32 protein-coding genes (2 of these 32 only partly in view) are annotated in these 57,671 nt (G+C 44.1%); 19 read left to right on the forward strand and 13 right to left on the reverse strand.

Annotated features, from left to right (window positions below; all coding sequences use genetic code 11):
- From LJ707_RS03115 to LJ707_RS03125, 3 genes are all read right to left on the reverse strand, one after another.
- Window positions 1-651: the 5' portion of an SIP domain-containing protein gene (locus LJ707_RS03115; protein ID WP_228949272.1), read on the reverse strand. It extends 60 nt beyond the left edge of the window; the window shows 651 of its 711 coding nt (coding positions 1-651); it begins with the start codon at window positions 649-651; its stop codon lies beyond the left edge, outside the window.
- 77 nt (window positions 652-728) lie between these two features.
- Window positions 729-1,589 (reverse strand): AraC family transcriptional regulator, encoded by an 861-nt coding sequence (locus LJ707_RS03120; protein WP_228949273.1) that lies wholly within the window; start codon window positions 1,587-1,589, stop codon window positions 729-731.
- A 147-nt stretch (window positions 1,590-1,736) separates the two neighbouring features.
- A complete protein-coding gene (locus LJ707_RS03125) occupies window positions 1,737-3,131 on the reverse strand; it encodes an arginine decarboxylase (protein ID WP_228949274.1) in 1,395 nt (464 codons plus the stop codon).
- Between the two features lie 201 nt (window positions 3,132-3,332).
- Between LJ707_RS03125 and LJ707_RS03130 the strand changes: the two genes are divergently transcribed.
- On the forward strand, window positions 3,333-4,439 hold the full coding sequence (locus LJ707_RS03130; RefSeq protein WP_228949275.1) for an SMP-30/gluconolactonase/LRE family protein: 1,107 nt from the start codon (window positions 3,333-3,335) through the stop codon (window positions 4,437-4,439).
- Window positions 4,440-4,645: 206 nt separating this feature from the next.
- Here LJ707_RS03130 and ctlX read toward each other — a convergent pair whose 3' ends face one another.
- Together ctlX and LJ707_RS03140 are read right to left on the reverse strand one after the other, a co-directional pair.
- A complete protein-coding gene (gene ctlX / locus LJ707_RS03135; protein WP_228949276.1) occupies window positions 4,646-5,563 on the reverse strand; it encodes a citrulline utilization hydrolase CtlX in 918 nt (305 codons plus the stop codon).
- A gap of 119 nt (window positions 5,564-5,682) precedes the next feature.
- Complete coding sequence (locus tag LJ707_RS03140) at window positions 5,683-7,119, reverse strand: arginine deiminase family protein (protein ID WP_228949277.1); 1,437 nt, start codon at window positions 7,117-7,119, stop codon at window positions 5,683-5,685.
- 99 nt (window positions 7,120-7,218) lie between these two features.
- On the opposite strand from LJ707_RS03140, the gene argS reads away from it, so the two are divergent.
- The gene (gene argS, locus LJ707_RS03145) at window positions 7,219-8,985 is read left to right on the forward strand and encodes an arginine--tRNA ligase (protein WP_228949278.1); all 1,767 of its coding nucleotides are present in this window, start codon (window positions 7,219-7,221) and stop codon (window positions 8,983-8,985) included.
- Window positions 8,986-9,015: 30 nt separating this feature from the next.
- On the opposite strand, the gene LJ707_RS03150 is transcribed toward argS, so the two are convergent.
- Entirely contained in the window at window positions 9,016-10,353 is a 1,338-nt protein-coding gene (locus LJ707_RS03150; RefSeq protein WP_228949279.1) for a sigma-54 dependent transcriptional regulator, read from the reverse strand.
- Window positions 10,354-10,423: 70 nt separating this feature from the next.
- Window positions 10,424-11,155: a GntR family transcriptional regulator gene (locus LJ707_RS03155; protein WP_228949280.1), complete on the reverse strand. Its 732-nt coding sequence runs from the start codon at window positions 11,153-11,155 to the stop codon at window positions 10,424-10,426.
- Between the two features lie 124 nt (window positions 11,156-11,279).
- Between LJ707_RS03155 and LJ707_RS03160 the strand changes: the two genes are divergently transcribed.
- From LJ707_RS03160 to LJ707_RS03230, 15 genes are all read left to right on the forward strand, one after another.
- Complete coding sequence (locus LJ707_RS03160) at window positions 11,280-12,575, forward strand: hypothetical protein (protein ID WP_228949281.1); 1,296 nt, start codon at window positions 11,280-11,282, stop codon at window positions 12,573-12,575.
- Window positions 12,576-12,666: 91 nt separating this feature from the next.
- Window positions 12,667-15,312 (forward strand): PQQ-dependent sugar dehydrogenase, encoded by a 2,646-nt coding sequence (locus LJ707_RS03165; protein ID WP_228949282.1) that lies wholly within the window; start codon window positions 12,667-12,669, stop codon window positions 15,310-15,312.
- A 223-nt stretch (window positions 15,313-15,535) separates the two neighbouring features.
- Complete coding sequence (gene pta / locus LJ707_RS03170) at window positions 15,536-17,629, forward strand: phosphate acetyltransferase (RefSeq protein ID WP_228949283.1); 2,094 nt, start codon at window positions 15,536-15,538, stop codon at window positions 17,627-17,629.
- Window positions 17,630-17,653: 24 nt separating this feature from the next.
- Window positions 17,654-18,853 (forward strand): acetate/propionate family kinase, encoded by a 1,200-nt coding sequence (locus tag LJ707_RS03175; RefSeq protein ID WP_228949284.1) that lies wholly within the window; start codon window positions 17,654-17,656, stop codon window positions 18,851-18,853.
- A 168-nt stretch (window positions 18,854-19,021) separates the two neighbouring features.
- On the forward strand, window positions 19,022-20,824 hold the full coding sequence (locus LJ707_RS03180; RefSeq protein WP_228949285.1) for a class I mannose-6-phosphate isomerase: 1,803 nt from the start codon (window positions 19,022-19,024) through the stop codon (window positions 20,822-20,824).
- A gap of 10 nt (window positions 20,825-20,834) precedes the next feature.
- The gene (locus LJ707_RS03185; RefSeq protein WP_228949286.1) at window positions 20,835-23,159 is read left to right on the forward strand and encodes a GH92 family glycosyl hydrolase; all 2,325 of its coding nucleotides are present in this window, start codon (window positions 20,835-20,837) and stop codon (window positions 23,157-23,159) included.
- A gap of 25 nt (window positions 23,160-23,184) precedes the next feature.
- On the forward strand, window positions 23,185-24,585 hold the full coding sequence (locus LJ707_RS03190; protein WP_228949287.1) for a sugar porter family MFS transporter: 1,401 nt from the start codon (window positions 23,185-23,187) through the stop codon (window positions 24,583-24,585).
- A gap of 6 nt (window positions 24,586-24,591) precedes the next feature.
- On the forward strand, window positions 24,592-26,928 hold the full coding sequence (locus tag LJ707_RS03195; protein ID WP_228949288.1) for a GH92 family glycosyl hydrolase: 2,337 nt from the start codon (window positions 24,592-24,594) through the stop codon (window positions 26,926-26,928).
- A gap of 141 nt (window positions 26,929-27,069) precedes the next feature.
- Entirely contained in the window at window positions 27,070-29,988 is a 2,919-nt protein-coding gene (locus tag LJ707_RS03200) for a sensor histidine kinase (protein WP_228949289.1), read from the forward strand.
- 43 nt (window positions 29,989-30,031) lie between these two features.
- Window positions 30,032-30,685, forward strand: a complete 654-nt coding sequence (locus LJ707_RS03205) for a response regulator transcription factor (protein WP_228949290.1) — start codon at window positions 30,032-30,034, stop codon at window positions 30,683-30,685.
- Between the two features lie 97 nt (window positions 30,686-30,782).
- Window positions 30,783-32,486 carry a hypothetical protein gene (locus LJ707_RS03210; RefSeq protein WP_228949291.1) on the forward strand — a complete coding sequence of 568 codons (1,704 nt, stop codon included), beginning with the start codon at window positions 30,783-30,785 and terminating at the stop codon, window positions 32,484-32,486.
- A 6-nt stretch (window positions 32,487-32,492) separates the two neighbouring features.
- On the forward strand, window positions 32,493-40,046 hold the full coding sequence (locus LJ707_RS03215; RefSeq protein ID WP_228949292.1) for a carboxypeptidase-like regulatory domain-containing protein: 7,554 nt from the start codon (window positions 32,493-32,495) through the stop codon (window positions 40,044-40,046).
- Window positions 40,034-42,013, forward strand: a complete 1,980-nt coding sequence (locus LJ707_RS03220; protein ID WP_228949293.1) for a hypothetical protein — start codon at window positions 40,034-40,036, stop codon at window positions 42,011-42,013. The genes LJ707_RS03215 and LJ707_RS03220 overlap by 13 nt, the downstream gene beginning before the upstream one ends.
- 152 nt (window positions 42,014-42,165) lie before the next feature.
- Window positions 42,166-44,859, forward strand: a complete 2,694-nt coding sequence (locus LJ707_RS03225) for an alpha-L-rhamnosidase (protein ID WP_228949294.1) — start codon at window positions 42,166-42,168, stop codon at window positions 44,857-44,859.
- An 88-nt stretch (window positions 44,860-44,947) separates the two neighbouring features.
- Window positions 44,948-47,431 (forward strand): phosphocholine-specific phospholipase C, encoded by a 2,484-nt coding sequence (locus LJ707_RS03230; protein ID WP_228949295.1) that lies wholly within the window; start codon window positions 44,948-44,950, stop codon window positions 47,429-47,431.
- 65 nt (window positions 47,432-47,496) lie between these two features.
- Here the strand turns inward: LJ707_RS03230 and LJ707_RS03235 are convergent, their stop codons facing one another.
- The 6 genes from LJ707_RS03235 to LJ707_RS03260 all read right to left on the reverse strand — a co-directional run bounded on the left by LJ707_RS03235 (window position 47,497) and on the right by LJ707_RS03260 (window position 55,873).
- Window positions 47,497-48,039 (reverse strand): hypothetical protein, encoded by a 543-nt coding sequence (locus LJ707_RS03235; RefSeq protein WP_228949296.1) that lies wholly within the window; start codon window positions 48,037-48,039, stop codon window positions 47,497-47,499.
- Between the two features lie 354 nt (window positions 48,040-48,393).
- Window positions 48,394-48,801, reverse strand: a complete 408-nt coding sequence (locus LJ707_RS03240) for an OsmC family protein (RefSeq protein ID WP_228949297.1) — start codon at window positions 48,799-48,801, stop codon at window positions 48,394-48,396.
- 10 nt (window positions 48,802-48,811) lie between these two features.
- Window positions 48,812-49,222, reverse strand: a complete 411-nt coding sequence (locus LJ707_RS03245; protein WP_228949298.1) for a hypothetical protein — start codon at window positions 49,220-49,222, stop codon at window positions 48,812-48,814.
- A 32-nt stretch (window positions 49,223-49,254) separates the two neighbouring features.
- Window positions 49,255-50,277 carry a PorP/SprF family type IX secretion system membrane protein gene (locus tag LJ707_RS03250; RefSeq protein ID WP_228949299.1) on the reverse strand — a complete coding sequence of 341 codons (1,023 nt, stop codon included), beginning with the start codon at window positions 50,275-50,277 and terminating at the stop codon, window positions 49,255-49,257.
- Window positions 50,278-50,319: 42 nt separating this feature from the next.
- The gene (locus LJ707_RS03255) at window positions 50,320-54,507 is read right to left on the reverse strand and encodes a PKD domain-containing protein (protein ID WP_228949300.1); all 4,188 of its coding nucleotides are present in this window, start codon (window positions 54,505-54,507) and stop codon (window positions 50,320-50,322) included.
- Between the two features lie 127 nt (window positions 54,508-54,634).
- Window positions 54,635-55,873, reverse strand: coding sequence for a nucleoside recognition domain-containing protein (locus tag LJ707_RS03260; protein WP_228949301.1), 1,239 nt, complete (start codon window positions 55,871-55,873; stop codon window positions 54,635-54,637).
- Window positions 55,874-56,038: 165 nt separating this feature from the next.
- Here LJ707_RS03260 and LJ707_RS03265 point away from each other — a divergent pair, with 165 nt between their 5' ends.
- Window positions 56,039-56,467 carry an OsmC family protein gene (locus LJ707_RS03265; RefSeq protein WP_228949302.1) on the forward strand — a complete coding sequence of 143 codons (429 nt, stop codon included), beginning with the start codon at window positions 56,039-56,041 and terminating at the stop codon, window positions 56,465-56,467.
- 27 nt (window positions 56,468-56,494) lie between these two features.
- Window positions 56,495-57,671 carry the 5' portion of a PLP-dependent aspartate aminotransferase family protein gene (locus LJ707_RS03270; RefSeq protein ID WP_228949303.1) on the forward strand. Its footprint extends 5 nt past the window's final position, so the window shows 1,177 of its 1,182 coding nt (coding positions 1-1,177); it begins with the start codon at window positions 56,495-56,497; its stop codon lies beyond the right edge, outside the window.

Genomic DNA, 57,671 nt, shown 5'->3' on the forward strand with positions numbered 1-57,671 from the left:
TTTACGTAGTTGCGCTACCATGGTTGAGTTACCCGCGAGATAAAAGATAGTATTTTCCAGATTTTCTGACTGTTGCAGTAACCACTTTATCAATGAGTGATGGCCGTAATTGTCGTCGCGCTCAACGGGTTGCAGCGGCGTTTTAAAATACTCGGTGAATAGTTTACTATTGGCATTATCAGCCATAACTACCGCGCCGGTAAAACGGGTAGCAGGCTGTGTTAACTGTTGCATGGCCAACAGGTGACCAATAGCGCTTTCGTCGCCTAAACAAACAATAGCCGAGGTATTTACCGGACTGTGCTTTGTTGTTGCAATACCAAGATACTCCACACAATCTCCCTTATTTAATTGCCTGGCCCAAAGTGCACCCGGACCCTTATGATTTACATCGATATATAAAGTACATGTTTGTGTGTCGGCATCCCAGGCAGCAGGCGTATAGTCGCGATAGGTGAATTCGGCTACCTTGCACTTCATGTGTTGTACTTCATTCCATTGCATACTGGCTGATGGCAGGTGCAGGTCAATCTCAATAATATCATCAGTAATCCAGGTACGTGTTTCAAGTACATAACCTGTTTTTAAAAACTGATCCTCTATTATTTTGGTAGCTTTCCTTTTTATGCGTGATAATAACAATGCGCTCATTTTGTAAATGTTTTATGCTTACAAAATAACAGCACAGCAAGCGCCGGTAAAATAGACAAGCTGCGGTAAGTGTTGGACTATTTGCGGTATGCCTGCCTGAATTCAAGCGGTGTTTGCGCGACAGATTTTTTAAATAGTCGCGAAAAATAAGTATGATCTTCATAACCCAAAGTGTGGGCTATCTCTTTAATATTTAGTTGGCTGTAATATAATAACCGTTTAGCCTCAAGTACAATCTCGTGTGTTATCCAGTACGTTACAGAAAACCCGGTGGTTTTTTTAAGACTTTCGTTAAGATACGATTCGCTGATCATCAATTGCTCCGCATACCAGGATGGACTCTTGTTCTTTACGAAGTTTACTTTCAAAAACTTTTTAAACTGTTGGGTTATCTGGTATGGGCGGGTGGCTGTTACGCTATTTTGGGTGTTGTTGCTATATCCGGTAGCTATATATCCTATAAATGTATTTAGTAATGAATACAATAGCTGGGTATAAAAAGGCTGTGCACGGTCGCTTTCAAACTGGCGATGCAAAAGATTAGCAGTGGCTTCGCATTGCTTAAACTGCTCATCATTTAAAGGGTAAGGCTGTTGTATGCAAAGCTGGTTCTCAAATATCTCGCGATAATGCGGCGGTACAAGTAATGTATCTACCGCTATAAACCAGCCCGACGCAGAGTAAGCTTTTAGTATATGATGTACCTGCCCCGGTAAAATATAGTATATCGCCCGTCCGCAAATGTTAATGTCTGTAAAGTCAACCGTTAATGATCCTTCACCCTTATCGGTCAAAAAAAAGATGTAATGATCATCACGATGAATACCTAATGACCGGCCTTCATCCTCCATATCCTTTTCACCCACACTATGTATCTGCATACCAATATTGGTATCATCATGAATGCGGTGTACAGGGATGTGCTTCGTTTTAATCATTGGGGATTAGTCATTAGTCATTGGGCAATTATATTAGAAAATTACAATCAGTAATTGGCATGTAAAACAAAGGAGCGAAAAAAACTATTTTCCCGCCCCTGTATAATAACTTACTTGAAGAATCAATGACTAATGACGATTGACTAACTACGCTGTGTAGCCTAATATCTTCAATACTTGCTTACTGTTTTGTTCCTCGCCAAAAACCTCGAAATTAAATGTTTCATCACGATTTCGGCGAATGATAACGTGTTTAGGCGATGGCAGAAGGCAATGGTGAATACCACCATAACCACTTAACACCTCCTGGTAAGCACCGGTATTAAAAAAGCCCAGGTATTGTACCTTACGGGTTTTAGGCATATACACACTGTTCATGTGCGCTTCCTGGTTATAGTAATCCTGCCCGTCGCAGGTTATACCGCCAAGGTTTACGCGGTCATACTCCGCATCCCAGTTATTAATAGGCAGCAGAATATATTTTTGGTTAAGTGCCCAAACGTCAGGCAGGTTAGTAATGAATGAGCCATCCAGCATCAACCATTTTTCCCTGTCGTTTTGTTGTTTACGGCCAATTACCTTGTATAATATGCCCGAAGCTTCGGCAACGGTATATTTACCAAATTCGGTGATAATATCCGGTTCAATGGTATCGTTAATAGCACAGATCTCCTTAATACGGCTCACAATCTCGTTGATCATGTATTCGTAATCAAAATCAAATACCAGCGAATCCTTAAATGGCATACCGCCACCAATATCCAGTGTATCCAGATCAGGGTTTACCTTTTTGAACTTGCAATACAGGGTAACGTATTTTTCAAGTTCGTTCCAGTAGTAAGGCGTATCAGATATACCGGAGTTTATGAAGAAGTGAAGTAACTTAACCTTAAAGTTCGGGTTCTTCTCTATCTTGTTATGATAAAAATCGATCACGTCCTCCATGCGGATACCTAAACGCGAAGTATAGAACTGCGAGTTAGGCTGCTCTTCAGAAGCTATGCGGATACCCAGGTTACAAGGCTCATCAAGTTCAATTTCATCATCATAAATGTTAAATTCTTCCTTGTTATCCAGCACCGGGATGATGTTTTTAAACCCATCATGCAGCATATCAACTATATACTGCTTGTATTGGTAAGTTTTAAAACCGTTGCAAATTACGGTAATATCCTTGGTGAGGGTGCCTTTTTTCTCAAGGGCGTCAATCATCGGCATATCAAATGCTGACGATGTTTCAAGGTGAATTTCGTTCTTCAGCGCCTCCTCAACAATATGTTTAAAGTGCGAACTTTTGGTACAGTAGCAATATTTATAGGTGCCACGGTAATTGTTTTTTATAATGGCCTGCTGAAATAGCAGCTTGGCCTGTTGTACTTTTTTCGAGATAATAGGCAGATAGGTAAAACGCAGGGGAGTGCCATACGTTTCAACCATTTCCATCAAGTTAAGATCGTGAAAATATAATTCATCGTCAATTATCTCAAAACCATCCTGCGGAAAGCCCACGCTAAGGTCAAGAAATTCCTGGTAACTCTGCATGCTTTAAAATTTTGCCAAAAATGTAATTTTTAAACGGATTTTTTCGGAAAATATTTATGCAATTTATGTACCAAATGTAATTTATTCAATTACACCTCAATATGCTGCCAATAGTTGCTTTTCAGTCTTTAAAACGCGTTTTTTTATAATTGCTAAAACATTTTTAATGGTTTTGTTGCTTGTTTTATAATACCTGCAACTATGAAAAAAATATTTTCGATCATCCTGTTAGCCGTAACCGTGGTAAATTCTTCAGCCCAAAACAAAAAATATCATAGTGATAAACTTATTCCCGTAGCTACATTTGGCGATCGGAGAGCCATTGGCGTTAAGGTATCAGCAGATAACCGGTTGTTTGTATCCTTCCCTAACCGGGGGGCAAGCTATAAATATGGTTTGGTGGAGATCAGGAATGGCCGTGAGGTACCCTTTCCGGATGATACCTGGAATACTTCAATTGGCGACAATAGCAGCTATTTTGTAAGCGTACAGGATTTATATATTGATACCGATGATAAACTTTGGGTTCTCGACTCAAAACCCTCATCAGGCGGTTCTATATTCGGTAATAATGGTGGTATGCCTGCACAAGGTTATTTTAAGCTGGTAAAGATCGATCTGAAAACCAACAGCGTTGATAAGGTATATACTTTTGACGATCTGGATAAAGCCCGCTCCGGGTTGAACGACATCAGAATAGATACCGAAAAGGGGTTAGGCTATCTTTCGGACCCCGGGCAGGCGGCCATTGTAGTGCTCGACCTGATTAGCGGAAAAACGCGTACCGTGCTTAAAAAACAGCCATCGACACTGGCAGATACCAGCGTGGTATTAAAGTATGATGGTGTTGAAATGCGCGATAAGGATGGTAAACCATTCCGCTCAAATGTGAACGGCATCGCTTTAACCAAGGATAACAAGTATTTTTATTTTAAGCCTATAAACCAGGAATACCTTTACCGTATTGAGACCCGTTATCTTGCAGATGCTAAATTGAGTGACGAAGAACTATCGACTAAAGTTCAGGATATGAGCGCGGTAGGTATAACCCACGGACTGGAAGCTGACCGCAAAGGAAATATATACTTAACCACTTCAACAGATTATACCATAAAATATTTGTCGCCCGATGGCAAGCTAAATACCCTGGTTCAGGATTCGCGAATTATATGGCCCGACTCAATGGGCATTGGTACTGATGGTTACCTGTATTTCTCGTGTGCCCAGCTTAACCGCGAACCACAATGGAATAACGGCCAAAATAAAGCAGAACTGCCTTATACGGTTTACAAGGTAAAGCTGCCATAGTGGTGCTAAGCAAGGGCCATGTCACCCCGAGCTTGTCAAAGCGTACGAGCGGGGGAAATAGCAAAGCGGTTAATGCTTCGACAAGCTCAGCATGACAGATTCATAAATAATAAAGGCCTGTCACCCTGAGCTTGTCGAAGGGTACGAGCGGGGGCTAAATAGCAAAGCGACGAGTGCTTCGACATGCTCAGCATGACAAAGCACTACTAATTCTTCTTTGGCAAATGCACTTCAGCCATCATACACCTTGCGCTACCACCGCCGTTGGTTTCAATGGTGCTGATGTCAGCATATACCGGTTTGCTGTAACCCGATAATATTTCCCGCTGTTCATCATCAAGCGAGTTCCAGGCACTGGCCGACATTACGATCAGGCTTTCACCTGCCTCGTTTTGCACCTCCAGCATGTTGCCGGCAAAATGGTTCATCTGGTCGAGCGAGATATTGATGATCTCTTTACCGCTCGATTCAATAGCATCTATTACTGCTTCCAGTTGTTCGTCGTCGGTTATCGTGTCAAGGCATATCACTACATATTGCGTGGCTACGGCCATCAACACATTGGTATGGTAAATGGGTTGTCCGCTGGCATCAAATGCGTTAAATAATACGGGTTTGTATCCGGCCTGTTCGCAAAAAGTGCGCAACACACCCTCATCCGTACGTGGCGACAGGCAGGCATAGGCTATCTTGTTGTCCCTGTCTAAAACCATGCTGCCGGTGCCTTCTAAAAACTTATTTTCAACCTCAAAACGGCTTAGATCGGTAATATGCTCTATGGTAAAATTCTGCTGTAGGTCGCGAATAATATCTTCCCGGCGTTCCAACCTGCGGTTTTCTGCCTGCATGGGGTACAGGTATACGTTACCATCATTATGAAAGGATACCCAGTTATTCGGGAATATCGAATCGGGTGTATGCGGTTCGGCGGTGTCATTTACTGTAATAACGTTCACGCCATTATCGCGTAGCAATTGTACAAAGCCATCAAACTCCTGTAATGCCTTTTGTTGTACATCAGTTTGCTCCGCATTTTTGTTTTGAAAAGCATTACTGCCGGCGGTCTGCTCGTTAAAGCCAAAAGCCACCGGGCGTATCATAAGTATATTTGATGTTGTTTGCATGTTTTTTAGTTCATGGGTAATGGTTCATAGATTATAGTAGTTTGAGGTTAAAGATCATGATTGGTAGGATACATACACATAATATTCCATGAACTATGATCTATGAACCATTAACTAACTTATCCGATCGCCTCCCTCCACAGCGGCATACTCATACAGTGGAAACCGCCGCGGGCGCGGGATAGCTCTGCCGATGGTATGAGTACCAGCGTATTGATCAATGTTTGCGGATTTAGCTCATCCTGCTCAAACTTTTGTAGTAATTCAGCCACAGGTATTATGTTAAAACCTTGCTCTATAAATGCTTCAACTGTTTTATCATTACGGTCGTATCCTAATACCACGCCCTCTTTTACAGCCAGTAGGTTGCACGAATCCGTCCACTGCTCGCGGGCATCAAAAGGGAAGGTGTTATTGCCCGAGTAAATGAATTTCACTTCGCCCTCATAACCCAGGTCTTTATGGCTGATGTCAGTCAATAATTCCTCAATATTATCAAATGTCTTAGGCTTTTTACCTTGTCTGAATTGCACTATCTCAGTTTTTTCCTTGCTTTTTTTATCGGCAAACCATGCCGCCGGACCAGCTTCCTTTTCTGGCTTCTCCGCTATAGCCAGCGAATGCAGAATTACCCACATATCGCGCCTAACCTGGGTAAACACGGTATCAATATGCATATAATCGCGCTTGTTGGGTATTTTAACAACGGTTACCTTTTTTACTACGTTATGCTCAAATAGTAATTTAATGGCTTCATCCGCGCCGCTGGTTGAGGTGCGCTCGCTGCAACCTATAACGAGGTGGTCAGGGCTTACCATCATCACATCGCCGCCTTCAAGCGTGGTTTTTTGTTCGTTATCCTCGCCGGGGCGTAAAAAGTGGTGCACGGTTTCCGGTATCTCCAAAATATTATCACGAAACCTTGCGAATAGCGGATGGTTAAAAAATATATATCGCATTAACAGCGTTTCGCGAAAGCGGGCTTTTTTAGCAGGCTTGTTAAGCAGCACGTAATTATTTATAGCAATACCTATATCCCTCGAAAATATCAAATTGGGGATCGGCGCGAATATCATCTCGTCATCATTCAGCGCGCCGGATATAAATATTTTCGCCAGTTGAACAGCGTCGGTATCAATCAGCCTCAACTGCATACGGTAGCTGCAGCCTTCAATAGCGCAAACAGAGGCCACCAGTTTTTTGCGTATGTCGGTTTCCTGCAAAATATCGCTCAATAGCACTTGTAGTTCAAGTACTTTGGTAGACGCGTGAAAATCCTTATTGTCAGGTTTAAAAAATGAGCGATCAATATCAACCTTATCAAGATTGCCTTTTATCTTATTCGGATCGAGAAAATAGAGCAGCAGTTTTATATAATAATCATACTCTTTTTTGCGGAGTGTATCCAAATGTACAATATCTTCAAACAGCCAGTCCTGCGCTTTGGATGGCACTACTTTACCAAGCCCGCTATCCGGACTATGAATTAGCACAGCACGCAGGCTGCCAATTTCTGAGGTTACATTTATCCTGAAATCTTTATCGTTAAGCGTCATAAAAGGTTATAATCAACAAATCTATCACAAAATATGGTACTCGTGTAGCTACTGTTATTTTTTACGCTCAACTCACATCATTTTAATTAATTTTGGCGGATGAATTTTATTACTGATGCCGCCATTAAGGCCGTTAAGGAACTTTATAATACTGATATTACCGCTGATGCCATTAGCCTCCAGGAAACCCGCAAGGAGTTTGAGGGCCAGCTAACCATAGTGACTTTTCCGTTCACCCGTTTTTCGCGTAAATCGCCGGAGCAAACCGGTACCGAAATAGGTGAGCACATTAAAGCCAACATTAGTGAGGTGTCCGCATTCAATGTAATAAAGGGATTTTTGAATATCTCTATTGCTGATGATTACTGGCTGAATACGCTGTATACTCAAATACTGTCGGCTGATTTTGCCAAACCGCAAGCCAAGGGCCAAAAAGTAATGGTAGAGTATTCATCACCCAATACCAATAAGCCGCTGCATTTAGGGCATATACGTAACAACCTGTTAGGTTATTCGGTTGCGCAGATATTGGGCGCGGCAGGGCATGAGGTTATTAAAGCTAACCTGGTTAATGACAGGGGGATACACATCTGTAAATCAATGCTGGCCTGGCAAAAATTTGGCAATGGCGAAACACCGGAATCATCAGGCTTAAAAGGCGATCATTTAGTAGGTAAGTACTATGTGGTATTTGATAAGGAATACAAAAAGGAAATAGAAGCTTTAAAAGCCGAAGGCCAAACCGAGGACGAAGCTAAAAAGAACGCCCCGCTGATAAAGGAAGCGCAACTGATGCTGCAAAAATGGGAGGCGGGTGACGAGGAAGTAATCAGCCTGTGGAAAACCATGAACAGTTGGGTATATGCCGGTTTTGATGAAACGTATAAACACCTTGGTGTTGATTTTGATAAGTTCTACTACGAATCAAACACCTATTTGTTAGGTAAGGATATTATTGAGGAAGGCCTTGCAAAAGGCGTGTTCTTTAAAAAGGAAGACGGTTCTGTTTGGATAGACCTGACTGAAGACGGCCTCGACCAAAAACTGGTGCTGCGTGCCGATGGTACCTCGGTTTATATTACGCAGGATATTGGTACTGCACTGCTGAAATATAATGATTTTGGCATGGATAAGTCGATCTACGTGGTAGGTAACGAGCAGGATTATCACTTTAAGGTACTCTTCCTGATACTGCAAAAACTGGGTAAAGCGGATACCAATAGCCTGTTCCACTTGTCGTACGGTATGGTTGATCTTCCGTCGGGCAAAATGAAATCACGAGAGGGTACGGTGGTTGATGCCGATGATTTGATGGACGAGATGGAAGCGACCGCCAGGCAACGTACCGAAGAATTAGGCAAGGTTGAAGGTTTCTCAGACGAAGAAAAAAACGCCTTATACCATACCATTGGTATGGGGGCTTTGAAATACTTTTTATTAAAGGTCGACCCTAAAAAACGTTTGTTGTTCGACCCGAATGAGTCGGTAGATTTTCAGGGACATACCGGGCCGTTTATACAGTACACCCACGCGCGTATCAAATCGGTACTGAACAGGGCAGGGGTTGATTTTACGGAGCGTACAAGCGTGAATACCCTTGCAGCCGAGGAACGTGAACTGATTGTATTGCTCAACCAGTTTCCGGATATAGTAGCACAAGCGGCAGAGGCTTATAGCCCGGCAGTTATAGCTAATTATGTTTACGAACTGGCCAAGGCATACAATAAGTTCTACCACGAACACTCCATTTTGCAGGCCGAGGATGAAATATCCAAAAAATTCAGGCTGCAATTATCAGCCGCATCAGCCAAAGTAATTAAGAAGGGCATGGCGCTGTTAGGTATTGAGGTGCCCGAGCGGATGTAATATAAAAGGGGCTTACGCCCCTTTATTGTTTTAGTTCAGATGATATTCTTCTATTTTACGGTAAAGCGTTGTTAACCCGATACCAAGCACCCGGGCAGCTTCGGTTTTGTTGCCGCGGGTATGTTGCAATACTTTAAAAATGTGCTGCTTTTCAACACTTGCCAAATCGAGCGAAGAACTTGTTGTTCCGCCGGTGTTGAACCTGAAATCCGATGGTAGGAGGTCGGCGGTAAGGGTATCGCCTTCAGCCAGTATCACGGCACGTTCCATACTGTTCTTTAACTCTCGGATATTGCCTTTCCAGTGATGATTATTCAGCAGGCTGATAAACTGCTCATCCATTTTATTGATACGGCTGTTTACTTTGGCTGCAAATTCGTCCAGGTAATATTTTGCAAGCAGGTTAATATCACCCTTACGCTCATTTAATGATGGCAGCGTAATGGTAAATACCGACAAACGATAAAAAAGATCTTCCCTGAAATGTCCTGCCTCAGCCTCTTTCATCAGGTCGCGGTTGGTGGCGGCCAAAATACGTATGTTCACTTTGGTAGTTTGGGTATCGCCCACTTTAATAAAGGTTTTACCCTCCAGTACACGCAGCAATTTGGCCTGTAACTCCAAACTCATTTCGCCTATTTCATCCAAAAAAATAGTGCCGTATTGCGCTTCCTCAAATAAGCCTTTTTTATCCTTAACAGCCCCGGTGAATGCACCGGCTTTGTAGCCAAATAGTTCGCTCTCCAACAATTCGGGGGTAAAGCTGCTGCAATTAACAGCTACAAAAGGCATCAGCCTGCGCTCGCTTTCGTAGTGTATGGCCGATGCGAAAACTTCTTTACCGGTACCGGTTTGCCCCAACAATAATACCGTGGTATTGGTAGCGGCAACTTTTCGGCCTAATGCAATGGCTTCAGTTATTTGTTTTGATTGGCCGATGATGTTAGCAAAACTGTATTTTTTGCTAAGCTTTTTTTCAAGCTCGTAAACCTTGAGTTGCAAGGCCGCTTTTTCAACCGCCTGGTTAAGCAGGGGTATTATCTTTTCGTTATCGTCGCCTTTAATAATGTAGTTAAAGGCGCCGTTTTGTATAGCCTTTACAGCATCATTTATAGTGCCGTAAGCAGTCAGGTTAATCACTTCTACGTACGATCGTACTTCCTTAATATTCTTTACCAGGTCAACGCCATTTACATCGGGCAGCTTAACATCACTTAGTACGGCCATAATGTTTTCGCGGGCAAGTATTTTTAAACCCTCTTTGCCTGTAGCTGCCTCGAATACCTCAAAGCCCTCTAATCCTATAATTCTTGATAATAAACCACGCAGTTTTTCTTCATCATCAATAATCAGGACCTTGGGTTTCATTGTACAATTATTTTGTGCAAATATATTTAAAAGAGATGTTTTAAAGCAGGGCTTACTCAGTTGTTGATTCTTATTCCCTGCGGCTTTCAATAGTGTATACAAAGCTTTCGGCTTTATAAAAACCCAGGTTATATTCAATAGGCCGTTCAGCCTGATCGTACACAAAACGTTTGCGGGATAGTATGGCACTGCCCGCGTCTATTTCCAGTTTTGCGGCAATAAATTTATCAGCCTGCCGCGCGCTGATCTCTTCTTTTGACACTATGGCCTTTACAGAATAATCCTGCTCAAGCAATTCGTATAGCGGTCGTTTAAAATCTTCGTCGCCGTTGAGGCCAATCCTTGGATGAAAGTAGGAGATAAAATAAACGAATGGCTCGTCCATATCGCCACGAAGGCGCTCCATTTTAAGTACTTTTTTATCAGGCTTGATGTTAAAAAAATTGGCTATGGCTTCATCAGGTAATACCCATGATACATGCAGCTCATAATTGCGTATCGTGATTCCCCGGGCCTGCATTTCCTGCGAAAAGCTAAGCCAGTTCATTGATTTTGAGCTGATCTTCATGTGCGCTACCTTGGTACCGAATTTCTTTTTACGTACCAGTAAGCCCTCAAATACCAGCTTGTTAATGGCCTGGCGCAGCGTTGTACGAGATATGGCCAGCTTTTTTGCCATATCAACCTCATTTGGCAGGTTTTTTCCGTTCTGATATTCAGGTTCCTGAATTAACTGCCTCAAAAAACTTTCGGCCTGTATGTGCAGCGGTATCGGGCTTTTATGATCAATTGAGATCTTCATTAACTCAAATTATGTATTGCTGTATGTATCATCAAATGTATAAAAAATTGAATAACGGCAATTGTAAATAAATATATGTTATTATGTTTGTACATAAGTAAACCAATCTTAATATTTTATGCTGATGAAAAAAATCCTTGTTTTGGTATGTTTGGTATTCGCCGCACAAATTGATGCAATTGCTCAGCAGGTGCAAAACAAACAACTGGCCGCAAAAATACTGAATGATAAGCGGCTTGATACCATACAGCAACGTGCCCTTAATTTGTTAAATGGGTTTTCGGCAGGTACCTCATATAACGAGGTTTGGATACGTGATCTGAATACATTTATCAAGGGTTCGCTAAAAGTGCATCCGCCTGAAACGGTGAAAAATATGCTGCTTATGTTCTTTAAAATTCAGGGGGATGATGGTAACATTGTGGATGGTTTGGTTGATACCGCTAAGGCGCATGTGGGTTACAACTATCGTTACTCTAAACTACTGCCTGCCTGGGCGGCGCATAAAAACACGGTTGAAACCGATCAGGAATCATCACTTATACAAGCCGTACGTAAGTATATTGAAGTTACCGGCGATCGCTCGATACTTGATAAGGTGATTGACGGCAAAAGCGTAATGCGCCGTATGGAAGATGCCATGATGTATGTTTTGAATGAGCGGTGGTCGGCTAAGTATGGTTTGGTTAAGGGTGCAACAACAATTGATTGGGGTGATGTACAGCCCGAGAGCGGATGGGGGGTGGCCATCAACAACAAAACCAAATGGGCGGTTGATATTTATGACAATGCCATGTTTGCCATTGCCCTGCACGATCTGATAGCCGTTAAACCACAGCATTACAAAACCATGCGTAACTGGAACGCAATTGCCACTGCGCTAAAAACACAGGTGCGCAAACATCTTTGGCTGGCATCAAAAGGTAAATACAAACCGCATATCTATTTAAATGGGAGTCCGTTTAAGCCGGGCTTTAATGAAGATGCCATTTTGTATACAGGTGGTTCTGTTTGCGCCATTATTGCCGGGTTTAATACATCCGCAGAGGTGAGGACGATATTGAAACAGATGCAGGCAGCCGCGAAAAAGGAAAAATTTGCTACCATAGGCATTACCGTATATCCGCCGTATCCGGCAACCGAGTTTCCGAATATGCACCCGTATAATTATCAAAACGGTGGCGACTGGACATGGTTTGGCGGGCGTATTGTTGAAGCCTTGTTGCCTTATAACATGTCTATGGAGGCATATAGTATGCTTGAACCAATGCTTAACCGTACATTAAAGTTTAAGGGGTTTTATGAATGGTACAATGTACAAACCGGCGAGCCAAAGGGCTCGGGAGATTTCAGAGGCGAGGCCGGGGTATTGTTTGAGGCGATAAGCTTACTTAAAAGCTGGGCGGTACAAACAAAATAATTACATCGGTACCACTTAAAGTATTTTGACGTATTATGATAAAAATCAGGCAAAAAAGCATTAAAACTGGCCTGATTTATTATCATTGTACATGACCAATTTGAAACAAACCCTAATTTATTTTTTAGGAAGTGTAGCTGTTTTATGCGGAAATGCACGGGCACAAAATATCGCTAAGCCCGATGATAACCGTTTTACCAAAGTAATATTACAGCCTAAGCTTGAAGAACCTATGCAATTCCAGGTTTTGAAGGATGGCAGTGTGCTTTATGTGGAACGCAAGGGAAAGATCAAGCTGTATAATAATGCCACCCGAAAAATGGAGCTGATAGGCGAGATACCCGTTAGTACCGAATATGTGAGTAAAACCGGCGAGCATAGTGAGGGCGAGGATGGCTTGCAGGGTATCATTCTTGATCCGGAATATGAAAAGAACCATTGGGTATATATATACTATTCGGCTACGGATGCAGTGGTTAACCGCTTGTCGCGCTTTGTATGGGCAGGAGGTAAATTAAACAGGGCTACCGAAAAAAAAATACTGGATGTTAAAGTACAGCGTGAAGAATGCTGCCATGTGGGCGGTGGTATGCTGTTTGATAAAGACAGAAATCTTTACCTGAGTACTGGTGATAATACCTTTTCCCGCTCGTCTGACGGGTTTACGCCGATTGATGAGCAACCGGGCGAAGCTCCGCGCGATGCGCAGAAATCATCATCAAACACAAATGATCTCCGCGGAAAAATACTCCGTATACATCCTGAACAGGATGGCAGCTACACCATACCCGAAGGGAACCTGTTTGCCAAAGGCACAGCGCAAACCCGCCCCGAAATATACACCATGGGTAACCGTAACCCGTGGCGGTTAACCATTGACAGCAAGACCGGCTGGTTATACTGGGGTGAGGTGGGGCCCGATGGCTCTAACGGCTCAGAGCTTCGCGGACCGCGTTCATATGATGAATTTAACGTAGCTAAAAAAGCGGGTAATTTTGGCTGGCCTTACTTTAATGGTACCGAGGCCTATCGTTATTATGATTTCGCCACAAAAAAGTCGGGTGAGTGGTGGGATCCGGCTAAGCCTGTTAACAATTCGCCTAACAACACCGGCTTGAAAGTGCTGCCCCCAACCGTTAATCCGCTAATATGGTATCCTTATGCCGCCAGCGATAGATTTCCTGAAATGGGTAGCGGTGGCCGTAGCGCGGTAGGCGGCCCAATATTCCACGCTGCTGATTTTAAAAACGCTAAATACCAGTTTCCTGCATATTATGAGGGTAAATGGCTGATAACGGATTGGGTGCGTGGTTGGATTTTAGCTGTTACGCTGGATGATAATGGCAACTATACCTCAATGGAGCGTTTTCTGCCTGACTTAACCCTTCGCGGACCTATCGATATGAAATTCGGCCCTGACGGCAGCCTGTATGTACTTGAATACGGTAACGGTTATTTTAAGGATAACCCGGAAGCCGAATTGATCAAGATAGAATACAATGGTGGTAACCGTAAACCTGCCGTTCAGGCATCGGCTGATAATACGGCAGGTGCTGTGCCATTTATGGTAAGGCTGTCATCAAAAGGCACAACCGATGCTGATGGCGATAGATTAAGTTACAAGTGGAATGTAACGCGCAATGGCATTCTGGTAAAAATAAGCACCGAAGCTAACCCTCAAATTGTTTTAGCTAAACCGGGAAAATACAAAGCCTCATTAACAGTTAGCGACAGCAAAGGCGCAAGCAACAGCAAAAGCATTGATCTGTCTGCAGGTAATGCGGTGCCTAATGTTAAGTTTTTGTTTACTAAGGGCAATTCAAGCTTCTTCTTTCCGGGAAAAACTGTTGCCTATAAGGTTACGGTGAATGATAAGGAGGACGGTAGTTTGGCCAATAAACGCATACAGCCATCACAGGTATCTGTATCAATCAATTATTTGTCTGAAGGGTTTGACATGACCGCCATCGCCCAAAAACAAAATAATTTTGATGCCTCGGCACAATTCGCCACAGCTAAAACGCTGCTAAAAAAGAGCGATTGTTATGCATGCCATGCGGTTGATGCCAAATCATTAGGCCCGTCATTCACGCAGGTTGCAATAAAATACAAGGGTGATAAAGGTGCTGAAGACCGCCTCACCAAAAAAGTTATAGCGGGTGGCTCAGGTGTTTGGGGCGATGCCATGATGCCGGCACATAGCTCAATGCCCGAAGCGCAGGTTAATGCCATAGTGAAATATGTACTAAGCCTGAGCGAAAAAAAGGTAGCGCCTAAAAATTTACCGGTAACAGGCACTTATGTAACTAATGAGCAGCCGGAACAAACCAATAAAGGGAGTTTTATATTCCGTGCTGCTTACCGTGATAAGGGAACCAAAGCAGCAGCGCAGCAAACGGGTGAGAGTATTATTGTACTGCTTAACCCGATGGTGCCTGTGGCTAACGCCGATGGTTTTAAGGGTATAGAGGTTGACAGGGCTGCATCAACAGCTAAAATAACCACTGCGCAGGCTTACATACAATTAAAAAATATTGACCTTACGGGTATAAAAAGCATAAAGCTTCAAGGGGAAAATATAAACAGCTTTACAATACATAGCGGCAGCCCGGCAGGTAAAGTAATTGGCGAAACAAGTAACGGCCAGGCTAACATAACCGCTTTGGGCAAACAGGACATTTACTTTGTATTTGGTGCAAAGGGTGGGCTTGTAAAATCGATATTATTTAGTGACTAATTTTTAATGATACATATTGAACAAGCCGTTCGGATCAATTCAGAACGGCTTGTTTGTTTTTGGCTGATAATGTTTTAATGATCGAACAAAGTACTGTGTTTATAGGTTTAACGTTATGTTTTAAAGATTAAACAAAGGATTCAAAAATAGCCGCGATCAATCGTTTTGGCATTTAAACATGCTTTTTTGGCTATATTTGCAATGCCTCTAAAATTTATCGACGTTGACAAAAACTATATTCATCGCATCAGCCGAACCATACAGCGGCAAGTCTGTTATAACCCTCGGCATAGTTGACATGCTATTGGGCAAGGCGCAAAGGATAGGTTACTTTAAGCCTATCATCAATACCGACCCCGCAGAGTTTAAGGACATACACATTCAAACCATCCTGTCGCATTTTCAGTTGCCGCTGGCCTTTGAGGATACTTACGCCTTTACCCGCGCCGAAGCATTGCAGCTTTTAAATGAGCAAAGCCAGGGTGAAATGATCGATACCATTATTACCCGCTTTAAAAAGATAGAGGAGAATTACGACTTTACGGTAATTGAGGGTAGCGACTTTACGGGGCAGGGCACAGGCTTTGATTTTGAAAGCAACATGCTAATTGCCCGTAACCTGAATGCACCGGTGGTATTGGTAGTTTCAGGCGATGGAAAGTCAATATCCGAGATCATACAGGATGGTTTGAACCTGTTTCATGCCTACCAGTCGCGCGAGATACAGGTACTGGCATTGGTAGCTAACAAGGTACAGCCGAATCATGCTGATGATGTTCGGAAGTTACTCGCGTCACAACTGCCCAAAGGCGTGATCAGCGCGGTAATATCTGCCGATAAAGCGCTGCAAAACCCTACGGTAAGCGATATATTCGGGCATCTGGATGGCCGCGTATTATTTGGCGGAGAGCACCTTACCAACCAGGTTGATAACTTTGTTACCGGGGCAATGCAGGTTCCCAGCTTTTTAAGCTTTTTAAAGGATAATGTGCTCATAGTTACCCCAGGCGACAGGGGCGATATTATAATCAGCTCATTGCAAGCCAATTTATCATCAAGCTACCCGCGTGTTGCAGGTATTGTACTTACAGCCGGTGTAGTGCCCGAAGAACCCGTTATGCGCCTGATAGAAGGTTTGCAAAACGTAGTACCCATTATAGCGGTTAACGGCGGCACCTTTGAAACAACCAACAAAATAGCATCAGTAAAGGCACGTATAACGCCCGATAATACCAAGAAGATACAATTGGCCATTGATACATTTAACCGTTGTGTTGATACCAACGCCCTGGATGAAAAGATGGTAACTTACCATTCTGATGCCATGACACCGCACATGTTCCAGTATCAACTGAGCAAATGGGCTAAAAAGGAGATCAAGAACATTGTGTTACCCGAGGGTAATGATGACCGCATCATATTAGCTGCGGGCAGGCTTATCGCGCAGCAACTGGTTAAGCTAACACTGCTGGGTAACCCAACAGAAATCGCGGCTTCTATTAAGCGTTTAGGAATCGACCTGGACATAAACGACATCACCATTATCGACCCTGCAAACTCCGGCCACTATGAGGATTATGTAGAAACACTATACGAGTTGCGTAAAAGCAAAAACCTGACCATGGAAATGGCCCGCGACTTAATGACCGATGTATCTTACTTCGGTACCATGATGGTTTACAAAGGCCATGCTGATGGGATGGTATCAGGCGCGGTGCACACTACGCAGCACACCATACGCCCGGCATTGCAGTTTATTAAAACCAAGCCCGGTATATCAACGGTGTCATCCATCTTTTTTATGTGTTTGGAGGATAGGGTATCTGTATTTGGTGATTGCGCCGTTAACCCAAACCCGACAGCCGAGGAACTGGCACAGATAGCTATTTCATCAGCCGATAACAGTATGCGTTTTGGTATTGAGCCGCGTATAGCCATGTTGTCATACTCGTCTGGTACATCAGGTGCGGGTGAGGATGTAGAGAAGGTGCGCCGCGCTACCGAACTGGTAAGGCAGCAACGCCCTGACCTAAAGGTAGAAGGCCCGATACAGTATGATGCCGCGGTTGACCCGGTTGTAGGCCAGCAAAAGCTACCGGGATCTGAAGTAGCAGGGCAGGCCAGCGTACTTATATTTCCTGACCTTAATACCGGCAACAATACTTACAAAGCCGTGCAGCGTGAAACAGGCGCACTGGCTATCGGCCCTATGTTGCAGGGTTTGAATAAACCGGTTAACGATTTGAGCCGCGGTTGTACTGTTGACGATGTTTTCAATACCGTGATTATTACGGCTATACAAAGCCAAAACGCGTAGGCGTAAACAATACTAATTTTATACATGAATATATTTGTAATTAACTCGGGCAGCAGCTCAATAAAATATCAGTTATTTCACAGCGAATCAGTCGACCCGGTATGCAGCGGTTTGGTTGAAAGGATAGGCCTTGCCGACTCGCTGATAAAACATACTGTATTTATTAATGGTGAAGAAAAAGTAACCAAACTTGAACTCAGCATACCTGATCACGAGGCCGGTATGTTCGAGGTTGAAAAGTTATTGGTACAGCCTGGTATCGCTGTAGTCCATAATCCGGATGATATTCACGTAGTGGGACATCGTATAGTGCATGGCGGCGAAACCCTTACCGAAACTACTGTTATTACCGAAGAGGTAAAAGATAAGCTTAAACAGCTATATCCGCTTGCGCCGCTGCATAATCCCGGCCATATAAAAGGTATTGAAGTAGCGCAAAGCATCTTTAAAAAAGCTACACAAGTGGCAGTGTTTGATACGGCATTCCATCAAACTATGCCCGAAAAAGCATACCGGTACGCCATACCTGAAAATTTTTATAAAGACTATGGCATCCGTGTATATGGCTTTCATGGTATCAGCCACAAATATGTATCGGGCAAGGCAATTGAGTATCTGCAAAAACCTGATGCTAAAATAATCACTATACACCTTGGTAATGGCTGCAGCATGGCGGCTGTTAACGCGGGCAAATGTATTGATACCAGCATGGGTTTAACCCCGCTTGATGGCCTTATAATGGGTACCCGCAGCGGCAATATTGATGCTTCGGTATTATTATACCTTATAGAGCAGCAAGGTTATGATGCCGCCGAGCTCACAGCGCTGCTTAACAAAAAAAGCGGTATGTACGGGCTTACCGGTTACAGCGACATGCGCGACATTACAAAACTGATAAACGAAGGCAGCTATGCCGCCTCATTAGCCTACGAGATGTATGCCTATCGCATCCGCAAATTTATAGGTGCTTATAGTGCTGCCATGAACGGACTGGATGCTATTGTATTTACAGCAGGCGTTGGCGAGAACGATGCACTGGTACGTGAAATGGCTTGCCGTGAAATGGATTTCCTGGGTATTGATTTAAATGTTGAAGAGAACACACGGCGTAAACCCGGCTTGCGCGAAGTAAATACCCCGGCATCAAGGGTAAAGGTGCTGGTTATACCAACTAACGAGGAGCTTGAGATAGCGCAGCAATGTAAAGTGTTATTGAATAATTAAATTAAGCATTGTAATAATTCAAAGGCCATGATAAATATCATGGCCTTTGTTGTTTATAAAATGTCGATGTAAAATATTCATCAGTATTTGTTTAATACATTTATGTTATTATGTTTGTACATATAAACATATACGTATGTCTTTCCACAAGGCATGATTAATCTGCTTATGAACTTGACCGAAAATACATCTTCAACTGATAAACCAATACAATGGCGTTCAGGCTTACAGCCATTAATGCCGGCTAAAGCGGGTAATAAACCTGATGGTTATGATATATACCCATTTCATAATGTTGGCGAAGGCAAAATATTAAGTGGCTATAATTCGCTTGTCCGGTGGATGACCGGTCATAAATTTGTGGCTTTGGATGGCTATGCTGGTGTGTTTTGGGATGATGTACAAGGCTATTTGCAGCATGAATTTGATTTGCTTGGGGTAACAGTAACCTGGATAAAAATGTCAGACTATTTAAAACCGGTGGAGCAGGTACAACAAATGGTAGCGCCATATTTAAGCAGTCCCGGTTCGGTATGGGGTACCAAAGCCAGCCTCATTTTAAGCGATTTTTATGATCTGCCTGGTGCTTTCAATAAATCCAAAGACACTGATATAACTGTTATTATAGGTACGATGGCTGCGCAAGCCGCATACGGCGCCGGTATTGTATATTTTGATCTGCCTAAAAACGAGTTACAATTACGCATGCGTACCGGCGCTGTTAATAATTTGGGGGCGAATGCTGCTACAAGCCCTGCTGAAATGTATAAGCGATTTTACTTTGTGGACTGGGTTGTTTTCAATCAATATAAAAAACAGCTTTTAAATGATATTGATATAGTAGCTGACGCGCAATGGAATGATACCGTAAACTGGATGTACGGTAATGATCTGAAAACCGCGTTGCATCATCTCAGTAACAATGTGTTTCGTGTTAGGCCATGGTTTGAACCGGGTGCTTGGGGCGGCCATTGGATGAAGGAGCGTATTGCCGGGCTAAACCAGGATGAGGTAAATTACGCATGGTCGTTTGAGCTGATAGTGCCCGAAAACGGATTGGTGTTTGAAAGCGATGGAAACCTGCTTGAAGTATCATTTGACTTATTAATGTTTGCGGAACGCTATGCGGTTTTAGGTGACTTTGCTGAAAAATTCGGTGATGAATTCCCGATAAGGTTTGATTTTTTAGATACCTGGCGCGGCGGTAATTTGTCCATCCAATGTCATCCGTCAGTACCTTATATTCAGCAAAACTTTGGTGAGCATATTACGCAGGATGAAACCTATTATATTTTAGATTGCGAAGCTGATGCAGGCGTATATCTCGGCTTTCAGGATGATATTGATCCGGCCACATTCAGAAAAGAACTTGAAGATAGTCAGCAGTACAATAGGGAAGTGAACATAACTAACTATGTACAACTACACAAAGCCAACAAGCACGATCTGTTCCTGATTCCTAACGGAACGGTACACAGCGCCGGAGCCGGTAACCTGGTGCTTGAAATTAGTGCCACGCCTTATATATTTACCTTTAAAATGTACGACTGGCTTAGGCTTGACCTGAATGGCCAGCCTCGTGCCATTAATATTGAACACGCCTTTAACAACTTAAATTTTGAGCGTAAAGGCGATAGGGTGCAGGCTGAACTGCTATCTAAACCAAGCGTAACAGAACAGGGTAATAATTGGCAACTGGTACACCTGCCTACCCATGCTGACCATTTTTATGATGTGCACCGGTTGGAGTTTGATACAAGTATCGATGTTGAAACAAATGGCTCATGCCATGTATTGATGCTGGTTGAAGGTACATCGGTGATTGTTAAAACAAAGGGTAATGAAGCTATTACTTTTCAATACGCCGAAACATTTGTGATACCGGCTGCCGCAAAAACATATACGTTGACTAATGCCGGATTGGGGCGTGCCAAAGTGATAAAAGCTTTCCTGAAACCGATAAACAATTAATAAACCTGTTATGATCTCATCCCTGAAAAAAACATTTGTTGCAGCCGGGATATGTTTGTTTAGCCTGCCGCTTAAAGCGCAGCAAAAGCAACCGGTTGATTATGCCGACCCGCTGCTGGGCACCTCCGAATCGCGCTGGATGCTGAACCCGGGTGCTACCATGCCATTTGGTATGGTACAGCTAAGTCCGGACAATCAGGAAGGGGTTTGGAAATCGGGCTATGAATATTCGCTGAATAACGTAGGCGGCTTTAGCCATATCCACTCGTGGACGATGGCGGGCTTATCCGTTATGCCCACAGTTGGAGTGTTAAATGTTCGACGTGGCCCGGCAGACGGACCCACTACAGGGTGGACTACCGGCTACCGCTCACGGGTATATAAAGAAACCGAGAAAGCCAGTCCGGGTTATTACACGGTAAAGCTGATGAACGGAAACATCACTACCGAGCTGACCAGCACTACCCGTGCAGGCTATTTCAGGTTTACCTTTCCTGAAGAAGAGGACGCGCACATACTTTTTAACTTAGATATACCTTTTGAGAACACCGCGCAAATTTTGGATGCTAAATTTAAACAGGTAAGCGATACCGAGATTGAAGGTTACTCCAAACAGCGGTCGGATTGGAATGAGTACACCGTTCATTTTGTAATACGTTTTAACAAGCCTGTTAAGGGTTTTGGTGGCTGGGTAAATAACAAAATAACAAAGGATGTTAAAGATATAGCAGGTAAAGGACAGGTTGGCGCATTCGCCGATTTCAGAACGGCAAAGGGCGAGGTGATCCAGATGCAAACTGCCATATCTCTTGTTAGTGTTGACCAGGCAAGGCTTAACCTAACTACGGAAATGAACCCATTTAAATGGGATTTTGATGCTGTACACAACAATGCCCGTAATGTATGGAACAACCTGCTCAGCAAAATAAAGGTTGAAAGCAGGGATGAGATCAATAAAAAGAAATTCTATACCAATTTATACCGTTCATATGTGGCACGTACCACCTGGAGCGATGTAAACGGAAAATACGTTGACCCTAATGAGGTAGTCAGGCAGGTTGATCCTAAATCACCAATATTAGGCTCAGACGCGTTCTGGAATACCTTTTGGAACCTTAACCAGTTGTGGACATTAGTTAATCCTGATGTGGCCAGCAACTGGTCAAAATCATTTTTAGAAATATATAAATCAGGCGGATGGTTACCTAAAGGCCCTGCCGGAATTGAGTATTCGGGCATTATGGAAGCCTCGCATGAAATATCACTCATTGTAAGCTCATACCAAAAGGGCATTCGTGATTTTGATGCGCAACTGGCGTTCAAAGCCATGCTGCACCAGCAAACCACACCGGGCGTAACCACACCTGAGGGTGGTTTCGCTGGTAATAAATTCTACGAGTCATACCTCAAGCTGGGTTATGTGCCTAATGAGGAGGGACAGGTATCAAACACCCTGGAGTATGCCTATGATGATTGGTGCGTTTCGCAACTGGCAAAGGCTTTAGGTAAGAACAAAGAGTACAAAACATTTATCAAACGGGCTGATAATTATAAGAATGTTTGGGACCCGCAGGTGAAATACATCCGCATGAAAAACCGCGATGGCAGTTGGGTGAAGGATTGGAGCCCGTATTGTTGTACCAGTTTTAACGGATCGGGTTACCTGGAGGGCAATGCCTGGCAGTACAGTTTTTTTAATCCGCATGATGTTCAGGGCATACTTAACCTGATGGGCAGGGACGAGTTTAACAACCGTTTGAACGAAGGTTTTGAAAAATCAGCAAAATACAGCTTTAATGCTGATGGCGACCTTTACGACCTTGTGCCGATTAACCACGGCAACCAGCCTAATATGCAGGCTGCCTGGTTATTTAATTACTCGGGCAAACCGTGGCTAACCCAAAAGTGGACGCGCGAAATAATGGATAAATATTATGGCTCAACACCGTACCGGGGTTGGCTTGACGATGAAGACGAGGGACAGATGGGGGCCTGGTTTGTAATGGCAGCCATGGGTTTGTTTGAAACCGATGGCGGCGCATCTGTAAAGCCATTTTATGAAATTGGCAGCCCGCTGTTTGATAAGGTTACCATAACGCTCGATCCTAAGTATTATAAAGGGGGCTCATTCACTATCGAGGCGCAGTACACATCAAATGAAAACCGATATGTGCAGTCGGCCATATTAAATGGTAAACCATTGAACAAGCCCTGGTTCTATCACGAAGATTTGGTAAAGGGCGGCAAACTGGTTTTGGTGATGGGCCCCAAACCAAACATGCAATGGGGCAGCAAAATTACTGATGCGCCGCCGTCAATGTCGGCTGTCAAATAAATTTAACTAACCAAATAAACCAATTATGAGCAAAGGTAAAACCATAAGCCTTGCCACCATTACTGTTGTAGCATCATTAGGAGGCTTTCTTTTCGGGTTTGATATGGCCGTGATATCGGGCGTATTACCATTAATCCAAAAACAGTTTAGTCTTGATGCCGCGCAGGAGGGATGGTTCGTATCATCAGCTTTAGTGGGCTGTATCATAGGTGTGGCCATGTCAGGCGAGTTGAGCGACCGGTTTGGCCGCTGTAAGCCTTTATTATTGTCGGCTGTTTTATTCCTTCTATCCGCGGCGGGTTGCGCTTTAATGCCTAACTTATTTTGGGTGATAGCTTCACGATTATTGGGTGGTATCGGTATCGGTATAGCGTCTAACGTTGTACCGTTGTACATATCTGAGATCGCGCCCGCAAACATCCGTGGCCGTTTAGTTACCTTTTACCAATTCGCGCTTACGCTGGGCATACTTACAGCCTATTTAAGCAATGCCGCCCTGGTGAGTTACTCAGGGCAGGCATCTGCAGAGGGTATGATGTATGGCGAAATATGGCGGGCTATGTTTGGCCTGGGTGCTATACCTGCGCTGTTGTTTTTAGCAGGATTGTTCATTGTGCCCGAAAGTCCGCGCTGGCTGATGCAAAAAGGCCGGCAAGCGGAAGTAGCAGATCTTACAAAGAGTATATCCGGAGAGGATAATTTACCTGTCCAAGCTGTACCTCCGGCAAAAGCCGCATCGTACCGCGAACTATTTGCTCCCGGTATGCGCAAGGCTTTATTGATCGGTATTTTGCTGCCATTGTTCTCACAGTTCAGCGGCATCAACGCCATTATATATTACGGGCCGAGTATTTTAAGCAATGCCGGTATCTCGTTAAGTAATTCGCTTATAAGCCAGGTAATATTTGGCGCTGCTAATATGCTTTTTACACTCATAGCTATCTGGAAGGTTGATAGCTGGGGGCGCAGGCCATTATATTTGTTTGGTACAGCAGGTGCCGCTTTAACCTTGTTTGCTACCGGTGTTTGCTTTTATTACGATGCTACATCAAGCATTTGGTTGTTATTATGTGTATTAGCTTTTTTAGCCTGTTTTGCGTTTTCAATAGGGCCGTTAAAGTTTGTGGTTGCGAGTGAAATATTCCCGAACGCGATAAGAGGGCGTGCGCTGGCTATCAGCATCATGACCATGTGGGTGGCTGATACCATTGTTGGCCAGCTTACACCCATATTGCTTAAACAGTTAGGCAGCGCTGGTACCTTTTGGTTCTTCGCCTTTTTTTGCGTAGTGGCTTTTTTTACAGTATTAAAGTTATTGCCTGAAACCAAGGGCCGTTCGCTGGAGCACATTGAAGATTACTGGAAGCAAAAAGGTGTTGAAGCACCGGTTAACAATCAATCTGATCAACATATACCTATTCATTAATTAAATATGTATAAATCATTAAAATACAATTTATTAGCAATTTTATTATTTTTTGTATCTATATCAGCATCGGCACAAACAGACCTTATCCGTTATGTTGATCCGCTTATAGGTACGGCCCATTCACGGTGGTTCTTTTTTACCCCCGGCGCATCCCCATTCGGTATGGCTAAACCCGCCCCCTCAACCAATGGCAGCTACGGTAATGCCAGCGGTTGGGAAGCTGTTGGATACGATTACAGGCATACATCTATCGAAGGTTTTGCCAACTTTCACGAGTTTCAGATTGGGGGAGTAGTATTTGCGCCTATAACAGGAAAATTGCAAACCATGCCGGGCAAATTGGAGCATCCTGAAGAAGGCTATCGCTCAAACTTTGACCGAAAGGATGAATTTGCCACAGCAGGATATTATTCGGTTATATTAAAAGACTACGGTATTAAGGCCGAACTTACCTCAACACCCCGGGTGGCCTTTCACAGGTACACCTTTCCGGCAGGCAAACAATCGCATATACTGTTTAACATTGGCAACAAACAGGGTGAAAGCGGCGAAGTAAAGGATGCTAAAGTATACATAACACCCGATGGAAGAATTGAGGGATATGTAATAACGCAGCCGCAATACGTGCTGAAATATCAACCTGAGGCAGATGTGAGAATGTACTTTTCGGCTGTGGTTGATAAACGGCCCGATGCGCACGGCATATTTAACGGAGCGCAGGTAAGTGCGGATAAAAATGAAGCTACAGGTAAAGGTGCCGGTGTATACCTTAGTTTTAACACCAAACAAAATGAAAGTATCACTATAAAAGCCGGGCTATCTTACACCTCTATCCAAAACGCGCGCTTAAATCTGCAAACCGAAGCGGCTGCAATGAGCTTTGACGAAGCCAGAAAAAAAGCACACGATACATGGAACAGCTACCTGAAACGTATTGAAGTGGAAACCCCAAACCGGGAGAATAAAGTTAAATTTTATACCGGCCTGTACCATGCTTTATTAGGACGAGGCTTGGCAAGTGACGTAAATGGTGCTTACCCAAAAAACGATGGAACTATTGGACAAATACCGTTTGGCACTGATAAACGCCCCTTGCATAATCATTATAATACTGATGCTATATGGGGCGCATTCTGGAACCTTACGCAACTTTGGGCCATAGTTTACCCTGAGTATTATTCAGATTTTGTGAAGAGCCAATTGCTAATTTACAAGGATTCGGGCTGGCTGGCTGATGGTATAGCCAATAGCAAATACGTGTCGGGCGTGGGCACCAATTTTGTGAGCCTTGCCATTGCAGGTGCATATATGAGCGGCATACGAGATTTCGACATAAATACCGCATACGCCGCCGCCCTGAAAAATGAACTCGATGGAAAGGACCGCCCACGTGGTGCCGGTAAACCGGATGTTGGCCGTTTTGTAAAGCAGGGTTATGTTGATCATATTGATAAGAGTAATGAACCCGCTGAGGCCTGGCAGTTTTCGGCATCGCATACGCTCGAGTATTCTTTTAGCGCATACGCAGTTGGCCAATGGGCAAAACTGCTCGGTAAACAAGCCGATCATGATAAACTGATGCAATTATCAAAAGGCTGGCAGCAATTGTATGACCCTTCGCTAAACCTCATACACCCTAAACTGGCCAATGGACAATTCATTGATAACTTTAAGCCTGGCCAGGTATGGCGCGGCTTTCAGGAAGGCAATGCCTGGCAATATACCTTTTATGTACCGCATGATCCGCAGGGGCTGATTGCCAGGATGGGTAAACAAAAGTTCAACTCACGCCTGGATAGCATCTTTATTACCTCGCAAAAAAATGCCTTTGGCGGCGGCAAAACGCTCGATGCCTTTGCCGGGCTCGAAGGTTTATATAATCAGGGTAACCAGCCTAATTTGCATGTGTCGTGGTTGTTTAACTATTCGGGCAACCCATCTTTAACACAAAAATGGGTACGTGCCATTTGTAACGAGTTTTATGGCAACGATGGCATACATGGCTATGGCTACGGGCAGGATGAGGACCAGGGACAGCTCGGCGCATGGTATGTAATGGCAGGCATCGGCTTATTTGATGTGAAGGGCTTTACATCTGCCAATCCTACTGTTGGTATCAGCAGCCCACTGTTTGATAGGGTCACCATAAAACTAAATCCTGAATACTTTAAAGGGAAGCAGTTTGTTATAAAAGCCCCTGATACTTATAAAGCCGGTTATATCAAAAAAATGATTTATAATGGTAAAGTACTGCACCAGCCGTTCCTGCCTTTATCCGCTATTCAAAATGGAGGAACGTTGGTACTTAAAATGTCAGCCCAACCAACTGATAAATATTAATATTAGCTTAAATAATTATATCTGTTTGAAATATAGTATATTAAAAAGGTACATTTACCTGTTGTAATATATTATTATATGCCGCCTTATTCGTGCCATGCTGTAACTCCTGGTAAAATTCAGTACCAAAATTTGGTGCTGATGATACGCTGTATATGTTTGGCCGCGGTTTGTATTTTTTCCGGTTTGGGTGCCGCCTATAGCCAAAGTTTAAACGGCACGGCTTACACCCTTAATGCAGATCAGCTAAGCAGCAATAATAATTTTATATCGCAAAATGTGCGGGTCATCAGGCAAAACAGGGATGGTTTGCTTTTCTTCGGTACCCGGTCAGGCCTGAGTATTTATGATGGTTACAAATTTGTTAATTTCAGCAAAACGGGCGCGCTAAACATCGGGAGGATAAATGATGTTTACGAAATGGCCGACGGCAGCATGCTTATTGCTACCGATAACAAAGCTATTTTTAAATATGATAAGGGCAGGATACATCCCTTGTATACAAAAAATCAGCACACGTTAGCCAATTTCCAGATGGCGCCATGGGGTAAGTTATTAGCTGCATCGCGCGAAGGCATATATGAGGTTTTACCGGGTGGGCCCAGGGCTGTTGAATCATTATTACCCGGTAAACGTTTTTTTGACCTTGAGTTGCTGGGCAATAAATTCATAGCGGCATGTGGCGATAATACGCCCATCATCATATTCAATTCAAAGTATCAGGTGGTAGACAGCCTTTCGATAGGTACAGTTTACGATATGGAGATCGGTAATGGCAATGATATTTGGCTGGCCACTCCCGAAGGCCTTAAACTGATGGATAAAAGCGCGGCATCAAAAGGCAAAATAATACTTAAACCTTTACCTGCCGAACTTAAAGCAGCGGGGCTTGATACCAAAGTGATAACCACCGTACGTACTGATAGCTACCAAAACTTATGGATAGGTACTATTTACGAGGGGCTTTATAAGTTTCATGATAATAAGCTGGCCGTATTCAATAAATTCAACGGTTTTGCTTACGATAGGGTGATTTGCCTTTATGAGGATAAGGAATATAATATATGGATAGGCACAGATGCCGGGATATTCAAAGTATCAAACCCGGTATTTGATTTTTTTAACCGCAAAAATGGCCTTATTTCAAGTATTACCTGCTCGGCAATATCGCTGAATAACAAAACCTATATAGCCACCAATATGGGGGTATCTGTATTGGATGAACGGGCTATTACTAAATTCAGTACGCTCACAGCAACAGAGGATTGCATGTCTACAGACACGATGCAGGGCAAACTGATGTTCACCAATACCAACCAGTTGCATTTGGTTGATCTGTCATTAAAAAAGGAACAGGTAATATATACCTTGCCCGATGGCGTAACCTTTAATCCTGCTACTCGGCCGGTACCGGGTGATAGAAATAAGTTCTTTTTGACTAACAAGGGAATATTAGCAGGATATGGTACAAAATTCAGCTATCTGCCTGCCGTAAATGACGATGTAAGGGCTATGCTGATCGATAAAAAGCGACAATTGCTTTTTACAGCCGATCATCAGGCCGGGTTAAAGGTTTACAGCTATCGTGACAGCGTTGGCAAGTTATATGTTAAGCCATTGTATAAAACCGTACTGCCATCATACGCTCAAAGTTTGGTGCTTAGCAGCAAAGGCGAACTATGGGCAGGAACTTTAAAAAATGGCATTAGTAAATTCTCTGTAACAGGTGATGGCAAACTAAATCCGGCCGGTAAGTATGATTATAATAGTGGCCTGTCATCAAACATTATATACTGCATGTATAAGGATAGCCATCAAAATATATGGGTTGGTACCGATGCCGGGGTAGATAAGCTTTGCAGCACTAATAAGCATACGGTTATTCAAAATTTTTATAAGCTGTATAATTTTCAGCAGGAGGTATATTCCATATATGAATCGCCGGATGGTAATGTATGGCTCAGCGGGTTTGATGGTTTGGTGAAAGTATACCATTCACGCCAGCTTAAAAGGCCGGGCAGCCCTAATGTTTTGCTTAACATGGTACGTGTATCGGGCAATACGGATACGGTATATAATTACCCCGATAGTAAACGCATCAAGCTCAGTTATACTGATAACACCCTGTCGTTTGAGTATGCTTCACCGGGTTTTCGTAAAGAGCGGTCAAGACTTTACTCATTTCGTTTGCTGGGTAGTAATGATACCGCCTGGAGCACGCCATCATTAAAAAACTCGGTAATTTTTGCACAGGTAAAACCGGGGCGTTATGCTTTCCAGGTAAAGGCCGGAGATGCCGACGGGCAATGGTCGGTTAAACCGGCAGTATTTTATTTTATCATTCGTCCGCCGTTTTGGCTTACCACCTGGTTTTTTGTTTTAAGCGCGGCTGTGTTCTTTATGGTAATTTATGGCATATACCGTTACCGCATTAACCAGATACAAAAGGTGATGCTGATACGTAACCGCATATCGCGAGATCTGCATGACGATGTTGGCGCTACGCTGAGTAGTATTAAAATATTGACCGAGGTAGCCCGAAAAAAACTGATCAATAACCAAGCTGAGGAGTCGGTAAACTTATTGGAGAAAATAGGTCACCAATCTGTAGAGATGATCGATCAGATGGGCGATATCATATGGTCGGTAAACCCGTCAAACGATAGTTTGGATCGGTTAATTGAGCGTATACAAAATCAGTTCAATAGCTTATGTATCGCCAGGGGTATTGTGCTTTCTATTGAGATGCGGGATGCATTGCAGGTTCAAAAATTGCGTATGGAGCACCGCAAGCATTTGTACCTCATTATCAAAGAATCATTAAACAACGCGCTTAAATACGCCGGGGGCAATGCTATAATAATGCGCATTTGGGTTGAGGCATCAAAACTCAGCATAAGCATAAAAGATAACGGGCAGGGCTTTAATAAAAATGATGCTAATTGCGGCAATGGCCTGCGTAACATGCGCGACCGTGTTAAGCTGATAGGCGGCGTGCTGGATATATGCTCAGCCAATGGCGAGGGTACTGAGATAAAAATTAAATGTCCGCTCACCTGAATGGGGGATTGACGAGCAACCGGTTTTTTAAGTAACATTACGTATGCCATCAAAAATACTCCTGTTTGAAGATAATACCAGCATTATTGAAGCCTATAAACTGCTTTTGGCCGATGAGGATGAACTGCTGCTATGTGCCAGCTTTGTAAATACCGATATGCTTACAGAACGCATAAACCACTTTAAGCCTGATGTGGTGCTTATGGATATTAATATACAACCTGTTGATGGTATTGAGGCTACACGTACCATTGCGGGCCGCTTTCCGGAAGTTAAGGTTATTATACAAACCATTTTTGACGAAGATGATAAGGTATTTTCGGCCTTGTGCGCCGGTGCATCAGGCTACATGCTGAAAAATGCACCTGCAGAAAATATCGCCGATGCGGTTAAAGACATTTTAAGAGGGGGCTTCCCTATGTCGCCATCTATCGCCCGTAAGGTATTGGCCTTGTTTAAAACGGATGCCATGCGCCAGTTATTTGCCGCCCGCCATACGCCAGACTACCAGCTAAGCCCGCGCGAAAAGGAGATACTTAAATTACTGGTGGCCGGCCTGAGCTATAAAATGATAGCTTCCGAATGCCATATTGGTTTTGAAACCGTGAAGTCGCACATCAAAAAGATCTACGAAAAATTACATGTTACCTGTGTGTCTGAGGCGGTTGCGAAGGCCATACAGGAGCGTGTTATCTGATTTTCCCCCGAATGGGGGATTTTAACAGCCTCAAATTCGCCCTTACTTTATAATGCATTTACGCCCTGCCATAAAAGGGACTACCTAACTGCATTATATGAAAATTCTTTACAAAGTTTCTTGGTGCGTTATCGTATTTGCCATGTGTTACAGCATGGCTAATGCGCAGGATCTGGGTAATATTTCAGGTCAGAAACCATTTAACATATCAGGCAGTTTAGAGGCCCGCGGCATTGCATACTCTGTAAGTGGTATTGCCGAAAGGCGCTCACCTTTTACTTACCTGTTTTCGGGCAGCCCGGTTATAAGCTTATATGGGTTTACCATACCTTTTACCATCAGCCTAAGCGAGTCCGACCGCTCTTTTCGGCAGCCTTTTAACCAGTTTGGCATGAGCCCAACTTACAAATGGATCACCTTGCATGCAGGTTACCGCAATATCAGCTATTCGCCATACACGTTAGGCGGGCATACCATGCTCGGGGCAGGCGTTGAGCTTAACCCTGGTAAACTGCGGGCGGGCTTTATGTATGGCCGCCTTAACAGGGCAACCACTATTGATACCACCACACAGGCGCTGGTGCCTTTCTCATTCTCGCGCAAGGGGTATGCAGCCAAGCTGGGCTATGGCAGCGAACGCAACTTTTTTGAGTTGAGTTTCCTGAAGGCCAAGGATGATAGCACCTCGGCACCTAACGGTATTGTGCCCGATAGCCTATTTGTAACGCCCGAAGCGAATACCGTTTTGGGCTATCGCTTTAGATTTTCATTTTTAAAATACTTTTTTATTGAGAGCGACGGTGCCGGAAGTATTTATACCCGCGACCTGAATTCGCCAATACCGCTCGACTCGCTTGATAATGAATTTTTAAAACGTATAAAGAATTTCGCCAACATTAATGCTACTTCTGAGTTTTATACCGCTTTTGCGGGTTCTATCGGCTTTAAAAAGAAAGGTTATGGATTAAAGGTAAATTACCGCCGCATTGATCCGGATTTTAAATCAATGGGGGCATACTTTTTTAATTCTGACATTGAGGACTGGACGGTGGCACCAAGCTTTACCCTTCTCCAAAACAAAGTACGCTTTGCAGGTAGCATCGGCTTTCAGCACGATAACCTGAAACAGCAAAAGCAGGCAACTAACCGCCGGGTTATCGGGTCGGCCAATATGTATCTGGATTTTACACAGTCGTTGGGTTTAGATGTGTCTTACAGTAACTTCTCAAGCAACCAAAGGCCACAAACCGCCCGCTTTGCCGATTCACTTCGTATTGTTCAAACCACCCGTAACCTGAGCTTTATGCCACGGTATTTTATAATTACGCCTGGCGCAAGCCATGTAATAACAGCCGCAATTACCTTTAATGATCTGAATGACTATAACACCTATTTTTCTGATCAGGGTATAAGCCGTAACATCAGCACCAAACAGTATTTTCTTAATTACAACATAACGCTTCCGGCAAAGCAGCTTAGCCTGTTCATCAACCTTAACAATACTAACCTTAAAGGGGCTTTACTGTCTGATAAATACTATGGCCTTACCCTTGGCGGCAACAAAAGTATGCTAAAAAACAAGCTGCAAACAGGGCTTAACGCATCGTTCACCCGGGGAATAACCGACCAGGGCCGCTCACTTATCATCAACAGTAACGCCAACATAGGCTACCAGGTGCGCAAAAACCAAACGGCAAGGCTTAACTGGTTTTTAACCAATAACCGCCCCGCAACGGCAAACCAGCAACTGGCTACTTTTACCGAATCCCGAACCGAGATCAGTTACATATTCAACTTTTAACATCACATGAAGATCAAAAATATACACACCCGATTTATATTGATACTGATTGCCCTGTTAGGGTTTACCGCCAATGTTAGGGGGCAGGTAAATGTATCGGTACAGTTACTGCCGCCTGTGCCTAATAAAATAACTGACTACAGTTCGCGGCCGCAGTTGGTAGTGATCAATATCATCAACACATCCCGAACCGTGCAGCGTATACAGTTACGTGGCGCGGTAACCGGCGATAATGGTATTGAACTACGTACCAAACCCAGCTATAAAAGTAAAACGGCAATGATACTGAACCCCGGCGAGGTGCGTAACCTTAACGGTAATGATCTGGCTTACTTTTTTGATTATACGCAGCTAAATTATACCGGCATCAACCAAACTGACTTTATTAAGAAGAATGGTCTGCCCGAAGGTACTTACCAGTTTTGCCTGCGCGCGTATGATTATGATACCAACCAGCCTTTAAGTGCTGATGAGCCGCTGGGTTGCAGTGCGCCGTTCATCATCAATAACCTGGAGCCGCCGGTAATTATTAAGCCATATGCTGATGAAAACCTGTCGGCCAACGTAGGGCAAACCTTTGTGATAAGCTGGAGCACGCCGGCGGGTTCACCGCCTACCATCAAATACCGCATCCGCATGGTGGAGATACTGGGCAACAGCAACCCGAACGATGCGCTGATGACCGCCACACAACCTTACTTTTTTGATAAGGAGGTGATGGGCAATATGTACGTATACAACCCGGCCGATCCGCAGCTTACCCCGGGCAGGCGCTATGCCATGATGATTGAGGGATTTGATCCGCTGGGGCAGCGCGCTTTCAGAAACAACGGGCGCAGCGAGGTAATATTATTTAGTTACGGACTGCAATCAACAGAAAACTTAGCGAATATACCGGTACTGGTGCCCGTTAACGGCAAGCAAACTCAAGGCACAGATGTTAAGAACAAGCCAAACCTGATAGAAGTTAATAGTAGCCGCGACCTTTACATTCGTTGGGACAGTGTGCCGGGAATCCGGCCCGCTGTTACCAGTTTTACCATGCTGGTGAGTAAAGGCGGGCAAACCATCATTAAAAAGCAGATGCAGGATGGTACAATGTACTACCAGGCTGCCAAGGCCGATGTGCCATTACAAAACGGACAGCGTTACATAGTTAAAATAGAGGGGTATGAAAGGGCAACCAATAAGCTGATAGGGGTATCAGATGAGGTGCCCTTTACATACAAAATTATTGCTGATGATGCGGAGCCGTTAAAAGACACACTGAATCTTGATGCCCGTATTGCTTACAAATATGATGGCGAAAGCACTACATATCCATACAAGGGTACGGTATATCTGTATAAATCATACCGGCTGCGCGATACCGTTGGTAGTAAAATAAGCGATCATACCTTACCTGCCGCCGAGGTATATGGCAGTGAAGATGAACTGGCAGCAACAGGCACTGCCGATGCGGATGGTAAAGTGCATTTTAATTTTGCCAGCTTTAAAACACCGGCAAAACTGCCGGCATCCATCGCCCAAAACTATCCGGGCAATGGTAATTTGTCGGCCGTTTACCAGGTAAGGCTGGCCAATCCATACCTGGCCGACCCGGATCAAAGCATCACTTTTGGTACCAAACAAAAGGATGCCGGGGATATGGTAGCCACGGCTTACGCTTATGATCTGAAAGTTAATATAAATAAGGGCTATACAGACGGTTCGAGTTTAAATGGAAAGAAAATAGTTGTAGTTAATGAAGGCTTGGCGGGGCTTAAAGCCGTGCTTTACCGTAAACAAAAAGCTGCCAACATACCAAAATATGAAGCTGACAAATTAGTACAGGAGGGGTTGAAGAAACCTGTACTTGGTGAGGACGCTAAAATTTTGGTGGTGGCTACTGATACCACCAGGATTGTTTATGACAAGCAAGGCAAAGCCCACGCCGAAGCCAATTTTAAAAACCTGCTTTGCGCCAACTCGCCTGATGATACTTACTGGATAGGTATTTACAGCGGCACCAACAAGGTTATTGATGAGCCTTTCCGGTACGAACGGCCAAAGGGCGGTGTTACCCGCTTAAAACCTGGCCCGACATCATACCTGAAAATAAATAAATTTCGCTACAATGTTACTACAGATGTTAACTGGGTAACTGCCGATCCGCCGCTGGCTAACCTTAAAGGCCGCATATTATACCGCTACAAGGATGGGGTAGGCGGTGCAAGGCCGTTGGATAATAAGTCGATCAGGCTGGTGCCGGTTTATGTACTTTCTGACACGATTAGCCGCAAGCAATATATAGTGAGCGATAAAACTAATTTAATACCGGTTAACAGTAACAATACCCAAATACAAGGCGAGCCAGAAAAAACCTTTAAAGACCTGCCCAATTTTATTGGAGATGTAAACGGTACTGCTGGCCAAACAAAGGCCGACGGCTCATTTGAAATGACAAACATCCCTCTGTGGGATTCGGTAAAGAATTTTACTGGTCTATATAATCTGCCGGTGCCGGTCATCAAAAAACCTGAAGCACCGAAGGCTAAGGGTGATAAAAATATTATTGAGGAGATAATGACCGAGATTATCGATTCAAAAATTAATCCGGCAGATAATTACGTAAAGGATAACTCCATGAATCCGAGTATGCCTTATGATAATAAGGCGACCAATGCATTTGGCGGTGGCGTGATAAATGTTAACAGCAGCAATGTGTTTATTGGTGGTGAAAAAGGCACATTTGTAAACAACCAGGTTAATGGCCTTGGTGCCCAAAAAGGTGCCTTGCAGGGTAAAATGAACCAGATGGGCGGCCCGCATCCGGCGTTTGATGATAACCCGTACGAGGGCCAATATGTATCGCCTAACCCGATGAAACTTATCCGGTGCTATCGTGTGATAGTAAATGAAAAGGATTACCTGAGTCCGGAGAATAACATCATCATCAACCCGCTCGAAACGGTTGATGCCGGTACTTTATATAGCGATGTAAAAACGTTTATAGCCAGGGTGGTTGTAAGGGCTAAGGATGATCATAAAGTATTAACCAGCGTAGGCCTGCTGCTTAAACGCAGAGGCTCAGAAAATGATGTAATACCGAAAGGTGAAAGCGAACAGGTACCGGCACGTATTTATACCGACAGGGGCAAATCCGGTGGTTATAACTACGTACTTGCTGACAGGCTTTTTACTCAGGCTGATAGTAATCGTAACGTTTTCAAGCACCTGCTTGCCGAAAGGGCTTATGATATGTATCCTTCAATTAATGATACGGCCAACAACCTCTCATCCTACAAAGATGGTTATCCGCGCCTGGTTAGTTCAAGTTCGACAGGTACTTTTAACAACGATTATGTAGAGCCTATTGTAGATTACAGTGTTGAACTTGAGCCTGATGAGCCGATAATTGCCGGCAGGTTATTGAATGCCAACGGCACAAATGGTATTACCGAGGGCGGCATTTGGATAGCTACTGATAAAGGTATGCAGATCAGTGTGCCCTTATTACCGGGTGGATATTTTGTATACCAGGCACCAAAAGGCACCAACATCAGTAAATGGAAATTGAGCTGCGCGGCCTGGGGGTATGAGCCAAATAAAGTTGAAAACCCGCCGGTAAGTTCAACAGTAAATATTAATGGCTTCACCTTTACCATGACAACCGTTAACAACGATGATAAGAATTTTAGTATTACTAACGGCTGGGTAAATATTAACCTGCCTGATATGAAGCCGGGGCAAAAGATCTTTAAAAATTTTTACTTTATACCTAAAGCTACTATTACAGGTACTGTGGTGAACGCCAAAAGCATAGGCATACCCGCGCTTTATAAAGTAGAAGGCAGTGGTTTGATAGAGGAAACCACCAGTAATTGCACTACACCATCAGGCGGCGGCTCTGCATCAGGCAATAATTCAACCACCGTATTTAACGGACAAACGGTAGTAAATCTGCCGGGGCAGGTAAACATAGGTAACCAGGCAGGTTCAAATAAAAATTTCAATCCGGTTGGCAATGCTAACTTAAATGCGGGCACTAACAATAAAAATGTTGGTACAACAAGTGGCATAAGTAATAGTGCAGCCAAAAATATAGATAACAAGGTTGTGGTTACACCATCGGGCAGTGTGTTTACCGGCACCATGACGGGTATGTGTATCCAAAAATTCAGCGCGGCGGTGCCAACGGGTAAACAGGCCAAACTGATTATAATACCTAATGATCTGAAATATTTTAACGATACCGTCACCATCAATTCTCCGGCTTTGGGCGAGAACAAAATAGGTGCCCGTACGCTGATAACCCGTGAGCACCGCATGAACTTTATAGTGCGAGGCAGAAGAAAGGACGGGCAGATCGTACCGCTATCCGGCACTAAAATTAAACTTTTGGATAGCACCTTGATAGCGGGTGGTGGCAGTAATGTAACTTATCAGTTCGCTAACATCAGTCAGCAAAACTTTTGGGTTAAGATAACGCCTCCGGCCAATACCAACTTTATCCCGCAGGAGCAAACCATTTACAATGTAGAAACCAAAAACTTCCAGAATGTGTACATCACACTGGACGAGGGTGATGCCGTTTACGGTACCGTAACCCTTGCGGGCGCGCCACTGCCAAATGCCGAGGTTAGCGTAACGCAGGGTAGCGGCTCGGCAAGTGCCATCGCCATAACCGGGGCCGATGGAAAGTACCGTATAAATGGTGTTAAAAACCCAATCAAGGGCAAAGTAAATGTTACGGTATCGGCACCAAATAAATCTTCTCAGCAATTCATAGTAGGGCAAACCAGGCAGGCAACTATCAACGCGGAAACCAACTTCGATTTAACTAATTACAACGACCTGGATATTTCGCACCTGCTTGGTTATACCATTAAAGTAACCGGGTTACAAAAAAGTAATGGTAAAACTTACCTCAGCGGTGAGATTGTGTTGCCTGATGATGCCGAGTTCCGCAATTGGGATAATGCCAATAAGATCACTTTCAGCAACGTTGCCATAAAAGCGAATACAGCACAAAAGCGCAATAGTGCCAGTGTTTTATATGCCGAACCTGAAGCTGATGTTGAACTGGAAAACGTAACGCTAAAAAGCCGTTTTAACGAGTATAATGTGATGATAAAGGGCGAGAGCAAAGCAGCCAACGTACGTTTTGGCGCTACATCAAATAACATCACTATAAAAAAACTGGCTGCTTTTAAGGGCGCGATAAATGGCAAGGTGCATATTGTTGATAACAGCTTTAACTTTCCGCAGAGCTACATGAGCTTCACCAACTCACAGTTTTATTTTGCCGATAGACAGAACGATAGCTATACCAATAGTTTGCAGATCAATACGACAACGGGTACCGAAACCGGCGGACAGGCACCTGTACAGGCATCGCATGTGTGGTATTTTTCAAACAGTACAGGCAAGGCGTTAAGCTTTAAGTACCTGGGTTTTAAAGCAACCAGTGAATTGGCCGACAGCTACTTTACCAACAGTAAGATCAATATTAAGCCAACCATAACAGCAAACGTCGAAACACCCGATGATAAGCCGCTTGAGGTTAAAATGCCAAAGGTTACGTTTAACACCACTACGGTTGACGCGGTAACTTCGGCACAGCCTATTGAGTTTAACCTTGAAAACTGGAAGGTGAAGATCAGCAAATGGGTAGCTGCTACCGAGGAGGGTGGTATACTGGCCACGGCAGCATCACAAAACTACGTGCAAACCACGGCAGGGCTCAACATATCGTTCAAAACATTCAGGCTGCGGAGCGATGAGATGCTGATAGATGATGTAAACCTGAGTCAGCTAAAACTGGGTGGGATAAAAGATGTGCAGGTTAACCCGGGCAACGTGGTATTCGGGCTGGATGAACGTACCGGTAACGATCTGAAAAAGCACTTTGTATTGCGCCTGCTGGGGCAGTATGGCGGTATTGCCGGTAGTATAAAAGATTTACCGGGCTTTACCAAACCGCTTGATCTGGAAGCAGTAACGCTGGTGAGCAATGGTGAGCAGTATATTGATTTCGCCACCAATTCATCATCAGTAAAAGTATATAACGCGGTTAACTTTAAACCCATCGCCCTTGAAGCTACCGAAGGCGGCTTTAAGCTGGCCGGGGACATGGATTTTGGTATACCGCGCCTCGAACCGCAATATGGCGGGTTTACCTATACCGCCGGTACAGGCGGTCAGCTAAAATGGGATCTTGATCTGAAAGAGATCAAATTTGATATTGGTAAGGGTTATGTAACGTTCACTTCACTTACTGACCCTACAAAGGATAATGGTAAAAAAATATTGAGTGAAAAACATATTGAACTATGGGGCACGGTTACCGAACCGGGCAAGCTGGATAATTTAGAGGTAAAACTGACTAAGGATGTTGATGCCTCCGGTAACGCCACCATCGCTATTAACCAGCGGGCGGCAGTTTACCCGATGGCAATGGGTGGCAGCGGCAATAACAAAATGATAATGAATGTTTCAAAAACATGGACAAAAGTTATCAATAATGATTGGGATTACCTGCGCTTTACCGGCAAAATGGACAACCAGTACCAGGGTGGTGGCTTTGGCGATAAGGACATGACATTTGCCGTTTACGGTGAAATTCAGTTGGATGATGGAAAGGTGCAGTTATCAAACATAAAAACACCGTTTGGCAAAATGGAACTGGTGTTTGACTGGCCTAAGAAAGAGATACGGGGAACCGTGCAGATTGAAGGTCCCGGCGGCGAGCCGATCAGCATACCCGGCGGCCTGAAATTTAAGGGCATGGCCGAAACATTGCTTGGCACACAGGGATTTTATTTTGTGTTGGCGGGTGATGTAAATGTGCCGACAGTGCCTTTAATATTCCCTTTTAAGGCGGGGATATTGATCGCTTACCATAACAGTATACCAAAAGCTGTGTTCGATAAAACCTCGCAGTTTATGTATAACAAAACCTATCCGTGCGGTACGGGTGACGGTAAGGCATTTAAAGGCTTTATGGTTGCTGCCCGTAAAGATGTTATTGACCCGGTAAACTTTAAGCTGGATGTGCCGCCGGGCTTCCCGATAGCCAGCGCATTTATAAACATTGAGGTAGGGGTTGACGCTACGTTTTACGGCAGCTTTACCAAAAACATCGAACTATCATTCACACCGGCGGTGTTTGGTGAAATATCAATGGGTTTGGGCAGTGGTTTAACTTGTACCGAGATGAGCGCGAAAGTAAAACTAAATGCTATGGGCCGCTTTAGCGCTACCATGGTAAATGCCGATCCGCTGGGTGATTATGTGTTTATTGGGGCGCTGTGTATGTCGTTGCACCTGGATGGTTACATCAGGCAGCGCACACCGGTGCTGGTTGATTGTATATCACCAACCCTGGTTGATTTTAACAAAGGATTTACGCTTGGGGCCATGTTTGGCTTGCGCGCCGGAGTAAATGCAGGTGGCGTGCTGGCCGGTGCAACCAATATAAGTCCGAGCCAGGTTTTGGGCAACGTTAAAATTGAACCTTTCTTTAAAGTACTGATGTCTGACTGTAACGAAAACATGAGCTCGCTATGCGTAAAATAATCATAATTAAACTGTTATTGCTTGCCTTTTTTGTAAGTGTATGCGACAATTTGCGTGCTCAAACAAGTGTAGCGGTAAGCGGTGGTAACGGTATTTATGTATACTGTGGTACCACATTGCCCAAAAAAGGCAGCTACATTATTAAACGTGCCGATGCCGGTAAAAACAACTGGCAAACGGTAGGAAGCACCCGTTTTCCGGCCGACTCGAATTTGTTTTTTGCTAATTACGATCTGGCTATGTCGCAAAACCCCGCGGCAGTACCGCTGGAAGCGGCAAAGCGGCCCATTATCTGGCGTATGCTGCAAAAGCAGGCCATTACCGATAGTCTGAATTATTATGCCTCACAACCTGCGTTTTTACAGGCGGCAGGCACTGTTTATAATGATACCTCGGCCGTTATCGGTAAAACTTACGATTATAAGATCAGCTTTACTGCTGACACAAAAGCGGAACAACTGGTGCGCGCTATAACCCGTGGTGGCCGCGTTGACGATTATAAGCTGCAAACTATTTATGCCGAACCTTATGAAAACAAGGTGGTGATACGCTATTATAGTCGTTATACTAAGGTACCGGCCATGGTAAAGCTGTATCGCCAGTATTACATGCAAACCGAATACACCGAGGTGCCGGCCATATTTAATATGGTCACAGATAGCAACAGGCGGTTTTATATGATAACTGATATCAATGTTAAAAAGGATCTGCTGTATAAATACTATGCTGTACCGTATGATGCTTATGGCAATGCAGGCCAACCGTCGGACACGGCAAGGCTGGCCAATATGGTATCAAGTAACCTGCCCGCGGTTGAAAGGCTGCAAGCCATCAGCGTTGAAAAACAGCACGCCATTAAACTCACCTGGAAATTCGCGCCGCTAAAGTTTTTAAAGAGCATCAATATCTACCGATCAGAAAGTTATGATACCGCTAAGTACGATCTGATTGCCAGCTTGCAGCCATCGGATACCGTGTTTTATGACAAGAAAGTATTGCCCATAAAAACCTATTACTACTTTATGGTACTTAACGGCGACCGGGTATCATCAACCCCAAGTGCCCGCGTGCCGGGCATGCTCAAGGCCGATAGGCTGGCTACTGCGCCTCAACGCTTAAAAGTAAACGCTGATGGTAACACCGCGGTGTTGAGCTGGCGCCGCATGTCGGCAGATACGCGTGGCTATTACCTGTTTCGCAGCGATGGTGATAGTACGCACATGAAACAGGTTTCGGGTTTGATACCAGTATCCGGCGAATTTTATGAGATATACCGTGATACAATTACCGGCAAGGGTAAACGTAGCCTTTACTACATGGTTAAGGCCGAAAACAGATCATACGATATAAGCGCGGGTTCAAATAAAGTATTTACTAATATCAGTGGCACATCGGCTATAATAAATGTAGTTAGTTTACGGGTTAAGGATGTTGGCGGCCATCCGCTGTTGTATTGGCCTTTACAACAGGATCAGCAAACGGTTTATAGCGGTTATCTTATTCATCGCAAAAAAGCAGATGAACCTGCATCTGCATATAAGCCGATAGGGCAGCAGTTGCAGAGTACCGTAAATTATCTTGAAGACACCTCTGCGGTAAAAGGCATAAGTTATACATACTATTTGGGTCTGATAAAAACCGGCGGTCAAACTAATAGGTCGGCAGAGGTTACTTACCAGCCGTTTCGCGCAAAAATATTATCACCGGGCGGCATCATTGTTCAGCAGGATGGCAGCAACGCCAACATTAGCTGGGATGTAACCGGGCAGGTTGATGTAAAACAATATAAAATTTACCGCCTTAATGCTGATGGCAGCACCGCTTTGGTTGCCGAGGTGGATAAAGGTAAAGGCAGCTATACAGCCTCGGCCGGAAGCAAACCTTACTTTACAGTAGTTTGTGTTGATGGGGCAGGCAACGAGAGCGAAATAGAGAATTGGGTAGGCATGCCTGCTGCAGCTAATTAATTATACAAGCCGCCTTGCTGATAACGGGGCGGCTTTATCCGTTGTTAATAAATCACCTAAACTAACAAGAGTTTTACAGCATCTGTCAAAACATATTTCGATATTGGGGGCAATTAAATTATCCTATATCTTAATTGTCTAATCTGTACCGGATGCGTATAAGAATTACTTTACAGCGTTTTGCTTTATTTATTTTACCTTTTGCTGCCTTTGTTGTTCCCGCCAGGGCGCAATCAGGTGCTGTTAATCTCCAATGCGAGCATTTGGTTTCGCCCATAGGGGTTGATGAAATTCACCCCAGGCTTGCCTGGCAACTTGCAGACAAACGCCAGGGTGCTTTGCAAACCGCCTACACTGTATTAGTATCAAAAGATCCGGCGCAGTTAGCGGCCGGCAACGGTGTTGTTTGGAATACCGGTAAAATAACATCACAAACCAGTTTAATTACTTACAAAGGCAAAGCTTTAGCGCCGTTTACACGCTACTATTGGGCGGTACGCACCTGGGATAAAGATGGTAAGCCTCTAAGCCAAAGCCAAACTGCTTACTTTGAAACCGGCATGATGAGCCAGACCAATTGGACAGGCAACTGGATAAGCGATGGTAAAAGCATCAACAACCTTAAAGCGCCTTATTTCAGAAAAACATTCAACGCAGCTAAAAAGATCCGTTCAGCACGTGCGTATATCGCGGTAGCGGGTTTGTATGAATTGTTCATCAACGGCACCAAAATAGGTAATCACCGCCTTGACCCGATGTATACCAGGTTTGACAGGCGGAACCTGTACGTAACTTATGATGTTACGCCTCAGCTAAAAAACGGCGCTAATGCCATTGGTGTGGTGTTGGGCAATGGCTGGTACAATCATCAACCCATAGCCGTTTGGAATTTTGACCGTGCCCCATGGCGACAAAGGCCAACCTTTTGCCTTGATCTGAAAATTACTTATGAGGATGGTTCTGCCGAAACCATTTATACCGATGAGAGCTGGAAAACACACAGCGGCCCTATTGTTTATAATAATATTTATACCGGCGAGCATTATGACAGCAGGGAAGAAATACCCGGCTGGAACACCGTGAATTTTGACGACAGCAAGTGGGATGGAACCGGCTTACGTGCTGCACCAGCAAAAAAGATAGTAAGCCAGGTAATGGTGCCGATCAGGAATGTGGAGGAGATTCCCGCAAAATCCATTGTAAAATTTAATGATACCAATTATGTGTTTGATTTTGGGCGCAACTTTGCCGGTGTTACCAGTGTAAAACTTCGCGGCGATAGCGGTACGGTAGTGAAATTGAAACACGGCGAAAAGCTTTACACCAAGGATCCGGCTAAAAATGGCCATGTAGATATGTCTAACATTGATGTTTACTATCACCCTAAAGATAATACCGATCCTTTTCAAACTGATATTGTGATACTGAACGGCAAAGGTGAGGTTGATTTTATGCCGAGCTTCAACTATAAGGGTTTTCAGTATGTGGAGGTAATCAGTAATAAACCTATCAAACTTCAAAAAACTGATATTACCGGCTACTTTATGCACAGCGATGTAGAGGAGGCGGGTAAACTAAATACCTCAAGCGATCTGGTAAACAAGTTGTGGACGGCCAGCAACGCGTCGTACCTGTCAAACTTGTTTGGCTATCCGACCGATTGCCCGCAGCGTGAAAAGAACGGTTGGACCGGCGACGGGCATTTTGCCGTTGAAACCGGTTTGTTCAATTACGATGGCATCACGGTTTACGAAAAATGGATGGCCGACCATCGCGACGAGCAGCAGCCCAACGGCGTACTGCCCGATATTATACCAACCGGCGGCTGGGGTTATGGCACTGCCAACGGTACCGACTGGACAAGCACCATCGCTGTCATTCCCTGGAACTTGTATATGTTTTACGGTGATATAAAACCATTGGCCGATAATTATGATAACATCAAAGCTTATGTAAACTACGTAAGCAAGATCAGCCCAAATAACCTGACCACTTTTGGCCGTGGTGATTGGGTGCCGGTTAAATCATCATCATCACTGGAGTACACTTCATCAGTTTACTTTTTTGTAGATGCTATCATACTTTCAAAAGCGGCGGCTCTGCTTGGTAAAACACAGGATCAGCAGTATTACAGTGCTCTTGCAGCAAAAATCAGGAAGGCCATCAATAATAAGTACTTTGATAAAACCAAATGCATATATTGCAGCGGCGTACAAACCGAACTAAGCATGGCCCTGCAATGGAAGGTTGTGCCTGAAGAGTATCGCCTTAAACTGGCCGAAAACCTGGCCAAACGCGTAGCGCAGGACGGCATGCACATTGACGTTGGTGTACTTGGTGCAAAGGCCGTGCTTAATGCCTTGAGCGATAACGGCCAGGCAGAAACAGCTTACAAACTGGCATCGCAGAATACCTATCCATCATGGGGTTGGTGGATTGTTAACGGCGCGACAACTTTGCAGGAGAACTGGGACATGGATGCACCGCGCGATATTTCACTCAACCACATGATGTTTGGCGAAATTGGCGGCTGGTTCTTTAAGGGCCTGGGTGGCATAAAGGCTGATGAAAATAAACCGGGCTTTAAAAATATATTGCTCAGGCCGAATTTTGTGCAGGGTTTAAGCTATTTTACCTCAAGCCACAAAGGGCCGTATGGTAAAATCACTTCATCATGGAAACGGGAGCAGGGTAAGGTGGTTTATGATGTAGTTGTACCTGCCAATTCAACCGCTGATGTAACGTTTCCGTCAGGTTTAGTTAATGTTTCGCTTAACGGCAAACGTGTCGGTTTAGAAAAACCATATCATGCAGTAGCCGGATCATACCGGTTTATGGTACAATAATTTCTAAACAAAGTTTAATTATTATAAACTTAATATACTATTAAAACTACCGGTGCATTTGTAGTTTACATTAGCTTTTTTTAAAGTTATGGCTGATACACGCAGAGATTTTATAAAAAAGGCAACCATGCTGGCAGGGTCTGCCGGTTTGTTCACGGTATTACCCGAGTCGATACAAAAGGCGCTGGCGATTGATGCTGAAAAAGGTTCTACTTATCTGGATGCCGAGCATGTGGTTTTCCTAATGCAGGAGAACCGCTCGTTCGATCACTGCTATGGCACTTTGCAGGGTGTGCGGGGTTTTGATGACCCGCGGGCGATGCGCCTGCCTGACAAAAACAAAGTTTGGCTGCAAACCAACAAAGCCGGAGAAACTTATGTGCCTTTTAATCTCGATATAAAAAATTCAAAAGCTACCTGGATGCAGTCGCTACCGCACTCGTGGGAAAATCAGGTTGATGCCCATAATAACGGCAAAATGGATGGCTGGCTCGAAAGTAAAAAATCGGGCAATAAGGAGTATGCGCACATGCCGTTAACCATGGGTTATTATGACAGGAAGGACATTCCGTTTTACTATGCCCTGGCTGATGCCTTTACCGTTTGCGATCAGCACTTTTGTTCGTCGCTGACAGGTACAAGCGCTAATCGGTCCTACTTTTGGGCTGGTACTATCCGCGAAAAGCAGGAGATAGGTTCACCGGCGCTGGTATATAATGATCAACTCAACTACCGCGATCTGACCGCCAAAACCTTTCCTGAACGGCTTGAAGAAGCGGGCATATCATGGAAGGTGTACCAGAACGAGCTGAGCCTGGATGTGGGCTTTACCGGCGAGGAAGATGACTGGCTGAGTAACTTTACCGATAACAACCTGGAGTTTTATAAGCAATACAACGTACGCCTGCACAAAGCATACAGGGATAACCTGGTCAAAGCTGAAGCTAAACTGCAAAAGGAGCTGGATGAAATGAAGTCAAAACCGCAGTCGGCAGAGTTAATCACTAAGATCAGCGAAAAGCAAAAGCAACTCGAGCAAGTAATTAGGGATAGGGCAGAGTGGACTCAGGATAGGTTTGATAAGCTGAGCGATCATGAAAAAAGCATCCATAAAAGGGCTTTCGTCACCAACGTTAACCACCCTGATTATCACGAGCTGGAAACACTTAGTTATACCGAGAACGGTGAAAAACGTGAAGTAAAAGTGCCTAAGGGCGATGTGCTTCATCAGTTTAGGGATGATGTAAAGAATGGTAAACTGCCAACGGTATCATGGCTTGCGGCATCATCTAATTTTTCGGATCATCCCTCATCACCTTGGTACGGGGCATGGTATGTATCCGAAGTGCTGGACATACTTACCCAAAACCCTGAAATTTGGAAAAAGACCATTTTTATACTGACCTATGATGAAAACGATGGCTACTTTGACCACGTAGCACCATTCATTCCCCCGCATTCGGCCAAACCCGAAACAGGTAAAACTTCCGCAGGGATAGATACCGCCGTTGAGCATGTAACCGATGCCGAACAGGCACAAAGTGGAATTCCTGAAAAATATCGCCGCGAGGGCCCGATAGGTTTGGGTTATCGTGTGCCTATGGTTGTAGCCTCTCCGTGGAGCCGTGGCGGATGGGTAAACTCCCAGGTATTTGACCATACCTCATGCCTGCAATTTCTGGAAACCTTCCTGAATAAAAAGAAAGATAAGACTATTAAAGAAAACAATATAAGCGACTGGCGGCGTACGGTATGCGGTGATCTCACCTCTGTTTTCAGACCTTATAAAGGCGAGAAGATTAGCTACCCGGTATCTCTAAACCGCGATCAAACCATAAAATCAATTTACGGTGCTAAGTTCAAACAAGCCCCAACAAATTTTAAGGCGCTCAGTAACGATGAGATTGCTGCGGCTAATAAACAACCGGCCTCGCTAAGTACGTTTCCAAAACAGGAAAAGGGTATGCGTCATTCGTGCGCGCTGCCATACCAGCTTCATGCTGATGGAAATTTAAATAATGCAAAGGACAGCATCACCATTAACATGAAAGCCGGATCATCGGCAGGAGCGCCTTTCAATGTTTACGCGCCGGGCAATTACCATCACGAGGGCAAGGCCGCTGAAATAATGCGTAACTGGGCATTCGCGGTAAAAGCCGGTGATGAGATCAGTTATTCATGGCCGGTAAATGCATTTGATGATGGCTGTTATGAGCTGGAGTTATCAGGCCCCAATGGGTTTTCAAGAAATTTTACCGGCGATAAAAACGATCCGCAGTTGTTGGTCAATGCAATGTATCAAGATACCGGAAATATTGAATTGATTGTTGTAAACAATAGTAAAACAAATACTTATACCGTTTCAATAGCAGATCAATCCTACAAACAGGGTACACAAAAGCTAACTGTAAAGGCGGGGCAAACTGTAAAGCAGCTTATCAACTTGCAAAAAAGCCACTCATGGTACGATTTTGTGCTAACAATTCAAGGCCATGATAGATTTTCAAGGCGTTACGCAGGCAGGGTAGAAACCGGCAGGCATGGCTATACCGATCCATTAATAGGCGCGTAAAAATGTATATGTCATAAACAAACAAGCCCGGACGATTAAGTACCGGGCTTGTTCACATCACCTGTTTATCTTATTTTCTTTAACAGTCCCTTAATTTTAAGGTGTTTCAAAATGCTGCGTATCTTACGCTCATTGCGGCTGCCGGCATCCAGCGCGTCAAAAGCGAAACCTGCGGCGGTAGCATAAACAGCATGGTGCAGCGCATCAATAGCTACGGCTTTAGGCTCTTCCTCATTTATAGGAGGTGCGGCATTATATTTAGGTAACAGTACCAATGCGGTTCCCCATACTGCCGCAAAATGCACAGCGGTAGCAGGTAGCCCTTTTAAACCCGTAAGTGATATTAAGCCGCGTGCTACACCCCAGGCAGTACCGTAAGCCCAGTGTATCTCTTGCGATACTTTTTCTTTCTGCTCCTCATTAACGGGCTCTACGTCGGCAGTTTCCTTAACCACTTTTAAAGTGGCTTCACTTGGTTCGCGTTTGGTTATCTTCATCTCTACCAGTTGTGATAATGTGATAGCTGCAGTACCGGCCAACCCGGCAAGTATACCTTTCCCAATGGCACTGCCTAACTCTCCAAGTATGTTATTCTGATGTATTTTCATAAAAACATGTATTATAGATGTATCTGATAAACAGGCGCTTTTTGAAATTAGTTTAAATTATTTCACACTAATTTATTTCTATAAGTTGTAATTCAGTAATTATTATTATGAAAATTAGCTTTACTACAATGCAGTTTATGGTTGCGTATTAATTAATTGGTGTAACTAAATTGTTATGTCAGGAGGGGGTAAAATACAGAAGTTTAAACATGCAATCGATTTTTTATGGCTAAATTTGCAGTGTTAAAAATATTAAAGCCGCCTGTTAGGGCAGCTTTAAAGATACTTCTTTTGGTTAGAGGTGATTGTTTTAGAGTGATTGGTTCAGGCCGGGTTTTCCCGGCCTGAGTTTTTTCAGGCCACTGTGGTATAAATACCAATATTTCCTGTTAGTATTTTATGGATAGGGCAGTGGTCGGCAATTTGTAAAAGCCTGTCAATCTGCTCCTGTATTAATTCACCTTTAAAGCTGAGCATCCTTTCTATCAGCACGCTATCATCGGTTCTAAATAATTCCAAATCAACAGTTATCTCATCTACTATCCACATCTTACGGTCAATATACATCCGCAGTGTAATGCTGGTGCAACTGCCAAGGCTGGCTAATAGCAAGCCAAAGGGATCCATGCCTGTGTCAGCACCGCCCTTATCGGCGGGTTCATCGGCAATAATGGTATTATTACCGCTGGTTATTGTGGTTTGATAGTTCTGCTTTTTAGTTACCGATCTCGCGGTAAGTACTGATTCTTTTTGTTGGCCCATAATAATATATTTACTGCAGGTTTAACCCTTGTAACTCCCAATTGTTGGCTTTAGTTGCAAGGCCTCCGTTATATTTCATGGTGATGTTAAAGTATTGCCTTGTTTGCGAGTTATCATCAGTAGTAACATCGGCATATGAATGTATTACATATACCGAGTCTGACCGTTTACCGAACTCAAACCCTTCATCCGAGAATTTTACGTTGCTTCCTTTAAGCGAGGGTTTTACGATGATCTTGGCTATCTCGTAAGCATCCTGCTTTGAAGGCATACCTCCAAACAGGTTTTTTGATTGTGAGCCTGATGTGGCAAACCTCACCAATATAAGCCCGAACAATATTATAAGCGCTATAATAATCCAAACGCCTAAACGGGCTGTTTTACCCTTGGCCTTTTTTAGCTGATGATAATCCTTTTCCATGGTTACAATTGGGCACTAAAACTATTGATTTTTTAATAAAAATCGTAGCACCTCAAAGCACCGTTAAACTTGTAATTACTATCGCCATTGCCAGGAGTTTCATACACAACACTGCCCTCGGTAGTACCGCTGGTACCGCCGTAACTTAGTTTTGACATGGGCACATCATGGCTAACGCCAACGCGTAATTTATCGCCGCTTTCACGGTTCTTAAATATGTCAAATATAAACGATACCACCACGGCACTTGGGCCGCCTGCACCGCCACGGTACCATAAGCCTGCATTTACGCTACGGCGTTTGTATTGTACGCCCGCGCTGTATGAGTTGATGTTGCTTTGCTTGTAAAATACCACCGAGGGTATTACAAATGACTTTTCATAATCATCAAGGTTATCATACTTATTCAGATCGTAACGATAACTGGCGTGGGCAGCTATACGCATTGGCAATTTTACAGGTGTACCCGTAAATGATTCATTGGGCCGGTTAAGGTGAAAAGCCGCTGCACCCACCATAAAACCACCGGTAACCAGGTTAACCCCCAAGCCCGAATCAAAATAAAAGCGGCTGTTATAGGCCAACAGATCTGCTGAGGTTTGCTGGCCGGGTATGATACCGTAGTTAGGGTCTATCTGATCGCCAAAAACAAGCTTGCTCATATCAACCGAACGGTTGGTGGCGCCCGCTGCTAATCCGAATGACAATACGTAATCATCAGAACCTACGCTGTAGGAATATATGCCCATAATGCTGTTTTTACGCAAATAGGCGGTACCCTCGCTGCTGCGGGTAAACATCAGGCCGAAGCCTCCGCCGAAACGTGGTATGTTATAGTCAATAGTAGCTGACAAATAGTTAAGGTTACCTGGTATGGTTGAGTACTGGTTACGATAGGTAAGACTCATGCGCAGCTTACCCTCAAATTGCCCGTTAAGTGCCGGGTTTAAATATACCGGCGCATTAAAAAACTGCGAATATTGATGATCCTGCCCTAAGCTTTTCATTGCCGTAAGCATTAAAACAAGTACCAATAATTTGCTTTGTATTTTCATTTATAGTAGTGGATATAGTAGATGTGCTTTTGTTTGTTTTGGTTATCTGATCAGGTTTATTACACCGTTTCGTTTTGGCGGCGAGTTACCGTATGACATGCCTTTCCACTCCGTACCGTTTATAAATGTTGCTGATACCTGCCATATGTAAGCGCCCTGCGGTGCCGCTGTGCCTTTAAATGTGCCATCCCAACCTTCAACAGGTTCGCCATTTGCGCCAAGTTTATCAGTTTCCCAAACCAACTGCCCCCATTTATTAAATATTTGCATACGCCATGCTTTGATGCCGGTACCCTTTGCCATAAATGTTTGTAACACACTGCTGCTATTTGTTGGTATAAAGGCATTAGGCAGGTATAAAGAGCCGGGTGTACCGCTGATAGTAACCGTTTTTACAATAAAATCAGTACACGGGGTGCCGTCCGGGTTACGGCGGGTAATGGTAAGTTTAACTTCGTGCGAACCAATATCAGTTTGCGGATAGGTGTATTCCGGATTACGTTGGGTTGATGTAGCGCCATTACCAAACTCCCAGTACCACTCGCTGGGGTTGCCATCGCTGTTATCTTTAAACGAAAAATGGTAATCAGGTATCGTGATCTCCTGACCCGGTGATACCGCGAAATCGGCTTTTAAAGCCGGCTTAACCACAACCGGTTGTGTTATAGCATCGCCGCAGCCTAATGTATTAGTAACAGATAGTTTAACATTGTAGGTGCCGCTTGTGGCATATATATGGCTTGGGTTAGGATCATTTGATGTTGCGCCGTCGCCAAACTCCCATGCGTAAACGTAACTTGTGTTAACCGCTTCAACAGGGGTAAATTTAATGGCGTTGCTGCAATTCTCGGATGTTGTGGTAAAGGTTACTGTTGGCGTTGCCAATATGGTTATCTGGTTTGCACTATAGCTTGAAGGTGCTGCATCACCGCAATCGCCATTGGTAGCTGTTACAGTAACGTTATACTTACCCGGTTCTGTAAATCTGAACGGAGATGCCCCAAGCGGTGCGCCAAACTCACGGTACGGCGTAGTATTATCATCCTTGTAAATGGTATACCGATAGGTTGTGCCTATTGAACCGTTTTCAAAAACTACCTCCTCATTTACACAGGCTTGTTTTTGGCCGCCGCGTATGGTCATAACTGATACGCCGGATACCGAAACATTTACAGGCCACCTGAAGGGGATAGAGGCTGAGTTGCCGCAACGGTTAGTAGCCGTCATGTTTAAATAATAGGTAGTAGTTTCAACCGGTACAACCCTGAAAACGGCGTCGCTTTTGTCGTTTTTTGTGATCTGGTTTGGCGTAGCGATGCTGGTAGCTACCAGGTTGCCATCCTCATCTTCTAACCTGAAAACGTATGTTTCGTCGGTACCCTTTGAATTGTTTTTTACCGTTAATGTGAATGAACCGCAATCAACTGTTGAACCGTTATCATTTGTTTTAACCGGCGCGTTAGCTATCAGCGGTACAGGGTTCAACGGCTTTATGCGGATGCTTTGCGCAGGGGTAGTAGCCGGTGAGCAAGAGTTTTGCTGGGTTAAGGTTACCTGGTAAATACGGTCGGAGCCATCACCATTAGTAAAGGGTTCAAACGTGCGGGTAAACTCAGCATCGTTTATTTCTACCTGGCCATTACCATCACCAAAATCCCACAAAAAGCGTCCTGTTGTTGATGCAGAGGTATTTCTGAAAGTAATAGTGGTTGATCCGCAACCGTAATTGTTGCCCACTATTTCAAATTGCGGGCGGGGGGCAGGGTCAACCCTTACGGTAAGGCGGTGTACATTACCGGTACAGTTACCGTTAATTGGCGTTATTTCATAAACTACCGAGCCTATATCAGTTGAGCTGTTAATCAAAACATCATTAATGGTTTTTGTGGTACCTGATGCTGTGTAACCCGAAACAGATGGCGAGTTGCTTACAACCTTCCACTCGTAGGTACTGCCTGCAACGGGTGATGTTATAGTGTAATTAAGCGCTGTATTGGTACATATGTTTTTTGAAGTAGCGCTGGTTATATCATTTACAGGCTTTATTGAAACCACAAGCGGTGATGATGTGATGCTTTCGCAGCCACTGATATCAGTAGTGATAGTTAGCGTTAATGTGGCTTTACCGGCGGCTATCTCTGCCGCCGATGGCTTGTAAGTTGTAGTCGGGCTATTTCTGTTACCAAAAACACCATTGGCATCAGTACTTTGCCAGGTAAGGGTGTTGTAAGTACCCGCCGTTAAGTTGGCATCAAGGTTTGATACATCATCCGGGCATATCAGCGCTGTGAATTTGGGGTCAAGCTGTGGTGCATTGCGCAGGGTGATCTGCTGGGTACGCTCAACCATTACACCGCAATTATTTTGATGCCTTACTTTAACTACATAAGTACCGGCCCCATCAAAACGGATGGTTGGGTAACGTGAATTTTTAGTTGAGCCACTAATAAACACCGGTTGAGTTGCGCCCGCCGGTACGGTAGGGAATGTCCATTCGTAATTGGGCGATTCATTTTCGGCCGTACCGGTGATAACTGTTTTGGTCTTGTCAGCAGTTTCGTTAAAAGGGATATCCAGTTTTACCTGGCAAAAGGTAACAGCAGGAGAGAGGGTTACGGTTGGTGTAGCATCAACCATGATCTCCTGCGGGGCAGATTGTATGGCATCGCAGCCACCGGTGATAGTTAACCGTACTGAATATTTACCGGCTTGTGTAAACCTGAACACCGGGCTTGCGCTTGTAGCACTTGTGCCGGCGGTATAAGTGAAGCCGGTTGCCGGAGTAACAGTCCAGCGGTAAGTTGGGGTTATGGTAGTACAGGTGGTTGTATTATCATAAGTAGAAGTATTGGTAACCGATATGTTGTTATCAGTACAACCTGTTGCCGTAATAGTAAATTTTGGTACCGGCGGGTTTACTATACATATATTCATGGTATAGTCTGCCACATCACATTTATCATTAGCGCTCGGCTGAAATACCAGGGTTACCGTATACTGACCGGGTGTTGTATAAACGTGCGTAATACGGTCACTATATCGTTTGTTGGTTACTTGTGTGCCGTCGCCAAATTTCCAGGTATATAGCGCATTTGGATTTTCGCAAGAACCAGTACTTGAAGTTGGGCTTTGACCCGGATTTGAGATATTAGTAAATTCAACCGCTTTGCCCACGCAGCCAGTTGCAGCTACATTAAATTTATTTACAGCAGGCTCAAGCACTTGTGCAAACTGCGGCGATGTTGTACCTACATTACCGCAATATGGATTGACACTTTGTAATTCCACCCTAAATACGCCTTTTTTATCCCCCCCGGCATCAAAACCACAGCTTGATTGTGTGTACATGTGTGTAAGCCGACCTTCCTGATTCCTGATATCGAAAATGGTAAAAGTTTGAACTGCTGTTCCGTCGCCGTAGCTTATACGGTAAGTTAAACCCGGAAAATTGTTCTGTATACCCGCGCTTGATTCGTAATCAATAAAAAAGGGCAGTTCTGTGTTATCATTCTTACAAACAATGTTACTGCCTGATGTACCCAGGTTGGTAAATACACGGTTGTTTATCAAGGGGTAAGCCTTTGTGCCGATAACGCCACCAACTTCTGCGCGCGCTATGATAGTATAGTTAGTTGTTGAAGCTGTAAAACTTGCACCGGGCGAAAAATTCAGATCTGGCAGGGCGGTGTTATTGCCCTCGTTGTACATTTTAGCGGTAACAGTAGCACTACTGTTGGAATTGGTAAAGGTAAATGTGCGGTTGTTTATACCCTCGCAAAGCCCCCACACATCGGGGGTGTTTTGCAGGTAGGCTGATGAGTTAATACCTGGTGTATTGCCTTGTGAACCAACAATTGAAAATGTATTTGATAGGGTGCTTGTTACGGCAGGGCTATTTGCTATTATCCGTATCCGGTAACTGCTGCCCGCAGGGGTGCCCGAAGGGATAACACCATTAATGTAAGTATTGTAAAAGCCCGTATATGAGCCTATTTCAACCGCGCTGCCAAAATTGCCGTTGGCATCTGAAAGCTGGAGTCTAAAAGTATTACCTGTACGTGTAAAATACCCGCCTGTATAGTCAATTTTGAAGGATACACCTATGCTTGAACCCTGACCGTAAGGCCCCGGATCAACAGGACGCAAGGTTATGGTTTGTGCCAGTGCAGTGTTTGCACTGCCAATAATAATAGTCAGTAAAAGAAGAACCCGGGTAAAAAGTTTATCCATATAACTCCGTAGATAAAAGCAGTTATGCAAACCTGTAAATTTCACTTACGTTTTAACAGGCAGCAGTTAAATAGCAGTTTTGCTTTCTTGTACGGAATTAAAGCTGAATAGTTACGTTTTTAAGCTATCAGGCAAAGAAAAGATAGCACACCAGGATGGCTGTAATTACCCCCGCCAGATCAGCAAGTAAGCCTGCCGGAATAGCATAGCGCGAGCGTTTTATACCTACCGAGCCAAAGTATAAGGCAACAATATAAAAGGTAGTATCAGCCGAACCATTAAAGGTGCTGGCCAGGCGACCGGCAAAGCTGTCGGGGCCAAAGGTTTTCATAACATCTATCATCATACCTTTTGAGCCTGAACCGCTTAAAGGTTTCATGTAGGCAACAGGCATAGCATCAACAAAGCGGGGATCGGCATTAAAACGGGTAACCACCCAGCGCACGCCATCATTAATATAATCGAGCGCGCCGCAGGTGCGGAATACGCTGATGGCAACCAGCATGGCAACAAGGTAAGGTATTATCTTCACTGATGTTTCAAAGCCGCCTTTAGCGCCCTCAATAAAAGCATCAAAAACATCAATTTTCTTTCTGAGTCCGCCTAAAATAATCACTACTGGTATCAGGAAAAGCAAAAAGTTGCTTGTTACATTTGATACCAGCGTTATTTGCTCTTTACTTAAATGCGTTGTTACGTACCATATAAAAGTGGCAATAAACAAGGTCAGTCCGCCTATCCAGCCCAATATAACCCGGTTAAACAGATTGATTTTTTGCCTTATTGATACGGCAATAATACCAACAACGGTAGCAACGTAAGTAGCGATAATGCATGGAATGAGCACATCAGCGGGGTTAGCTGCACCCAGTATAGCCCTTTGCGCAATAATGGTTACCGGCAGCAACTGCAAACCTGATGTGTGCAGTACCAGGAACATGATCTGCGCGTTCGAGGCGGTTTCCTTATCCTTATTTAATTCCTGAAGGCTGCCCATAGCTTTAAGGCCAAGGGGAGTGGCGGCATTATCCAACCCAAGCATGTTGGCCGAAAAGTTCATCAGCATCTGGCCTGTGGCAGGATGATTTTTGGGTACTTCCGGAAATAAACGTTGAAAAAAAGGCCCCACAATGCGCGAAAGTAAGTTGATCGCTCCTGCTTTTTCGGCAACGTTAAGTATACCAAGCCAAAATGCCATATTCCCTATCAGCGGCAGGGCAATATCCATAACGGATGATTTGGATGAATTGAACACCCCTTCAACCATTTGCTGAAATATCTGGGTATCACCTAAAAAAACAAGTTTAATGAGCCCGATTATAAAGGCGATCACAAAAAAAGCTATCCAGATGTAATTTAAAACCATTCGATATTGTGCTACGGTGCGTGAAGATAGTGTTTTTATTAAAATTTTAAAGCGGCCGGTGTATGCGCAACATCCCGCAAAAACATCATAATAAAAACATAAAGCAGGTATCGTTACTATATAAAACCGTTAAATTTATAACTTAGCCGTATTATATAATACACTATGCCTAAAATAGAACTTTCGCGCGTTCATGGCGATTATGGCTTTGAAGCGTATGACGAGAACGGACACACCGTATGTATGGATACCAGCCCCGAAAGCGGCGGCGATAACTTTGGCGTTCGCCCGATGCAGATGTTGCTGATGGGAATAGGTGGCTGCTCAGCCATTGATGTGATCAGTATTTTGAAAAAACAGCGTCAGGATGTGAAGGACTATAAGATGGTGATCAATGGCAACCGTGAGGCAGGCAAAGAGCCTTCACTGTGGCAAAATGTGGATATTGAATTTCACTTATACGGTACTATTGATGCCGATAAAGCACAGCGTGCCGCCGACCTTTCTATTAATAAATATTGTTCGGTAGCGGCAACCTTAGAAAAAGCCGGTGCCGCCATAACCTGGCAGGTGTTTATACACCCGGCCGAGTAGTGTTTAATTTTTACATTCTTTTTTCTCATGTCAGATCAGTTGAACCCGATATCCAAAGCGATACGTATACAAACATCAAAAACTGCTCAAAAAGAGCATTCTACACCACTTTATTTAACAAGTAGCTTTACTTTTGAAAATGCTGAAACCATGCGTGCGGCCTTTGCCGACGAGGTTGAAGAGAACATTTACAGCCGTTTCAGCAATCCTAATGTTGATGAGTTCATCAATAAAATGTGTGCACTTGAAGGTGCCGAGGATGGCTTTGCCACCGCCACAGGTATGAGCGCTATATTTTCATCATTTTTTGCCCTGTTAAAGCAAGGCGACCATTTGATATGCTGCAGCTCGGTATTTGGCAGTACCTTTACCATTGTAACAAAATATTTTCCGCGTTATGGCATCACCTGTACATTAGTACCGGCTGATGATAAAGCTGCCTGGGAGGCCGCTGTGCAACCTAACACTAAAATGGTGTATCTTGAAACACCAACCAACCCGCAAATAGGCATTATTGATTTGGAGTGGGCAGGGCAGTTTACTAAAAAGCATAACATCATACTAAATGTTGATAACTGCTTTGCAACACCTGTAATTCAGCGTCCTATTGATTTTGGGGCTGATCTGGTAATTCACTCTGCTACAAAATGGATAGACGGACAAGGCCGTGTACTGGGCGGTGTTATTGTTGGCCGTGCCGATCTGGTTAAAGAGATTTACCTGTATTGCCGCCATAGCGGGCCTGCTTTATCGCCTTTTAACGCCTGGGTATTAAGCAAAAGTTTAGAAACGCTTGATGTACGTATGGAGCGCCACAGCAAAAACGCCCTTAAGGTTGCCGAGGTGCTGGAGCAGCATCCGGCGGTTTCATGGGTAAAATATCCGTTTTTGCCAAGCCATCCACAATACGCAATAGCCATAAAGCAAATGAAAGCCGGTGGCGGTGTGCTTTGTTTTGAGATTAAAGGCGGCTCGGCAGCAGGTGCTAAATTCCTGAATTCATTAAATATGATATCAGTTACCGCTAATCTTGGCGATACACGTAGTATTGCAGCGCACCCCGCCAGCACAACCCACTCAAAATTAACTGAAGATGAGCGCTTATCGGTAGGTATTACGCCGGGACTTATCCGTATATCAACCGGCTTAGAGCATGTTGATGATATTATTGCTGATATTGAACAAGCTTTAGCGCAAAGCACTA

It is taken from the genome of Mucilaginibacter sp. UR6-1 (assembly GCF_020880975.1).
GTDB lineage: Bacteria > Bacteroidota > Bacteroidia > Sphingobacteriales > Sphingobacteriaceae > Mucilaginibacter.

Excerpts from the sequence above, each read along its gene's own strand:
- LJ707_RS03125 (WP_228949274.1), bottom strand. The coding sequence starts at position 3,131 with ATGCAGAGTTACCAGGAATTTCTTGACCTTAGCGTGGGCTTTCCGCAG.
- LJ707_RS03220 (WP_228949293.1), top strand. The coding sequence starts at position 40,034 with ATGCGTAAAATAATCATAATTAAACTGTTATTGCTTGCCTTTTTTGTA.
- ctlX (WP_228949276.1), bottom strand. The coding sequence starts at position 5,563 with ATGCAAACAACATCAAATATACTTATGATACGCCCGGTGGCTTTTGGC.
- LJ707_RS03240 (WP_228949297.1), bottom strand. The coding sequence starts at position 48,801 with ATGGGCCAACAAAAAGAATCAGTACTTACCGCGAGATCGGTAACTAAA.
- LJ707_RS03235 (WP_228949296.1), bottom strand. The coding sequence starts at position 48,039 with ATGAAAATACATCAGAATAACATACTTGGAGAGTTAGGCAGTGCCATT.
- LJ707_RS03210 (WP_228949291.1), top strand. The coding sequence starts at position 30,783 with ATGAAAATTCTTTACAAAGTTTCTTGGTGCGTTATCGTATTTGCCATG.
- LJ707_RS03205 (WP_228949290.1), top strand. The coding sequence starts at position 30,032 with ATGCCATCAAAAATACTCCTGTTTGAAGATAATACCAGCATTATTGAA.
- LJ707_RS03190 (WP_228949287.1), top strand. The coding sequence starts at position 23,185 with ATGAGCAAAGGTAAAACCATAAGCCTTGCCACCATTACTGTTGTAGCA.
- LJ707_RS03260 (WP_228949301.1), bottom strand. The coding sequence starts at position 55,873 with ATGGTTTTAAATTACATCTGGATAGCTTTTTTTGTGATCGCCTTTATA.
- LJ707_RS03165 (WP_228949282.1), top strand. The coding sequence starts at position 12,667 with ATGACCAATTTGAAACAAACCCTAATTTATTTTTTAGGAAGTGTAGCT.
- LJ707_RS03185 (WP_228949286.1), top strand. The coding sequence starts at position 20,835 with ATGATCTCATCCCTGAAAAAAACATTTGTTGCAGCCGGGATATGTTTG.
- LJ707_RS03250 (WP_228949299.1), bottom strand. The coding sequence starts at position 50,277 with ATGAAAATACAAAGCAAATTATTGGTACTTGTTTTAATGCTTACGGCA.
- LJ707_RS03245 (WP_228949298.1), bottom strand. The coding sequence starts at position 49,222 with ATGGAAAAGGATTATCATCAGCTAAAAAAGGCCAAGGGTAAAACAGCC.
- LJ707_RS03155 (WP_228949280.1), bottom strand. The coding sequence starts at position 11,155 with ATGAAGATCTCAATTGATCATAAAAGCCCGATACCGCTGCACATACAG.
- LJ707_RS03195 (WP_228949288.1), top strand. The coding sequence starts at position 24,592 with ATGTATAAATCATTAAAATACAATTTATTAGCAATTTTATTATTTTTT.
- LJ707_RS03230 (WP_228949295.1), top strand. The coding sequence starts at position 44,948 with ATGGCTGATACACGCAGAGATTTTATAAAAAAGGCAACCATGCTGGCA.
- LJ707_RS03120 (WP_228949273.1), bottom strand. The coding sequence starts at position 1,589 with ATGATTAAAACGAAGCACATCCCTGTACACCGCATTCATGATGATACC.
- LJ707_RS03130 (WP_228949275.1), top strand. The coding sequence starts at position 3,333 with ATGAAAAAAATATTTTCGATCATCCTGTTAGCCGTAACCGTGGTAAAT.
- LJ707_RS03180 (WP_228949285.1), top strand. The coding sequence starts at position 19,022 with ATGAACTTGACCGAAAATACATCTTCAACTGATAAACCAATACAATGG.
- LJ707_RS03175 (WP_228949284.1), top strand. The coding sequence starts at position 17,654 with ATGAATATATTTGTAATTAACTCGGGCAGCAGCTCAATAAAATATCAG.
- LJ707_RS03140 (WP_228949277.1), bottom strand. The coding sequence starts at position 7,119 with ATGACGCTTAACGATAAAGATTTCAGGATAAATGTAACCTCAGAAATT.
- LJ707_RS03255 (WP_228949300.1), bottom strand. The coding sequence starts at position 54,507 with ATGGATAAACTTTTTACCCGGGTTCTTCTTTTACTGACTATTATTATT.
- LJ707_RS03225 (WP_228949294.1), top strand. The coding sequence starts at position 42,166 with ATGCGTATAAGAATTACTTTACAGCGTTTTGCTTTATTTATTTTACCT.
- LJ707_RS03265 (WP_228949302.1), top strand. The coding sequence starts at position 56,039 with ATGCCTAAAATAGAACTTTCGCGCGTTCATGGCGATTATGGCTTTGAA.
- LJ707_RS03200 (WP_228949289.1), top strand. The coding sequence starts at position 27,070 with ATGATACGCTGTATATGTTTGGCCGCGGTTTGTATTTTTTCCGGTTTG.
- LJ707_RS03215 (WP_228949292.1), top strand. The coding sequence starts at position 32,493 with ATGAAGATCAAAAATATACACACCCGATTTATATTGATACTGATTGCC.
- LJ707_RS03160 (WP_228949281.1), top strand. The coding sequence starts at position 11,280 with ATGAAAAAAATCCTTGTTTTGGTATGTTTGGTATTCGCCGCACAAATT.
- LJ707_RS03150 (WP_228949279.1), bottom strand. The coding sequence starts at position 10,353 with ATGAAACCCAAGGTCCTGATTATTGATGATGAAGAAAAACTGCGTGGT.
- argS (WP_228949278.1), top strand. The coding sequence starts at position 7,219 with ATGAATTTTATTACTGATGCCGCCATTAAGGCCGTTAAGGAACTTTAT.